Below are 55759 nucleotides of genomic sequence, written 5' to 3'. Positions count from 1 at the left end.
AAATTATGCTAGATTTGTTTGATACTTTCATCATGAAAGGCCTCTTGTAACCCGTGCAGAGAGTACTGAGTGAAAAATAGCTGCGGCCTTCAGTCAAGCCGGAGGATATCATAAATGCCCAAAGCACTTGAACTTGGTCCCAAAGAAAAGGCGCTCGTAGACAAACTTATCGCAAATGCTGAAAAGCAGACAGTAAAGCATATGAACGAGCTCTCTTCGCGTTTTAACAAACGTTTTAACAGTGTGACCCGTACCGATACCGAGTGCCGTACTAATCGCGCGGAACACCCAAATCTCTGGCCAATCATGGAGACTTTCGGTGGGGCAAAGCTTCCGCCGGTCGCCCTTTATAACAAGAGTTACAAGGCGATGGCAGACCTTCGAGCCGCCATCGCGGGGAGGAAGTGGACGAGTCTGCAGGCGGTGATAAAAAAGGCCGAGACGGCTATAAACAAATACGACGTCGCGGTTACTGACTACGTAAACAAGGTAGTCACAGGATCCAACCGTAGTGTGAGCGCCCTCAGTTTTACCAAGACAGCTGGAATGGTTGCTTTGGGTGTACTCTGCGTGACTTTTGCGGCACCTGCAGCGACAGCGGCACTTGCTGAAGCGGGCGTCGTTGGCACAGTTGCCGAGGGAACCTATACTGCGTCGATGATCCATGGATCTTTGGGAACGTTCATGGCCACCCAGATAAAAGGCGTTGCTTCGGCTACAGGTAAGATCTCGGTGGGCGAGGCGAAAAGTATTAACTGCAAGGCTCATCTTTACGATACTGCCTACCAAACGGTTTTCGGACTTTTTGCAGGTGCTGGGGCGAAGGGTCTCAACCCTAAGCTATCCAATTTCTTTTCTAAGAACCCGAAGATCGCCAGTAGCCTAATCAAGACGCGTGTCTCTGTCGGCACGATGAAAGCTGCAGTGGAGTTCATTGCAGGAGATGTTGGTAAAAAACGGGCATCAGCTGTCGCCAAAAAAACGGCGAAGAGCATGACAGGCCGTGAGACACAGGCTGAACTGGAACTCCTCGCATTTTGGAACTACGTCGAAGACCCAGCAATAAAAAAGGCTTTAGCGGCAAAATTGCTCGAGCTGCACAAGAAAGAGCGGGAATACGGGCCATTCCCCAAGAAATGACGCAAACGCTCACTTACACTTCTAGTTCCATGGCGACGTACATCAAACCTGATGATTTTGTGATTGGCGATACTACTTAGGGTCTGGAGACATAACCAGAACATGACCACTTCGGTGAGAGTGCAGGCTGACGGGTTGATATTAAAGCACCCATCATTGCGGGCTGAAACACACCGCCAACGTTGAACGCGGAGAACGCCCTTTTCGACCTTGTGGCGCGTGCCATAGTGGATTCAGCCGTGCGAGGCAGGGCTTTGATGAAGGAAGACCACCCAACGGATGGAAAATTACAAATTTCGCTTTCGGCCTCAGCCTCACAGCTAGCTGGGGATAGTTTGCCCTGTTTGTGGATCTACTGCTTCTTTAATGACAAACACGACCTGCACCCGACTTCCGGAAAACCATGCGTATTCGGCAGGGGAACGGCAAATTTGGTTAACCATGCAAACACAACGTATAGCTCAATCTGCGGCCGATCGAAGATCGGTCCCCGTCAGGCTGTATCTTCGTACTCTGCCTCGAATAGCTCGCCGCTCGCGGCATCGCTTCCATAGTCCAGCATTGTCCAAAAACGTGTATTCAAATGCAGCTCGAAATGGGGGCGCAAATGTGGGCTTACCAGAAACACACCAATCCAAATCGTTAAAACTAAACAGAAAATGTGAAATGGCGGAGGCTCAGGGATTCGAACCCTGGGGACGCTCTCACGCCCGTCGGTTTTCAAGACCGGTGCATTCGACCACTCTGCCAAACCTCCGCTGCCCGCTCCTCCTAATGTGCAAAAATTGATTCGGCAAACCACAATCAGCGGCTCCCGGAACCAAAATAATATACGCGCCCATTTGGGGAAATTCGCCGATCCGTGTGTTGCAGCCTTTTCAGGTGTGGCGTTGCAGGCTAATGTGCGCCCAAGATCCTCTGACAGGGGACCCAAAGGTGCGCCGTGATCAACGGTTTAACGAGGTCCAAAGTGACCCAGAGGCAAGGACGACAGCAGATGAGCAGGCCTATGGAAATAATGCACAGCGCAGGGCAAAAGGCCCGATTGACCGTGACAGCGGCCATTGCACTGGCCTTGCTTGCCGGCTGTGACGAGAATGGCAAGTTCAACCTGTCGATGCCAAAAGGCAGCACCGCAGCGACAACTGCTGGCAGCACGAAATCCACCAAGCTTGTCGAACGTGACGTTGAGGCACCTGAAGTCTTCTCTGCCACGGATCAGGGGTTATGGGACGGGCGCCCGTCGCTTGGCGGGGTTTGGGTGGCACATCCAGATGTGAGCGAGCCTGAACGGGTGATCATCCGCAACGAGGCCAACGGCAAGTTTGTCATCGGCGCGTTGTTCCGCAAGGAACGTGATCTGCCCGGTCCAAAGCTGCAAATCTCTTCCGATGCGGCGGCGGCCCTCAGCATCCTGGCCGGTGCCCCTGCCCCGTTGAATGTGACCGCGTTGCGCCGTGAAGAAAGCGAAGTTGCCGCACCCGTTGATGACGCCGCAACCGGAACGGTGGACGCCCCGGCAGAGGTTTCTGAAACCTCTCTTGATCCCATCGCTGCAGCCGGTGCCGCCATCGACGCCTCGGCGGCAACCCCGCCTGCGCCCAAGCCCGAGGCCCCGCGCCCTACATCGTCACTAAGCAAACCCTTCGTACAGCTTGGCATTTTCTCAATCGAGGCCAATGCCAACCGGGTTGCCAAACAGATGCGCGGTGCCGGTATGGTGCCTGCGGTGAAACAATCCGAAATCAACGGCAAGCCGTTCTGGCGGGTCCTTGTCGGCCCTGCCACGTCAAAGTCTGAACTTAACAACCTCATCAAGGCGATCAAAGCCGAAGGCTTTTCCGACGCCTATGCGGTCACCAACTAACGGGAGCCCGCCTGTCTATGTTTCGTACCCTCTCTGCCACCGCCCTCGCAACCGGCGTGACGCTGGCCCTGTCGATCTCTGCCGCCTCTGCCTTTGAAACCAAGGCCACCGCGGCCTATGTCGTTGACCAGACAACCGGCACTGTGTTGTTGGCAAAAGACGCCGATACGCCCCTTCCACCGGCCTCCATGTCCAAACTGATGACGCTTTATTTGGCGTTCGAGGCTGTTGCCTCCGGCCGATTGGAACTGGATCAGAAGCTGCCGGTCTCCGCGGATGCTGCCGCCTACGGTGGATCAACCATGTTCCTTCAGGAAGGCGAACGTGTCTCTGTCGAAGATTTATTGCGTGGCATCATCGTGCTGTCGGGCAATGATGCCTGTGTGGTGATTGCAGAAGCCCTGTCAGGTACCGAAAGCCGCTTTGCCCGTGACATGACCATGCGCGCGCAGCAATTGGGCATGACCAATTCGACCTTTATGAATTCGAACGGCTGGCCGAAGCCCGGTCACCGCATGTCGATGCGTGACCTGGGGTTGCTGGCCAATCGGTTGATTTCGGATTTCCCACAGTTCTATCCGATGTTCGCCGAACGTGAATTCATGTTTGACGCCAATGAAAGTTCAAACAGGTTTAACCGTAACCCCCTATTACAGCTGGATATTGGCGCTGATGGATTGAAAACCGGTCACACAAATGAGGCCGGATATGGACTGGTGGGCAGCGCCAAACAGGGCGATCGCCGGGTGATCTTTGTGATCAGCGGTCTGGACAGCGCGGCGGGACGCGCACGCGAGTCTGAATCCATCGTCAACTGGGCATTCCGCCAGTTCAGCCAGAAAAGTCTGGGCACCGCAGGGACCCAATTGGCCGAGGCCCCTGTCGCCATGGGTGAACAACCAACCGTCGGGCTGGAGCTGGCCGAGGATTTGTCGGTGCTGACCCCGATTTCCGTCAGTGGCGGATTGGAAGGCGAGGTGGTCTTTACCGGCCCGTTCCGCGCCCCGATTACCAAGGGTGATGCCATCGCCGAACTGATCCTGACCCGCGACGGGCTGCCAGAGGTCAAGGTGCCGCTTGTTGCCGCCGAAACCGTGCAGCCCGGCGGGTTCATGGTGAAAATGACCGCCGCCGCCAAACACCTTCTGGCGCGTCTGAACGCAGGGCCACAGGACGCTTCGTGAGCCACGCCGGACTGTTCATCAGCTTTGAAGGGATCGACGGGTCGGGCAAGTCAACGCAGGCGCGCCTGCTGGCCGACCATCTGCGCGGCCTTGGCCATGACGTTGTACTGACCCGCGAGCCCGGCGGCTCTCCGGGGGCAGAGGAAATTCGCGCGCTGGTCTTGCAAGGGGATCCTGATCGCTGGTCCGCACGCACCGAAATCCTGTTGTTCACGGCGGCCCGGCGCGATCATCTGGAACGCACCATCCAGCCGGCACTGGAGGCGGGCAAGATTGTGATCTGCGACCGTTTTGCCGATTCAACACGTATGTATCAGGGGCTGTCACGCGGTGATTTGCGCGCCATGGTCGATGATTTACACCGGCTGATGATCGGGATGGAACCGGATCTGACTGTGCTGATCGACATGGACCCGACCAAGGGCCTGTCGCGCGCCCTGGCCCGGCAGACGGTCGAGGAACGGTTCGAGGATTTTGGGGAGGAGTTGCAACAGGCCATGCGCACCGGCTTTCTGGCCCTCGCTGATGAGTTTGCAGAGCGGTTTGTCACCATTGACGGCGGGCGCGGCATTGATGAGGTCGCAGCCGACGTGCAACAGGTTGTCAGTACCCGTTTGCCGTCCTGAGCCTTCCCTCCCGCGCCAAACCTGCTAGACCCGGATCATGAGTGATGACGCCCCACAGCCCGACCGCCTTGCCGGTGCCCTCCACCCGCGCGACACGCCGCTTTTGATCGGGCAAGGTGCCGCCGAAGCCGCGTTTCTGGATGCTTTCAATTCTGGCAAGCTGCATCATGCATGGATGTTGACCGGCCCGCGTGGTGTGGGCAAGGCGACATTGGCCTGGCGCATTGCGCGGTTTCTGCTGGCAACGCCGGACGACGATGGCGGCATGTTCGCTGCTCCCACACCCGACACACTTGATATCGATCCCGACCATCCTGTCGCGCGCCGCATTGCCGCCGGTGGCGAAGGGGCGCTGCGCGCTGTCACCCGCACGATCAATCCTGATACCAAGAAGATGCGCAAACAGATTGTCGTCGATGACATCCGCGCGTTGAATGGGTTTTTCCAGATGTCCGCAGCGGATGGCGGGCGGCGTGTGGTGATCATTGATGACGCTGATGAGATGAACACGAATGCGGCCAATGCGCTGTTGAAAATGCTGGAGGAGCCGCCCGAACGGGCGGTGCTATTGCTGCTCAGCCACCAGCCCTCTGGCCTCTTGCCCACCATCCGCTCGCGCTGTCGAGTGCTGCGGCTTCACCCGCTGAACGCAGAAGATATGCAGAGCGCTCTCACCGCCTCTGGAGTTGAAATGCAGGGCGATCCGATGGCCCTTGCTGCGCTTTCCGGTGGCTCGGTTGGGGGCGCGCTGCGCCTGTCCCTGATGGGCGGTTTCCAGATTTATGCCGAGCTGATGGGGCTGATGGCCTCCCTGCCCCGGATGGACCGTGCCCGCGCGATCAAACTTGCCGAGGCTGCCGCACAGCGCGGCGCGGAAGAAAAGCTGATCCTGCTGTTTTCCCTGATTGATCTGATGCTGGCCCGGCTGGCGCGCAGCGGTGCCACCGGTGCCCCTCCCCAGGTCGAGGCCACACCGGGCGAGGCGGAATTGATGCAACGCCTGTCTCCCACCCCGTTTCAGGGCCGCAAATGGGCCGATCTGGCGCAAGAGGTTTCGGCACGGGCACAACACGGCATGGCGGTGAACCTTGACCCTGCCGCGCTGGTCCTAGATACCCTGCAAAAGATAAGCGACTGCGCCCCAAGGTAGAATGACGGACTGTATGACCGACACCTCCCAGACGACCCAAAACCCACAGAACATAGCCAGCCCGCAGATCACGGACAGCCATTGTCATCTCGACTTCCCCGATTTCGAGGACCAGCTGCCCGAGGCCATCGCCCGCGCTGCGGATGCCGGTGTGACGCGGATGGTGACGATCTGCACCAAGCTGCGTCAGGTTGATACAGTGCGCGCCATTGCAGAGGCCCATGCCCCAGTGTTCTTTGCCGCTGGCACCCATCCGATGTCTGTCGCCGCTGAACCGATGGTCACTGTGGATGAATTGATCGCCCTGACCACGCACCCCAAGATGGTGGGCATTGGCGAAACCGGTCTGGATTATCATTACACCGCCGACAGCATGGAGGTTCAGCAAACCTCCCTGCGGATCCACATCGCAGCGGCGCGGCAAACCGGCCTGCCGCTGATCATTCATGCCCGTGATGCCGATGCAGATATGGCGCGGATTTTGACCGAAGAATACCGCAACGGGCCCTATTCTTGCGTCATGCATTGTTTTTCCTCTTCACCAGAGCTGGCCCGCGCGGCCCTTGATCTGGGGTTTTACCTCAGTATGTCGGGGATCACCGCTTTTCCCAAATCCACCGATCTGCGTGACATCTTTGCCGCCGCCCCGATCGAGCGGATTCTGGTGGAAACCGACGCGCCCTATCTGGCACCCCCACCCCATCGCGGCAAACGCAACGAACCGGCCTTTGTGGCACATACCGCGCGGCGGGCTGCGGAAACATTCGGCATGGATTACGCCGATTTCGCCGCACAGACGCAGAAGAACTTCGAGCGGCTGTTTTCCAAAGTCACCGCATTTCAGGCCGCTGCCTGATGACGGAAATGCGCATCACCATATTGGGCTGCGGCTCTTCCGGCGGGGTGCCGCGTTTGGGCGGCCATTGGGGGGCCTGCGACCCGAGCGAGCCGAAGAACACCCGGCGTCGCTGTTCGATCCTTGTCGAAAGGGTCAGCGCGGATGGCACCACCTCGGTGTTGATCGACACCTCCCCGGACATGCGCAGCCAGCTGTTGGATGCGGGGGTCGGACGGCTTGACGGGGTGCTTTATACCCATGCGCATGCCGATCACGTGCATGGGCTTGACGATCTGCGGATGATCGTGATCAACATGCGGGCCCGCCTGCCGGTATGGGCCGATGCCCCGACCAAAGCGGCGCTGCTGGAACGGTTCGGCTATGCCTTCGTACAGCCCAAAGGGTCGATGTACCCACCAATCCTTGATCTGCATGACATTGACGGCGACACCACCGTTGACGGCCCCGGCGGGGCGCTGACCTTTACACCGTTTCTGGTCAATCATGGCGGCATGGATGCCTTAGGGTTTCGGGTAAACGATGTCGCCTATCTGCCTGATGTCGCACAGATTCCCGATGATATCTGGCCGCATCTGGAGGGGCTGAGCTGCTGGATCGTCGATGCCCTGCGCCGTGATCCACATCCCACCCACAGCCATCTGGACCAGACGCTGGGCTGGATCCGCGACATGGCCCCGAAACAGGCTGTGCTGACCAATATGCACAACGATCTGGACTATCAGACCATCGCCGCTGAGATGCCTGCCCATATCGACCCGGCCTTTGACGGCATGGTCCTGACTTTCCCGCTGGCCTGACCCGCCTCTGAAACCACGTAACAAGGCCCGCCTGTGCAAACCCTACTTGAAGTTATCCTGCCGGTCTTTCTGGTCATCGGTTTTGGCTATGTCGCCGTCTGGCGCGACTTGTTTCCCGCCAGCGGCATCGATGGGGTTCTGCGGTTTGCCCAGAATTTCGCCGTGCCCTGCCTGCTGTTTCAGGCGATTTCCAAAATCGACATTGCCGCCTCCTTTGATCCACGGTTGCTGATCAGCTTTTATACCGGTGCGGCGGCCTGTTTTGCGCTTGGTATCATCGGCGCGCGGGTGTTCTTCAAACGCGACTGGGAAGACTGTATCGCCATCGGGTTTTGCTGCCTGTTCTCCAATTCTGTTCTGCTGGGCCTGCCGATTGCGGAACGCGCCTATGGCCCGGACGCGCTGACCGGCAATTTCGCCATCATCGCCTTTCACTCGCCGTTTTGTTACGGGTTGGGCATCACTGTGATGGAGATCGTGCGCGGGCGCGGGCAATCAGCGGGAAAGCTGTTCCGCTCTGTCACCCGCGCGATGTTTCGCAATGCGCTGGTGCTGGGCATTCTGGCAGGGTTCACTGTGAATCTCTCCGGTCTTACCCTGCCCGGCGTTGTTGATGACGCCCTGTCGCTGATTGCACGGGCCGCTTTGCCTGCGGCGCTTTTTGCTCTTGGCGGCGTATTGATCCAGTACAAACCCGAAGGTGATATGAAAGCCATCGCCATGGTCTGTGCCCTGTCCCTTCTGGTGCATCCGGGCATTGTCTGGGGCATGGGCACTGCGCTGGCGCTGGACAAGGATCAGTTCCGCGCGGCAGTGCTGACCGGGGCCATGGCACCGGGGTTCAACGCCTATATCTTTGCCAATATGTATGGGCGCGCACGCCGTGTTGCCGCCTCTGCTGTGCTGATCGCGACCGGCAGTTCAATCCTGAGTGTCTGGTTCTGGCTTGCCGTCTTGGCCTAGGGGCATCTTTTCGAGTCCGCACCTCCCGGAAACCCGAGGTGTTTACATCGCCGTATCGCAATGCCTACAGTTCTCCATCGGCTCAGGGACACCCCTAGGCTTTTAAGCTGGCCATGCGCAACGTCTCTGCAGGTAGCGCCAGCATAAACGGGAGAAAGATATGACGTTTTCATTCAAAGGCCTGAAGGCCGCCGCGATTGGCGCGGTCTTGGTGACCGGTCTGGCAACTGCCGCCGCCGCACAGGATCTGAAGTTCTTTACCATCGGTACCGGCGGCACCGCCTACACGTATTATCCGGTTGGCGGCGTGATCGCCAATGCGATTTCCAAACCACCGGGGTCGCGCGAATGCGATGCAGGCGGATCTTGCGGTGTTGAGGGGCTGATCGCCTCTGCTGTCTCCTCGCGTGGGTCAGTCGATAACGTCAACGCCATCATCTCTGGCCTGCGCAATTCGGGCTTTGCCCAGTCCGACGTGGCCTATTGGGCCTTCACCGGCACCGGTACGATGGAGGGCAAAGAACCTGCCAAAGACCTGCGCACCATCGCCGCCCTGTTCGAAGAGCATATTCATCTTGTGGCTTTGGCCGACAGTGGCATCAATTCGGTTGCCGATCTGAAGGGCAAGCGCGTGTCGCTGGATGAGCCGGGTTCAGGCACCTATGTTGACGCCAACCTGATCCTTGAGGCCAATGGTCTGGGTCTGGACGATGTGACCGCCGAAGCCCTGAAAGGCGGCGCCGCATCCGAGGCCTTGCGTAATGGCAAGATCGACGCGTTCTTTGTCGTCGCAGGCTATCCAACGGGATCGCTTGTTGAACTGGCCTCTGCGGCTGACATCAAGCTGGTGCCGATTGATGGTGATGGCGCGGCGGCACTGACCGAGAAATACGGTTTTTTCGCTGCCTCTGACATTCCGGAAGGTGCCTATGAGGGCGTTGCAACCACAACGACCGTGGCAGTGGGTGCGCAGTGGTTCACCTCGGCCAATGAGGATGAAGAACTGATCTATAACATCACCAAGGCCCTGTGGAACGAACAGTCCCGCAAGCTGCTGGATGTGGGCCACGCCAAGGGCAAAACGATCACTGCAGAATCTGCATTGAACGGTGTGGGTGTGCCGCTGCACGCCGGTGCAGAGCGGTTCTATAAAGAAGCCGGGCTGCTGAAGTAATCCCGGTTTCGACTGATTTGGCCCGAACGCCGCATTGGCGTTTGGGCCTTATTTTATTTCATGATTACAGACGGATACCCCATGGCCGCTGATAACACACCCGAATTGACCCCCGAACAACTGGCCGAGATCGAACGCAAATTTGATCCCGAAACCGCCTTTCGCCCGACGGGGCGCATGTTGGGGCATTTCATCGCAGCGGTGCTGGTGGCCATGTCGGTCTATCACTTCTATGCCTCAGGCTTCGGATTGATCCGCGAACTTTTGCACCGTGGCATTCATCTGTCTTTCGTCCTCGGACTGGTGTTCCTGCTGTTCGGCCTGCGCAAATCCGACCCCGCACTCGGCGTACCAAAGGCATGGTATCGTTTTGACGGGGTGCCGGTCATCGATATCATGCTGGCGGTTCTTGCCGTGGGGGCGGCTATGTACCTGCCCCTTTTGCCCCCGACGATTGTCGCCGAACGTGTTGGCAACCCGTCGCAATTTGACGTTTTCATGGGCACATCCTTGCTGCTGCTCACATTGGAGGCAACGCGGCGGTCCGTTGGCCCGACCCTGCCGATCATCGCCATCCTTTTCCTTGTCTTTGCCTATTTCGGACCATGGATGCCGGGGGCGTTGAAACATGGTGGCGCAAGCTGGCTGGGCATCATCAACCATCTTTATATGACCAACCAAGGCATCTATGGCATCGCCATCGGCGTCATGGCGCAATATGTGTTCCTGTTCATCCTGTTCGGCGTACTGGCCACGCGCATCGGTCTGGGGCAGCTGTTTATCGACCTCGCCATGGTCATTGCGGGTCGCTATTCCGGTGGTCCTGCCAAGGTTGCGATCTTCTCCTCTGCCTTTATGGGCACGATTTCGGGTTCTTCCATCGCCAATACGGTGACCACCGGGGCGCTGACCATTCCGGCAATGAAACGCGTCGGCTACCCCCCTCATTTCGCCGGCGCGGTCGAGGCCACGGCCTCAACCGGTGGTCAGATCACCCCGCCAATCCTTGGTGCTGCGGCGTTTATCATGGTGGAATACCTTGAAATCCCCCTGCGCGATGTGCTGGCGGCGGCGCTGTTTCCTGCCTTGCTGCATTACTTTGGCATCTTCATCATGGTGCATCTGGAGGCAAAGAAACTTGGCCTGCGGGGCCTGCGCGCCGAGGAACTGCCCAAGGTGGGCGTGGTCCTCAAGGATCATTGGCTGTCAATCATACCACTGGCCATTCTGGTCTATCTGATCCTGTCCGGCAAAACCCCCGATTACGCAGCGGTCTATGGCATTATCGCCTGTGTGGTTGTCGGCTTCCTTAATCCGACCCATCGTCTGACCTTTCCCGATCTGTGGAATGCCCTTTCGGCGGGGGCGAAAAACACGCTGGCGGTTGGCGCAGCGGCGGCCACTGTTGGGGTTGTCGTCGGGGTTGTGACCCTGACCGGCGTCGGGTTCCGCCTTGGCTATGTTGTGGTGCAGACCGCGACGGACATCGGCGGGTTCCTCAGCACCCTGCCGGTTCTGTCTTATTTCACCGTGACCCAATGGGCGCTGTTTGTCTCGCTGATCCTGATCGCAATTTCCTGCATCATCATGGGCGCGGGTATTCCGACCACTGCGACCTATATCATCCTTGTTGCCGTCGCTGCCCCTGCCCTTGCACAGTTACAGGTCGAACCCCTCGTTTCGCATTTCTTTGTGTTTTATTACGGGGTTCTGGCGGATATCACGCCGCCCGTTGCACTGGCCGCCTATGCCGCTGCCGGGATCGCAGGATCGAACCCCTTCAAAACCGGCAATACCGCCTTCCGTCTTGGTATTGCCAAAGCCTTGGTGCCTTTTGTCTTCGTCTATTCCCCCGCTCTCCTGCTGGTGGCAGACGGGTTCACATGGTGGCTGTTCACCATCACGTTATCCGGTGCCATGCTGGGCATTGCTTCCCTTGGTGTCGCCTTCAGCGGCTTCCTGTTTGCGCCTCTGGCTAAATGGGAACGCTGGTGGGTGGCGTTGGTATCGTTTCTGTTCATTGCCCCGGGGTTGCTGACGATGATCATCGGTCTGGTGCTCATGTCGCCAATCATCATCCGGCAGGTGTTGGCACGGCGAAACACCCAAGCCGCATGAAACCCCAATCCATTCCCAAGGGTCATAACATCGAAAGCTGTTAAGACCCCGATCACAAACAACAGGACACCACAATGACATTGCTACAAATTGCATCGCTGCTGATCGTTCTTGCGGGTGTCTTCGGGGCCATCAACTATCTGTTTCTAAAGCTGCCTTCCGCCATCGGCATTCTTGTGGTCGCATTGTTCGCCTCGCTGGTGGTGATTGCCACCGATGCGATTTTCCCCGCCCTGACAGTCGAGGAAAGCATCCGCGCGCAGGTCCTGGAACTGGAGTTCTCCGAAGCCCTGCTGGAAGGCATGCTGGGCCTGTTGCTCTTTGCCGGTGCGCTGCATGTCAAACTGTCGGATCTGCGCAAGGCATGGCTGCTGATCCTGTTGATGGCGACCATGGGCATTGCCATCTCAACCGTCATCGTCGGGGTCGCCTTCAGCTGGATCACCGGCATGCCCTTTTTGATGGCGCTGATCTTTGGCGCGTTGATCTCCCCCACAGACCCGGTGGCCGTACTGGGCGTGCTGCGCGACGCGGACCTGCCCAAGGCTTTGGAAACAAAGATCGCCGGTGAAAGCCTGTTCAACGATGGTGTTGGCTATGTGGTGTTTCTGGTGCTGGTCGGCCTCGCCTTTCCCAGTGGCGATGCCCATGGTTCGGGCCTTGCAGGTGCGGCAAAGCTGTTTGTGCAGGAGGCACTGGGCGGTGCGGTGCTGGGCATTGTTCTGGGCTGGCTGACCTTCCGGGTGATGCGGCTGATTGATGATTATTCACTTGAGGTGCTGATCACACTGGGCCTTGCCTTTGGCGGTTATGAGCTGGCCGTCTGGCTGCATGTCTCCGCCCCCATCATGGCAGTCTGCGCAGGGCTTTTGATCGGGGATATCGGTGCCAAACACGGCATGTCCGAAGAGACCCGGCAATATGTCGATGCCTTCTGGAAACTGGTGGACGAGATCCTGAACGCGGTGCTGTTCCTGATGATTGGCTTTGAGGTCTTTGCAATCGCCTTTCAGGCCGATTTCGCCCTTGCCGGTGTCATGGCGATCATCGTTTCGCTGATCGCGCGACTGGCGGCTGTTTCTGTTCCCGTACTGATGCTGCGCCCATTTCAATCCTTTAGCGCCGGTGTCATTCCGATCATGACCTGGGGCGGGTTGAAAGGCGGGATTTCAGTGGCTTTGGCCTTGTCCCTGCCTGACAATGAATGGAAACCGCTGATCCTGACCGCCACCTATATCGTTGTGATCTTTTCAATCATCGTTCAGGGCCTGACCATCACCCGCCTTGCTGAACGGGTTGGGCGCACACCGGAATTACCACATGAGTAAAGCGCGACAGGTCCAGCCCCGAATGGGCCCACTCAGCGACTATTGGCCGGGGCCGGCACAACCGCCGCGCCCCGGCACAGCGCCCTTGTCGCAAACGCCCTTAGGGTTGTACAACAGGCATAGGTTGGAAGTCGCGCGAAAGTCAGCGTGAACTTGTCGCTGTAGTATGAACGCCAGCCGCTGCACGATGTGTCATTCAGGATCGAGCAGATTGAACTGAGCGCAATGCAGGCCAACGTGCTATTGGCGCACACCGCACCAATCCGCAGGGAGCGCACGCCAGCCGCAGACGGCTTCATTTCAGAAGAGTTACGCGACACAGTTGAAATTGCGCTTGAGGGTTTTGGGCCGGTTTTGCCGAGGCTCGGCCTGTCAGGTTTCAAGCGCCCGAAAGTACTGGTTCCGCATGAACCATTGGCGGGAATCACTCGTGAAACCCATGAAGGGTTTGCCTCAGGACGTCTTGAAACCCAAGCAGAAGTGAAGCCCTTCTTCGAAGGCTGTCCTTACTTCCCGCGTAGCAGCTATTAAGCATGGGAAAGAGGAAGTGGTGCGGGCGGTGGGACTCGAACCCACACGGGCACAAGGCCCAACAGATTTTAAGTCTGGTATGTCTACCATTCCATCACGCCCGCAGCAGGTGCAGATAATCCCAAGGCGGGGGCAGTGTAAATGGTCAGAGTTCCTGATCCTTGCGTCCCAACGGTGCGCCATCCGCCAGAAGGGCCGCTTCGGACAGCCAAGGGTTGCTTTCCACCGCCACCAGCATCTGTGCCCGCGCCTCCGCAAGGCGGCCAAGGTTCATCAAGGTCAGGGCGCGGCCTGATTGCGCGGCGACATGATAGGGTTGCAAGGACAGCGCCATATCCAGATCAACCAATGCCTTTTCATGGTTACCGTTCAGGAAATGAATATAGGCGCGCTGGTTAAAACCCTCGGCATAGGTCGGGCAATATTCAACCAACCGGTCGAACTCGCGAATGGCACCGGCAAAATCGAACACCTCGCGGCGACGCATGCCCGCATCCAACACAGCCTGCGCCGCTTTATCAGGGGCGCGCAGCCAGACCTGCCACATCTGGTTTGACGCCTGCGCCCCTTCTGCCGCATCAGCGGCCGCCTGCGCGCGGGCAATAAGCGCCTGCAATTCTTCATGGTGATCAGCAGGCTCGGGGCAGGCTGCCCATGCCATCTGGCCCGCTGCAAGGGCCGCCGTACCCAGGATCATCAAAACCTGCCGCATGCCTTTATCAAGGACGCCGCAGGGCATCACGTCAAGTCCCGTCTGCCAGCATGGTCTCTTTCACCGCTTCCATCGCCACATAAGTCGAGGTGTTGGAGACATGCGGCAGTGATGAAATCGTCTCGCCCAGAAACCGGCGATAGGCAGACATGTCACGGGTCCGCACCTTCAGCAGGTAATCAAAATGGCTGGCAATCATATGGGCTTGCTCGATCTCCGGCACCTTTGCGATGGCCGCATTAAACTCGCGCAATGCCTTTTCCCGCGTATCGCTCAGGCGGACCTCGACAAAAGCCACATGATCTAACCCCAACCGGATCGGATCCAGCAAGGCACGATAGCCAAGCACGACCCCCTGCTCTTCCAAGCGGCGCAGGCGCGCCTGTGTCGGGGATTTGGACAGGCCGATGCGTTTGGCAAGGTCGGTGATGCTGATCCGACCATCTTCGGCCAGCACAGAAAGAATCGCATGGTCGAAACGATCCAGCGCGAATTGAACGTTTTGCATTTCAATACCCCCCGGCAAATGGTTTTTCATCTGCGTTTTGTAGCAATCTAAGGCAAATCGACTTTCAAAGATAGTGTATCCTCGACGAAACGCCTTATGGAGAGAGCCATGGCCGAACATACACCCCAAACCCTGCGCCACCAAATTGATGCCGGCATGTATGCCGATCCTGATACCGTATTGGACCGTTTGGTCACTGCTGCCAATCTGCCCGCTGATGAACGTGCCGAAATTTCGGCGCAGGCGGCTGATCTGGTCCGCGCCATTCGCGGCACCACCCAACCCGGCCTGATGGAGGTCTTTCTGGCCGAATACGGCCTGTCCACTGATGAAGGTGTGGCGCTGATGTGTCTGGCCGAGGCGCTGTTGCGCGTACCCGATGCCGATACGATCGACGCGCTGATCGAAGACAAGATCGCCCCCTCCGATTGGGGCCGCCACATGGGGCACTCCACCTCGTCACTGGTCAATGCCTCCACCTGGGCCTTGATGCTGACGGGCCGTGTGTTGGATGATGAACAGCCCGGTCCGGTACGCCATCTGCGCGCCGCCATCAAACGTCTGGGCGAACCCGTGATCCGCACCGCCGTTTCCCGCGCGATGAAGGAAATGGGCCGCCAGTTCGTGCTGGGTGAAGATATCGACGCCGCGATGAAACGCGCCGCAGGCATGGAGAAAAAGGGCTTCACTTACAGCTACGACATGCTGGGCGAAGCGGCCCGCACCGAAGCCGATGCCAAACGCTATCACCTCAGCTATTCGCGGGCGATCAGCGCCATTGCCACCGCCTGTACCGACAGCGATATCCGCAAGAACCCCGGTATCTCTGTCAAACTCTCCGCCCTGCATCCGCGCTATGAGGTCTCGCAGGAAGATGCGGTGATGACCGATCTGGTGCCACGTCTGCGCGCCCTCTGCCTGTTGGCGAAATCGGCTGGCATGGGCCTGAACGTCGATGCGGAAGAGGCTGACCGCCTTGGTCTCTCGCTTGAGGTGATCGACCGGGTGATGAGTGAACCCGCGCTGGCCGGTTGGGACGGGTTCGGCATTGTGGTGCAGGCCTTTGGCCCCCGTGCCGCCACTGTGATTGACGCGCTCTATGATATGGCGGAACGCCATGACCGCAAGATCATGGTCCGTCTGGTGAAAGGCGCCTATTGGGACACAGAAATCAAACGCGCACAGGTGGAAGGCATCGATGGCTTTCCGGTCTTTACCCAAAAGGCCGCCACTGACGTCAGCTATATCTCCAACGCCCGCAAGCTCTTGGGCATGACTGACCGGATTTATCCGCAATTCGCCACCCATAACGCCCATACGGTTGCTGCGGTCCTGCACATGGGGGCGGATCAAAAGGACGCTTTTGAATTCCAGCGCCTGCATGGCATGGGCGAAACCCTTCATACAATCGTGATGAAGGATCACGGGTCGCGCTGCCGCATCTATGCCCCTGTGGGCGCACATAAGGATCTGCTGGCCTACCTCGTGCGCCGCCTGCTTGAAAACGGCGCGAACTCCAGCTTTGTGAACCAGATCGTGGATGAGGACGTCCCGCCAGAGGTTGTCGCGGCGGACCCCTTTGAGCAATTGGGCCTGCCCACCAACCTGATCATCGCCAAGGGGCCAGAGATTTTCGCGCCCCTGCGTGGCAATGCCCGTGGGTTCGATTTGACCCATACCCAGACGCTGGATGAAATCGCACAGGCCCGCTCCCCTTTCCTCGACAAGACATGGCAGGCTGCCCCGCTGCTCGCAGGCAAGGCGGCACCACAGGCTGCCACGCCAGTCACCAACCCCGCTGACCCTGACGCCTCTCCCGGTACGGTGCGCAATGCCTCGCCTGCAGATGTGGCCACCGCCCTGGACAAGGCCAAACCTTGGACCGCCCCCCTGTCAGAACGGCGCAACATCTTGCTGAAAGCAGCGGATCTGATCGAAGATCATTTCGGCGAGATCTTTGCCCTGCTGACCCTTGAGGCTGGAAAAGGCTTGCCCGATTGTGTCGCCGAACTGCGCGAAGGCGTTGATTTCCTGCGCTATTATGCCGGTCAGGCCACGGGTGAACCACCCGCGGGCATCTTCACCTGCATCAGCCCGTGGAACTTCCCCATGGCGATTTTTGTCGGGCAAATCTCTGCCGCTTTGGCTGCGGGAAATGCGGTTCTGGCGAAACCGGCAGAGCAAACACCCTTGGTCGCCCATGTCACCGTCTCACTCCTGCATCAGGCTGGTGTGCCAAAAACCGCCCTGCAGCTCTTGCCCGGTGGTGGCGACATCGGTGCCGCGCTGACCGGCGACAAACGCATCAACGGCGTGGCCTTCACTGGCTCCACTGCGACGGCCCAGCGCATCCGCGCCAATATGGCCACCCATTGCGCCCCCGGCACCCCGCTGATTGCCGAAACCGGCGGGCTGAACGCGATGATTGTCGACAGTACCGCTCTGCCCGAACAGGCCGTGCAAGCAATTGTTGAATCCGCGTTCCAGTCGGCGGGCCAACGCTGTTCCGCGCTGCGCTGTCTCTATGTGCAGGAAGACATCGCCGAGGATCTGATCAAAATGCTGATCGGCGCGATGCAAGCCCTGAAAATGGGCGATCCTTGGGACCTTAGCACCGATGTCGGCCCGGTGATCGACGAGCTTGCCCGCAAGGGCATCCTTGATCACGTGGAAACCGCCCGTGCCGAGGGGCGTCTGGTTGCTGAACTCAATGCTCCCGCTACCGGCACATTTGTCGCCCCCACCATCCTGCGGGTGAGCGGCATTGGCGATCTGAAGCGCGAGATTTTCGGCCCCATCCTACATATCGCAACCTTCAAATCGCAGGAGCTTGACGCGGTGATCGACGCGATCAACGCCACCGGTTACGGGCTGACTTTCGGGCTGCACACCCGCATCGACGACCGTGTGCAATATGTCTCTGAACGGATTGAAGCGGGTAATATCTACATCAACCGCAACCAGATCGGTGCAATTGTCGGTAGCCAGCCCTTTGGTGGCGAAGGCCTGTCCGGCACCGGCCCGAAGGCGGGCGGCCCGAACTATCTGCCGCGTTTTGGTGCGCCTGATGTGCAACAGGTCGCCGGGACATGGGACAAGGCGCAAACCAGCCTGCCCGCCCTGCCCGCACATGCACCGGCAGCCCCCATCGAAACCCTGTCAATGCCGGGGCCAACAGGGGAATCCAACCGGCTCAGCACCCTGCCCCGCGCACCCCTGCTGTGCATGGGACCGGGGGCTGAGGCAACCGCCGCACAGGCCCGCGCGGTCGAGGCGCTTGGCGGTGTCGCCCTGCGGGCCACCGGAGAGATTGCCCCCGACCTGCTGGCCACCGGCCCTGACTATGGCGGCATTCTGTGGTGGGGAGATGCCGAAACCGGGCGTCAGATCGAACAGGCTCTGGCCAAACGCAGCGGCCCGATCCTGCCGCTGATCCCCGGTCTGCCCGATCCCGCACGGGTTCGTGCGGAACGTCATGTCTGCGTTGATACCACCGCTTCCGGCGGCAATGCTGCCCTGCTGGGGGCCGCCAGCTGACACCTATCGCCATTTTGACGGGCGCGGCCACTTGACCCCGCCCGTCCAATCGCCCAGCTTGGCCTAATGTTTCCCATTCGCGATCATAACCCGTCAGGCGGCGTGCCCTATGTCACCTATGTGCTGATGGCGCTGAACATCGGCATCTTCCTGACCTATGTGCCTATCCTCAACGACGACCGCGCCCTCTATGCGCTGTACAACGCCTACGCGCTTGTCCCGGCGCGGGTCAGTGACGGCTATGGGTTCTCGGGGCTGTTTACCTCCCAATTCCTGCATGGCGGCTGGATGCATCTGGCCGGTAACATGCTGTTTTTATGGATCTACGGCGATAACATCGAAGAAGAGATGGGGCATTTCGCCTATCTGGCCTTCTACCTTGCCGCAGGTGTTGCTGCCGGGCTGACACAAGTTGCCTTCGAACCTTCCTCGGCTGTGCCGATGGTCGGGGCCTCTGGTGCGATTGCGGGCGTCATGGGGGCCTACCTTCTGCTGTTCCCCAAGGCCAAGGTGGACATCCTGATCATCTTTGTGGTGTTTTTCCGCATCTTCCCGATCCCGGCCTGGATCATTCTGATCCTCTGGTTCGGGATGCAGTTTATTGGCGGGATTGGCGCTGATCCCAACACCGGCGGCACCGCCTTCTGGGCCCATGCGGGCGGTTTCGTGGCCGGCATCCTTGGTGCGCTGCCAGTCTGGCTGAAACGCGGGGCCGTGGCCTACTGGAACCGCACCGACGGCCATCCGCCCCACCCCGAAGCAAAATACCCCCAGATCAACAACAGCCGTATTCCAAAGGTAAGACGCCGATGACTGAACCCTGCGATATCAAGGCAAGCTGCCATTGTGGCGCTGTCACACTCACTGCAACCCTACCTTTCGGATTTTCAGACATCGGGCGCTGCAATTGTTCCTTCTGTGCGCGCCGACAGGCCGCTGCCGTGACCGCAACAGCAGCTTCTGTTGTCGTCACGCATGGCGCGGACAACCTGTCGCTCTACAGCTGGGGCACCCATACGGCGCAGCATTATTTCTGCAAAACCTGCGGGATCTATACCCACCACAAACGCCGCGCCGACCCCACGCAATGCGGCATCAACCTTGGCTGTATCGAAGGTGCAAACCCTTGGGATTTCGACCCAATCCGATGGAGCGATGGGCAGAACCACCCCTCCGACCAGTAATCTCATAGCAGTTCACAAAAAACGTCAAACACCCGCCGCCTGAAATCAGAGATTCCAACGCGTTGCCTGATGCTCTGTGTATATCAGGTTTTCGTCGAAGTGATTTAGCCGCGCACAGCCTTGGCAAAACCCGAGAAAATCGGCTCGTTGGCACAGATGATCTGGCCATGGCCGATAATATCGCGCCCCTCATCCAAAGGCTCAACCAGCCCGCCAGCCTCGCGCACGATCAGCGATCCTGCCGCCACATCCCATGCGTTCAGGCGCCGCTCCCAAAAACCATCGTATCGCCCTGCGGCAACATAGGCCAAATCAAGCGATGCTGCGCCCCAGCGGCGCACACCCGCACAGACCGGCATCAAACGTGCCAGTTCCTGCAAAGTCTGCGGCAGATCCGACCGGCCACCAAACGGCAGACCGGTGGCAAAAATACTCTCGATCATGCGATGACGGCCAGAGGCACGAATGCGGCTTTCGTTCATCCAGGCGCCGGCACCTTTTTCAGCAAAGAACATCTCGTCCTTGGTCGGGTCAAACACCACCCCCGCTACGATATGGCCCTTATGTTCCAGCGCAATCGACACCGCCCAATGCGGCAAACCATGCAAGAAGTTTGTAGTGCCATCCAACGGATCGACAATCCAGCGACGAGTCGGATCAACACCTTCTTCCTCGCCACCCTCTTCAGCCAGCCAGCCATAGGTCGGGCGGGCGTTCATCAATTCGCTTTTGATGATCTGTTCGGCAGCGATATCGGCCTTGGAGACAAAGTCACCGGCACCTTTCACAGAAACCTGCAATTGCTCGACCTCGCGGAAATCCTTGGTCAGGGCACGCCCCGCCTTACGGGCCGCTTTGATCATGATGTTGAGATTCGCACTGCCAACCATTGAGAAACGCCTTTTTTCCGCGATAAGATGCACCCTTTAGGCTGATGGGGCCGGTTTGCCAAGGGTGGGCGACCGCTCTGACATATGATTCTGATGTCACCAGCGCGATACTGCACAACTTTCCCGGTTGTTTCACCCTGCAAACCGCATCGCTACGTCATCTTTCTTGTCTCTTGCCATTCACGCCCAGCACGTCACGGTAGCGTCAAAGTGATCCATTTCAGGAGAAAACCATGAGCACTCAAATGCAAGAAATCGTCCTCGCCAGCCGGCCCGACGGTGCCCCGACACCAGAGAATTTCCGCCTTGAAACCTCTGATCTGCCAACGCCGGGCGAAGGTGAAGTTCTGGTTCTGGTGCAATATATGTCGCTCGATCCGTACATGCGCGGCCGCATGGATGACGCAAAATCCTATGCCGCCCCGGTTCCGATTGGCGGCAAAATGGAAGGCGGCAGCGCGGGCAAGGTGATTGCATCAAATTCTCCACATTTTAACGAAGGTGATTTGGTCTTTGGCCCCTTCGGCTGGGCCACACATGCGGTTGCGGATGCAAAGATGTGCCGCAAGCTGGACCCGGATCAGGCACCGATCACCACCTCACTGGGGGTGCTGGGCATGCCCGGGCTGACCGGCTGGCACGGGCTGATGGCCTATGGCAAACCCAAGGCGGGGGAAACACTGGTGGTTGCGGCCGCCACCGGACCTGTGGGATCCATGGTTGGGCAGCTTGCCAAATCGCTGGGCCTGCGGGTTGTGGGCATCGCGGGTGGTGCGGATAAATGCAAGACTGCGGTGGATCACTTCGGCTTTGATGCCTGTATCGACCACCGTGCCCATGCGGATGCCAAATCCCTGAAGGACGCGATAAAGGCAGAATGCCCCAAAGGCATCGACATCTATTTCGAAAACGTCGGTGGCAAGGTGCTTGAGGCGGTGATCCCGCTGATGAATCCCTTTGGCCGCATCCCCATCTGCGGCATGATCGCATGGTATAATGCCGGTGGCCTTGGTGAAAACGCCGGTGGGGCGGGCCTAACTGCGCCCAAACTTTGGCGCACAATTCTGGTGAATTTCCTCAGCGTGAACGGGTTCATCATTTCCAACCACTGGGACCGTTTCCCCGAATTCATCCGCGAAGTGGCTCCAAAGGTCGCCAGTGGAGAGATCGCCGTGCAGGAAGACATCACCGAAGGTCTGGAAAACGCGCCGCAGGCTTTCATCAACCTGTTGACAGGTGGCAATACCGGCAAGGCAATTGTGAAAGTTTCATAAGTCTTGCACGGGCGGGGTAAACCCCGCCCTACCGCAGGCTGCTAATGTGACCTATACCGCGAATGTTATTTTTGCAGGAACCGTTGCTCTTGAGTTTAAGGACAAGATTAAGCGCAGGATCGCGCTTTCACTTTGCCTGTAAACTCAATTCAGGTGTTGCGCGCCCCACGACGCCTGCCTTGGCGCGCGCCATCACACCGCCTGTAACTTGCGCGCCTCTTCCCCGGCCAGTTGCAGCAGTTGATCCATGAACGGCTTGCCCAGATCATCATTGCGCACCGCTGCATAGAGCCGCCGCGTCACGCCGTTTTCGGTCAGCGGGCGGGTCACATAGTCTGACGAATATTTCACCTCGCGCACCACCCAATCAGGCAGCACCGACACCCCCCGGTTGGAGGCCACCAGCAGCAGGATCACCGCCGTCAACTCGACCTGCCGGATGGCGGCAGGCTCTACCTTGGCCGGGATCAAAAGCTGGCTGAATACATCCAGACGGGAGCGTTCAACCGGATAGGTAATCAGCGTTTCCGCGCGAAAATCATCCGCTTCAACATAAGGTTTCCCGGCCAGCGGATGGGTGCTGGCCGCGACAAAAACCGCTTTATAGTCAAACAGTTCGACAAATGTGACCCCGGCAAGGTCTTCGGGATCAGAGGACACCACCAGATCAACCTCTTCGCGCAGCAATGCCGGCAATGCGTCAAAGGCCAGACCAGGGCGAATGTCCACATCCACATCCGGCCAGCTGCGGCGAAACTGTTCCAGCACCGGAAACAGCCATTCAAAACAGGCATGGCATTCAATCGCGATATGCATCCGCCCGGTACTGCCTGCCCGCAAACCGCTGAACTCGTCCTGCAAGGCTTGCACCTGTGGCAGCACCTGCTGTGCCAGTTTCAACAAACGCAGCCCCGCAGGCGACAGTTTTAACGGCTTGGAGCGGCGCACAAACAGCTCGACACCGGCCTGATCCTCCAGCCCCTTCACCTGATGGCTCAGCGCCGATTGGGTGATGTTCATCTGTTCAGCGGCACGGGCCAGCCCCCCTGCCTCGTGAATGGCCTGAATGGTGCGCAGATGGCGGAATTCAATGTGCATGTGAGGCGATCCTCATATTCAAGATGAAAGTTATGAATTTGTTTCACATGCCGCACTGCGGTACAAGAGAGGTCACACCATAAAGGACGATCCAGATGACCAGCCCACGCGTTTCCTTCGAAGTTTTCCCGCCCCGCAATGTCGACGCGGGTTTTAACCTTTGGGACACTGCGCAGATGCTGGCCCCGCTGGAGCCGCGGTTTTTCTCTGTCACCTATGGCGCGGGTGGCACCACGCGGGATCTGACCCATGATTCCGCGCATGTGCTGCGCCGCACCTCCGGCCTGCCGGTTGCGGCCCATCTAACCTGCGTTGGTGCCAGCAAGGCAGAGACGCTGGAAGTTGCAGATACTTTTGCCAAAATCGGCGTCACCGATATTGTCGCCCTGCGCGGCGATCCGCAGGATGGTGCAAAAACCTTTACCCCCCATCCCGAGGGCTTTGCCAACAGCTGTGAATTGATCGAGGCGCTGGCGGACAAGGGCACCTTCAACATCCGTGTCGGGGCCTATCCCGACAGCCACCCGGAAGCCGCAGATATGGACGCCAATGTGCAATGGCTCAAACGCAAGTTCGAGGCTGGTGCGGATGAGGCGATCACCCAGTTTTTCTTTGAGACCGACAGCTTCCTGCGGTTCCGCGATGCCTGTGTCAAGGCGGGTATCGACAAACCAATCACACCGGGCATCCTGCCGATCCTGAACTGGAAATCAGCCCGCAAATTTGCGACCCGCTGTGGCACCCCTGTGCCGGTATGGCTGGATGACGCGTTCGAGGCGGCGATCCGCGACGACCGCCATGATTTGCTGGCCACGGCCCTTTGCACCGAAATGTGCGATACGCTGATCAGCGAAGGGGTTGAGGATCTGCATTTCTACACGCTGAACCGGGCGGCACTGACGCGCAAAGTCTGCCATGCAATTGGGGTCACACCGCAAAGCACAGTGAGGGACGTGGCGTAACCGCTTGGCATCGGGGGGCTTTGCCCCCTAGCATCGGGTGGTGATCTTATCGGAGAAACCACCCATGCCCCGCATTGCGACGAAACCCGAAGACCTGCTCAGCCAGTCCGAAGCATTGCAAATGTCCGGGCTGGAATTCATGCAAGCCATTCTGGACGGCACCAACCCCGGCCCGCCCATCGGGGCAACCATGGGCTATACCCTGCATGATCTCGAAGAAGGCCGCGCAGTGTTTCGCGGCACCCCCGAATTCAATGTCACCAACCCGATGGGGACCGTGCATGGCGGCTGGTACGGCACCTTGCTGGACAGTGCCATGGCCTGTGCGGTGATGACGCAAGTGCCACGCGGATCAATCTATACCACCTTGGAATACAAGATAAATATCCTGCGCGGCATTCCCTTGGGCATGCAGATTGATTGTATCGGCGTGACCGATCATGTGGGCCGCTCGACCGGCGTGGCCCATGGCGAAATCAGAGGGGTTGAGGATGGCAAGCTTTATGCCACGGGCTCAACCACCTGTATCATAATGAAAATCGCCTAGGCGCAGGGCCACAGACCTTACATATTGCCTGTTCTGGCTTCCGGCATCACAGTTTTATCCTGCTGCTGCGCCGCCTGACGCTGCGCTATACTTTGGTGCAGCCGTTCTGACGGGTCCTGCCCGACAATGCGTTTCCTGCGTGACATCAATATCTTGCCATGCCCGCGCCAAGTGCCCCGCGCCGGGGCTGTTGGATCCTGTGGAAAGCGGGAACGCCATTCCACCGGCAGCGTCAGTCCACAGCTTTCTGCCTGCTCCAACATCCAGACGAGCGGGATGTTCGCCAACGGCCGCGCGGCCTCAAACCCGCCCAGCTGCCCGCCTACATCGCCATGCGCACCGGGAAACCAGACCTGTTCCACCCGCCCCGCAAACCCCGCATGGGATTGCCAGAGAACCGGCTGATACGCCACACGGGTCTCATCATGGGCCAACGCGTGAAACCCGTTGCGCACAACATGGCTCAGGTCGTGATTGTGAAAGGCATGCAGGTGCTCGGACAACCGCCACAGCACCGGCGCGTTAATCCCCAGCGATTTCACCGTGTCCCAGACACCGATCATTTCAATTTCGACTTGGGCGTAACAATGGGCATTGCGAAATGCTGTGCGGGTGGACATCTCGGGGCTGCATTCATAGTGGCGATAGGCCATGCGGATATTGCGGCTTGTCGCATGCTCCGCCTGCAACAGGCCCACCATATCAATCACGCCAGCCAAGGAGCGTACCGCATAGGCACCGCGCGAATAACCAAACAGGAAAATCCGGTCACCGGGGCGATAGCGAGAGGCCAGCCAACCATAGGCGCGCCGGATTAGTCTATTGATCCCCTTGCCCGACGCCACATCCAACACCGAACGCCAGTCATCCCATTGCAATCCCGACTCGTAATACAGAGAAACCGCCGGCCCTGTTTCCTTGAGCAGCATATAGGTCCGCGCCGCGTTGGTCTGATGCAGCGGTTCCAGCGACGACAGGGTGCCGTCCAGAACGATCACATGGGTGGTCGCGGCCCGGGGCGTAGCCTCGGGAACCGAGATCTGTGTTTTAACGCGCTTATTCTGCCGCGATCCGGCCCTCATTCAACAACTCCCAGACGCGGTGCGGCGTAAACGGCATATCCGCCTGACGCACCCCTTGATCCCACAAGGCATCCTGTACCGCATTTGCAATGGCCGCCATGGCACCCACAGTGCCGGCTTCGCCACAGCCTTTCATTCCCATGATATTCGCCGTCGAAGGTACAGGCTCCGAGGTAAAGGAAATGTAAGGAAGGTCTGCCGCACGGGGCATGGCATAGTCCATGAACGATGCCGTGAGCAGCTGACCGTCCTCGTCATAGACAACCCGCTCCTGCACGGCCTGCCCAACCCCTTGGGCGACACCACCATGCACCTGCCCTTCGGCCAGCATCGGATTGATAAGATTACCAAAATCATCAACTACGGTGTAGCTTTCTGTAGTGACAACGCCGGTTTCCGGGTCAATCACCACCTCGGCCACATGTGCCCCGTTGGGAAAACTGCGGGCGGGCAAGGTCGCACGTTCGTGATGACTCAACAGGTCGTCACGGCCTTTTTCGCGGGCCATCTCGGCGACCTCCAGCATGGTGGGGGTCAGGTTTGACCCTTCCGCGCGGAACCGTTCATCGTCAAAACTGATCTCGCTGGCGGCTACGCCCATTTCATCCGCAAGAAAGGCGGTGAAACGTTCGGTGATTTTGGCCACCGTCGCCAAAGTCGCATTGTTCTGCGTGGTGACAGAGCGCGATCCACCGGTGCCGCCGCCCTGCGCAATCAAATCCGAATCGCCCTGCACCACGCGAATACGCGCTGCCGGGATGCCGGTCTGATCGGCAAGGAACTGGGCATAGACGGTTTCATGCCCCTGCCCGTTCGATTGTGTGCCGACATAAATCGTGACGCTGCCGTCATCTTCGAACACAACTTTGGCCCCTTCGCTTGGGTCGCCCAGAATGCTCTCGATATAGTAACACAGCCCCTGCCCGCGCAGCAGCCCGCGTTTCGCATCCGCCGCCTTGCGCGCCGCAATCCCTGCGCGGTCGGCCTCCTGTGCCACACGGGTCAGCAAACGATCAAAATCCCCCACATCATAGGTTTCACCCGTCGCCGCCTTATAGGGAAACTGCTCCGCTTTGATAAAGTTGATCCGGCGCAGTTCCCATGGGTCCACCTCCAACTCACGCGCTGCCCGGTCGATCAACCGTTCCAGCACATAGATCGCCTCGGGCCGTCCCGCCCCGCGATAGGCATCCACCGGCACCGTGTTGGTGTAATAGCCATCCACCTGCAACCAGGTGGTCTGCACGTCATAAACACCCATCAACACGCGGCTGAACAGCTGCGTCTGGATGAACTGCGCATACTGCGAATTATAGGCCCCCAGATTGCACTTGCTGGTCACACGATAGGCGGTGATCTTGTTATGCGCATCAAAGGCAAACTCCGCCAGCGAGGTCAGGTCACGCCCGCCATTGTCGGTCAACATCGCCTCGGTCCGTTCCGACATCCAGCGCACCGGACGTTCCAGCACACGCGCCGCCTGCGCCACGCAGAAATATTCGTTATAGGTCATCGACTTCATGCCGAAACCACCCCCCGTATCCGGGTTGGTCACGCGCACCTTGTCTTCGTCCAGCCCAAACGCCTTGGCGATATAGCCCTTATGCACCCAAACGCCCTGCCCGTTATTGGCCACATGCACACGCCCGTCACTCCATTCCGCATAACAGCCGCGCGGCTCCATCGAATTGACGATGATCCGGTTGTCCTCAACCTCCAGCGCCACGGTTTTCGCTGCCACCTGAAAGGCCGCCTCGGTTGCGGCCTCATCCCCCATGCCCCAATCCATCGCCTTATTGTCCGGGGCTTCACCGTGCAGGGTCTCTCCACCTGCCGCCACATCAATCTTCGCCGGCAGATCCTCCACACCAAACAGGATCAGCTCTGCCGCATCTCGCGCCTGCGCAATGCTCTCCGCCACGATCACCGCCACCGGCTCCCCAACGTAGCGCACACGCTCCTTGGCCAGCATCGGGCGCAGCGGCCCCGCACCTTTTGAGCCATCCCGATTGACAATCTGCGCCCCGGCCATGGCGATATTCATGCCCGCCGCTTCCAGATCCGCGCAGGTCAGCACCAGATGCACCCCCTCTGCCTCAGCCGCATCCGAAATATCCAGCTCGCTGATCACCCCATGCGCCACAGGCGAACGGAAGAAATAGGCATGCAACGCTCCCTTCGGTGCGATGTCATCCACATAGCGCCCCGCGCCGGTCAAAAAGCGTACATCTTCTGTCCGAATGACCGACTGACTTTTGCCGAATTTATCCATGTCTGGGTGCCTCTTGCTGAATGCCTGCCTTGCCCAATGACATAACTGTCCGGCACCGGTTGTCCAGCCCGCCCTTTCCCTTCCCCGCAACACCCGCTAGATCAATCCTCAAACGTGATTGAGGATCAAAGACCATGGCTCTGGAAAAGAATTTTGACTCAGGCGAGGCCGAAGCCCGCCTCTACGCCGCTTGGGAAAAGGCCGGTGCCTTCAAGGCCGGTGCCAATGCCTCGCGTGATGAAACCTTTTCGATCATGATTCCGCCACCCAATGTCACTGGCGTTCTGCACATGGGCCATGCGTTTAACAACACATTGCAGGACATTCTGACCCGCTGGCACCGGATGCGTGGGTTCGACACGCTGTGGCAGCCCGGACAGGATCACGCCGGCATTGCCACGCAAATGGTTGTTGAACGCCAACTCGCCGCTGACGGCAAACCACCACGCCGCGACTGGACGCGCGAGGATTTCACCGCTGAAATCTGGAAATGGAAAGCCAAATCCGGCGGCACTATCATTGATCAACTCAAACGCCTTGGCGCCTCTTGCGACTGGTCGCGCAACGCCTTCACCATGTCCGGTGCCCCAAATGCGCCAGCAGGTGAAGAAGGCAACTTCCACGACGCCGTGATCAAAGTCTTTGTCGACATGTACAACAAGGGCCTGATCTATCGCGGCAAACGTCTGGTGAACTGGGACCCGCATTTCGAAACCGCGATTTCCGATCTGGAGGTCGAATCCACCGAAGTTGACGGCCATATGTGGCACTTCAAATACCCGCTCGCGGGCGGTGCCACCTATACTTACGTCGAAAAAGACGAAGACGGCAACGTCACGCTTTCCGAAGAACGCGACTATATCTCCATCGCCACCACGCGCCCTGAAACCATGTTGGGCGACGGCGCGGTTGCCGTGCATCCCTCGGATGAACGCTATACCTCCATCGTCGGCAAACTCTGCGAAATTCCGGTTGGACCCAAAGAACACCGCCGCCTGATCCCGATCATCACCGATGAATACCCTGATCCGACATTCGGGTCCGGCGCGGTCAAGATCACCGGTGCACATGACTTTAACGACTACGAAGTCGCCAAGCGTAACAAAATCCCGCTTTACGCGCTGATGGACACCCGTGGCGCGATGCGCAGCGACGGCCTGCCCTATGACGCCGCTGCCGCCCGCGCGCAGGCGATTGCGGAGGGGACCGAAGAAGCGCCGTTTGATGCCACCGAAATCAACCTTGTGCCCGAAGACTACCGTGGCCTTGACCGCTTCGACGCCCGTGAAAAAGTGATCGCGGACATCACCGCTGAAGGGCTGGCCGTGATGACAGCCCATGACGATCCGCGTTTGGGCAAACCTGCGAAGAAAAAGAAAAAAGGCGAAGACGAGGCCGAGGACACCAGCCCCGTGCCACTGGTCGAAGCCAAAAAAATCATGCAACCCTTTGGCGACCGCTCCAAAGTGGTCATCGAACCCGCGCTGACGGACCAGTGGTTCGTCGCCACCGACAAGATCGTGCAGCCCGCGATTGATGCCGTGCGCAATGATGAGGTGCGCATCCTGCCCGAGCAGGACAAAAAGGTGTATTTCCACTGGCTGGAAAACATCGAACCATGGTGCATCTCGCGCCAGTTGTGGTGGGGGCATCAGATTCCGGTTTGGTACGGGCTGGACCTGAACGGGAACGGCTTTACCGACGATGAAGGCGACGGCGCATTGGACATGGTCGAACTGTCCCGCCTGCTGTTGCAACAGTCCCTCCCTGAAAGCAGCGATCACCATCACTGTGCCGCCGATTTCGACGCAGTCAGCGACAGCTTTGCCGATGTCTTGGTCAAACTGCCAACACCGTTGAACCATGCCCGCGTTGTCGAAGTCGCCTCGCGCAGCGAAGCCATGCATGTTCTGGCCGAAAGCCTTGCCGTCTATACCGGCAGTCAGGATCCGACCGATATCGTCTATCCGGTCTGGCGTGACCCCGACGTCCTCGACACGTGGTTCTCCTCCGGCCTCTGGCCCATCGGCACGCTTGGCTGGCCCGAACAGACCGAAGCACTGGAAAAATACTTCCCCACTTCCGTTTTGATCACCGGTTTCGACATCATCTTCTTCTGGGTCGCCCGCATGATGATGATGCAATATGCCGTGGTAGATCAAAAACCCTTCGATACCGTTTACGTCCACGCTCTGGTGCGGGACGAGAAGGGTAAGAAGATGTCGAAATCCCTTGGCAACGTGCTTGATCCGCTCGAATTGATCGACGAATTCGGCGCGGATGCGGTGCGCTTCACCGTGACCTCCATGGCAGCGATGGGCCGTGACCTGAAACTCTCCACCTCCCGCATCACCGGTTATCGGAATTTCGGCACCAAACTTTGGAATGCCCATCGTTTTGCCGAAATGAACGAAGTCTTTGAAATGCACCAGGCGGTGCACGGGGGGGGCACAGGGGGTGTACGCCCGGCACAGCCCTCCGCGACACTGAACAAATGGATCATCGGTGAAACCGCCCGTGTGCGTGAAGAGGTCGACGCGGCCCTCACCAACTACCGCTTCAACGATGCAGCCAACACGCTTTATGCCTTTGTCTGGGGCAAGGTCTGTGACTGGTATGTGGAGCTCTCCAAACCCCAGTTGCAAGACGGCGCAGCAGAGGCCGAAGAGACCCGCCAGACCATGGGTTGGGTGTTGGATCAATGCCTGATCCTGCTGCATCCAATCATGCCGTTCATCACCGAAGAACTGTGGCAAGCCACTGTTAACAGGGATAAAATGTTGGTTCATGCCGATTGGCCGACCTACACAACAGCGGATCTTCTGGACGCGGATGCGGATCGTGAATTGAACTGGGTCATCGGGTTGATCGAAGCCATCCGTTCAGCCCGTGCGCAGATGCATGTACCTGCGGGCCTCAAGGTGCCAATGATCGTCACCGAAATGGACGATGCCGCGCAGGGCGCATGGGAACGTAACGAAACCATGATCAAACGGCTTGCCCGCGTGGAAAGCCTTGAAAAGGCGGATGTTTTCCCCAAAGGAACGGTCTCTATCGCCGCCCCCGGTGCCACCTTCGGCCTGCCGCTGGCGGGTCTGATTGACATCGCTGAGGAAAAGGCGCGCCTGCAGAAATCGCTGGACAAACTGGGCAAGGAAATCGGTGGTTTGAAAGGCCGGTTGAACAACCCAAAATTCGCCGCCTCCGCCCCACCAGAGGTGGTTGCAGAAGCTCAGAGCAATCTCGATGCACGTCAGGAAGAGGCAGACCAGTTGCAGGCTGCGTTGGATCGTCTGGCAGAGATGGAATAGCGACTTCTCCCGCCTGTTGACAGGGCGGGATTGAGTTTAAGGGCAAGGTGAAGCCCATCTGTGGCACGTCATAACTGGCGTGCCACTTTTCTTTGACCGGATTACTTAAAAACCGCTGGGCGTTTGCCCATTTCCGCGGCAATCACTTCCATCTGATGGGGCTTGCCAATGAGCGCGGCCTGAATGCTGGATTCAGCAGCAAGGACCGTGGCCGCATCCTGGGATTCTGCAATTGTGATCAATCGCTTGGCCGCGCGGATGGCAGAGGGGCTTTTGCCCGCGATGGTGATTGCAAGCGCAGTGGCGGCGGCCAATGGGTCCTCGGCAATCTCGGTGATCAGCCCCCAATCGGCGGCCTGACTGGCGCTTATTTGTTCTGCCGTATAGGTCAGCCGGCGCAGCACGTCAGAGCGAACCAGTTTCGGCAGCAGAACCATGCCCCCCATGTCCGGCACGATGCCCCATTTCATTTCCATCACCGCAAAACGGGCGTCAGCTGCGGCGATACGGATGTCGGCCCCCAGTGCCAGCTGCATGCCTGCGCCAAAACAGACGCCATGGATGGCCGCGATCACCGGGATCTCCATCCGCGACCAGATCATCGCGACCTCTTGCCATTGGTTGGTGGTGCCCTCGCCATGGGTGCGCGGGTTTATCACCTCTGCAGGGTCTTTGCCCATCATCGTGGACAGGCCGGTGATGTCGATGCCAGCACAAAAGGCGCGTCCCTCGCCAGAGAGCACCACGGCGCGGGCATCAGAGGCGTCAACCTCTTGCCCTGCCGCGATAATTCCGTCGATCATTTCCTGATCAACCGCGTTCATTTTGTCAGCGCGAGTCAGGCGGACAAAGGCGATGTGGTTTTCGTAGGTGACGGTGACGCGGGTCATGGGATCCTCCGGTTTGGGTTGGAGGGAGTACAGCGCATCAGGCCCGCACGGACCAGCGAAACGTGGCGGCAGATCAGGGGACCAGCCGGTCAATCGCGCGCATCATGCCAAGGCTTTTGTCATAAACCAGTGTCAGGATACGGCGGGCGGGTGGCTTTGTCAGCACCACGGGCATGCTGCGCACCGCACCAGCGGCGACAGTGGCGGCGATAAAGCCGCGACGGGTGAGTTTTGCCATTGGGTTGGCCTCCCGATTACTTGCGAACCATTCTCATATGGGGACTGTGCGGCATGTTTCCAACCCTTGCCCCGCTGGCTTTAGCCGCCTATCACCAATCATATGACAGAGTATCGCCTGACCCCGCTTGCCCAATCCCTGCCCGCCACTGTCCCCTTTGTCGGACCTGAAACACAAGAGCGCAACATGGGGCGGCAGTTTGACGCCCGTCTGGGCGCGAATGAGAATGTCTTTGGCCCCTCCCCCCACGCGATCAAGGCGATGGCCGAGGCGGGGCATTGGATGTACGGCGACCCCGAAAGCCATGATCTGCGTCAGGCGCTGGCCACGCATCACGGCACAACCCCGGATCACATTATCGTGGGGGAAGGCATCGACGGGCTGCTGGGCTATGTGGTGCGGTTGTTTGTGGAACAGGGTGACGCGGTGGTGACCTCTGACGGGGCTTATCCGACCTTCAACTACCATGTGGCAGGCTTTGGCGGGGGTTTGCACAAGGTGCCCTACAAGGATGATCACGAAGATCCCGCGGCACTGTTTGCCAAGGCCGCCGAGGTAGATGCCAAGCTGGTCTATCTGGCCAATCCCGATAACCCGATGGGGTCATGGCACAAGGGCGAGGACATTGCCGCGGCGCTGGAGCGCTTGCCCGCGCGGAGCTTGCTGGTGCTGGATGAGGCCTATGTCGAAACAGCCCCCGAGGGCACCGCCCTGCCCTTGGCATGGGGTGACCCGCGTGTGATACGAATGCGCACTTTCTCAAAGGCTTACGGGATGGCAGGGGCGCGGGTCGGCTATGCGATCGCCGCGCCGGAATTGATCACTGCCTTTCACAAGGTGCGCAATCATTTCGGCATGAACCGTGCCGCGCAAGCGGGTGCCGTGGCGGCGCTGGCGGATCAGGCATGGCTTGCGGTGGTAAAGGATCGCATTGCACAGGCACGCATACAGATTGCCCAGATCGGACGTGACAACGGGCTGATGCCCCTGCCCTCTGCCACTAATTTTGTGACGCTTGATTGCGGCAGCGATGCGGCCTTTGCCAAGGCTATTCTGGACGGTCTGGTGGCGCGTGGGATATTTGTGCGCATGCCGTTTGTTGCCCCGCAAAACCGCTGCATCCGCGTCAGTTGTGGCACAAATGCGGACCACGCTGCATTTGCCGCAGCCCTGCCAGCAGCCATTGCGGCAGCAAAAAAAGGCTGACGTTAAGGAAATACGGCGTAAGGTTCCGGCGGAACAAATCGGACACGCCGCATGAGACACAGCAGTAACCGCCCCGCCGCCCCGAATTTCACGCAGGCCTGCGTGGTGATGTTCGGTGTGAACCTGACCTGGATTCTGATGGTGATCTGGGTGATCTGGGGGTTGTTCGCGGTGGCCGCAACCGGCTGGCTGGTCAATCAGGTGATCAACCGGATCGCGGTGGCGCGGGGTTAACCGCCACCAATCACCTCCGCCGCTGCATCCAGCGCACCAGTGCCATGGTCGATGTTCAGCGCGCGCATGCCCGCTTCGATACCGCCCAGCATGCCCATGATCATCTGGCCGTTTACATGACCCATATGGCCCAGCCGGAAGAATCCGTGCCATGCCGGATCACCGGGCGTTGCCATGCCCAGTCCAATGCCCAGCGTCAGGCCAAGCTGTTGTTCCACCCAATCGCGCAGTGCTGTGGCATCCGGGGATTGCAGACGCAGGGAGGTAACAGCATTGCTGCGATAGGCGGGATCCGTGACGTTCATCGCAAAACTGCCGGTGGTTCCCCAGACCTCACAGGCGGCCCAGACCGCGCGCGCAAGAGTGCTGTGGCGGGCCCAGACATTTTCGATGCCCTCTGCGTGGATCATATCAAGCGCAGTGCGCAGCCCGTAAAGGTGATGCGTAGGCGCCGTACCGGCATGATATTGGAAGAATTCTTCGGCGTGGGCCCGTGGGGTCCAATCCCAATACCAACTCACGCGGGGCAGTTTGGCCCGCGCAGCTTCAGCCTTGTCATTGAAAAAGACGAACGACATGCCGGGGGGCACCATCAGCCCCTTTTGACAGCCGGTGACCATGATATCGACGCCCCACTCATCCATTTCGAACCGGTCACACCCCAGCGACGCAATGCAATCGGCCATCAACAGCGCCGGGTGTCCAACAGCGTCCAGCGTCTGACGCAGGGCGGAAATATCGTTGCGGATCGAGGTGGAAGTATCCACATGCACAGCAAGCACCGCTTTGATATTATGTGATTTATCCGCCCGCAGCACTTCTTCGATACGGGTCATATCCATCGGAGATTGTTTGCCGAAGTCGATCGTTTCAACCTCGGCTCCCAACCCTTTGGCGGTTTCTCCCCAGCCGATACCAAAACGGCCCGTGGCAGGGACCAGCACCTTGTCGCCCGGTTGCAGGATATTGGCGAGGGATGCCTCCCAGGCCGCATGACCATTGCCCGTGTACATCGCCACCTGATGGCGCGTCCGTGCCACCCGTTTAAGATCAGCCGCCAGCGACGGCATCATTTCCACCAGCTCACCAGCATAGATATTGGGGGCCGCGCGGTGCATCGCCTGCAGGACGGCGTCGGGCATGACCGATGGGCCGGGAATGGCAAGATATGCGCGGCCATGCGCAAGGGTCGGAGATCTGGACATGAAGGAAGCCTTTATGGGAGCCGTATTCTGGCCGAGATTATGCCCCCCAAAGCCCGCGTCAACCACTGATCGCATTCCGGGGCTTGGCTTGCTCAACCTTGGCCGGATGCTTAGATGTGAATGCAGTTTTCCAAGTAAGCGGTGCGGCTCTCATGAATGACCAGACCTATACCTCCAAAGAGCTGCTGGGCTGGCTGTGGCGGGACTACCTGAAGAAACATCTGGGGCTGATGTCACTGGCACTGATGTTCATGGTGATCGAGGGCGGTAGTCTGGGGGCGCTTGCGCGGCTGATGGAGCCGATGTTTGATCAGGTCTTTGTCGCAGGGCAGGAAGATGCGCTGATCTGGGTCGGACTTGCGCTGGTGGGTATTTTCATTCTGCGCGCCATTGCCGGTGTCAGCCAAAAGGTGCTGCTGACCAAGGTGGCACAGGGCACAGCCGCGGATCTGCGCATTGATCTGCTGGAACGGATGATGCAGCAGGACGGTGCCTTTCACCAAAGCCATCCTCCGGGGTTTCTGATCCAGCGGGTGCAATCGGATGTAAACGCTGTGGGTGATGTCTGGCGCGCGGTAATCACCGGTGCGGGGCGTGACTTTATCGGGCTGCTGGTGCTATTAGGTGTGGCCGTGTCGATTGATCCGGTTTGGGCGTTGATGGCCTGTATCGGCATTCCGGTGATGGTGCTGCCCGCCGCCATGGCGCAGCGGTTTGTGCGCAAACGGGCCCGTGAAGCGCGCGATCTGGGGGCCGATCTGGCCACCCGTCTGGATGAGGTATTTCACGGCATTGTGCAGGTGAAACTGAACGCGCTTGAGGCCTATCAGACCCGTCAGTACCGCAGTCTGACAGGGCGATTTGTCGAGACCGAAGTGCGCGCGGCTTTTGGCAATGCCGCCATCCCCGGCATGGTGGATATCCTGTCGGGAATCGGGTTCATGGCGGTGATCCTCTACGGTGGATCAGAGATCATTTCAGGTGACAAAACCATTGGTCAGTTCATGACGTTTTTCACTGCCATGGGATTTGCCTTTAGCCCGCTGCGCCGCTTGGGTGGGATTGCTGGCCTGTGGCAGGTTGCGGCGGCCGCCCTTGAACGGATCCGCGAATTGCTGGATGCGCCGGTGCGCCTGAAAGACCCGGCTACGCCGCTTGCCGCCCCCACCGGCACGCCGGAAATCGTGCTGGATCAGGTCAGCCTTTCCTATGGCGACACCAAGGTGCTGAACCAGCTCAGCTTTACCGCCAAAGCGGGCGAAACAACGGCACTGGTCGGCGCGTCCGGCGCGGGAAAATCAACCGTTTTCAACGTACTGACCCGCTTGATTGATCCCCAAAGCGGTCAGGCGACATTGGGTGGTGTGGCCACCACGGACCTAAAACTGACCGACCTGCGCGGCCTTTTCTCTGTGGTGACGCAAGAGGCACTTTTGTTTGATGCCAGCCTGCGCGAAAATATCGTGTTGGACCACAAGAACGTGACCGAGGCCCGGCTACAAGAGGTGCTGGAGGCGGCCCATGTGGCGGATTTTCTGCCCAAACTGGAAAACGGACTGGACACGCTGGTGGGCCCGCGTGGCTCTGCCCTGTCCGGGGGGCAACGACAGCGCGTGGTGATTGCCCGGGCCCTGCTGCGGGACACACCGATCCTGTTGCTGGATGAAGCGACCAGCGCCCTGGATGCGCAATCCGAACAGGTTGTGCAGGCCGCCCTTGACCGGCTGTCCAAAGGGCGCACGACAATTGTCATTGCCCACCGTCTGGCCACTATCCGCAGTGCGCAAAAGATCGTGGTGCTGGACAAGGGACAGGCCGTTGACGCCGGTACACATGACGAGTTGCTAGAACGCGGCGGGTTATATGCGGATCTTTACCGTTTGCAATTCAAGGATGGGCGGCAGGTTTCCGACGCCCCGAAGAAACACCGTTTGAGCAAAAGCAAGAAAGACATATCGCCCCCCCGTCGCAGCCTTTGGCGCCGGCTGTTTGGCTAGCGCCCTGCCCCTATCGACGGTATTGCGCGGCGAGGGTCGATACATCGGCCCCAGCGAAATAGCGCAGCAGTGTCAAAAGGTTCCGCGTGCCTCGTTTCAACCACCCCTGCCGGATGTATTTATCGGCGCTGGTTTGGGCGATGGCGTCCAGTTCGACCAACCTGCCCTTCAGGGCACGGGCGATGGCCACATCCTCCATCAAGGGTTGATCAGGATAGCCCCCCACCTGCGCATATAGATCGCGCGAAACCAGCAGCCCCTGATCGCCATAAGGCAAGCCAAAGCGGCTGCGCAGATTCGCCCAGCCTGCAACCGTTCTTGCAGCAAAGCCGCTGCGATCAAACGCCAGCCGGAACCAACCTGCCTTGTCACTTTGTGCCAGATGGGCCTGCACCTGTTTGCGCCACCCTGCCTGCAATACCGTATCGGCATGAAGCACCAGCAGCCACTCCCCCGTGGCCTGCGCACAACCGCGAGTCAATTGCCCGCCCCTGGACGGCGCAGCGTGAAGGATATCTGCCCCCCAAGCCTGTGCAATTGCGCCTGTGGCATCGGTTGACCCGCCATCGCTGATGATCAATTCACGGATAAGCCCGGCCTCGACCCCTTCCATCAACCCGTCCAGACATCCGGGCAGGCTGTGTTCTGCGTTCAATGTAGGAATGATGACCGAGATCGGCGCGCGCATGCTTGCCCCTTTTGATGTGACGTGGGAACACTATATCGCATCTGCACCCTGAAAGGACAGAACCAATGACCAACCGCCGTATCCTGCGCCTAAGCGGGGCTGACACTTTTGATTTTCTGCAAGGGCTGGTCACCAATGACGTGAAGAAGCTGAAGGACGGTGCGGTCTATGCGGCGATCCTGACGCCACAGGGGAAATATCTGGCGGATTTCTTTATGATCCCGGAGGGTGATGCGGTGCTGCTGGATGTTGCAGAAGCGTTGGGCGACATGCTGGCGCAACGTTTGACCATGTATAAGTTACGGGCCGCCGTGGCGATCGAAGAGGCCGGATTACATCTGCATCGCGGCTTGGGTGAGGTGCCCGAGGATGGCTTTGCCGACCCGCGTTCGGCGGAAATGGGCTGGCGAGCCTATCGCACAGATGCCCAGACAGCAGATGATGTGGACTGGGCGGCCCTGCGGGTGGCGCACCTGGTGCCCGAAACCATGATCGAACTGACGCCCGACACCTTTATCCTTGAGGCGGGGTTCGAACGGCTGAACGGCGTTGATTTCCGCAAAGGCTGTTATGTCGGCCAAGAGGTCACTGCCCGGATGAAACACAAGACCGAATTGCGCAAAGGGCTGGCGCAGGTCCATGTTGAGGGGCAAGCACCGGTGGGCACGGAGCTAAATGCAGAGGGCAAGGCGGCGGGCACCTTATTCACCCAATCTGCGGGGAAAGGCATCGCCTATCTACGATTTGACCGCGCAAAAGGACCGATGCAGGCGGGAACAGCGCAGGTTACATGGGCTGATTCATCGGAAAATGCCTAAGACTTAAATAAAAACCCCGTTGCGCGGAACGCGAACGGGGTTTTTTAAATCTTAACGGTCTATTACGTCGCGTCATCAAAACGCGGGCCGATGCGGCAAAATCAGGCCCGTTCGACGTATTCCATTGTCTCTGTGTTCACCACGATATCTTCATCCTGCCCCACAAATGGGGGGACAGAAACCTTAACACCATTGTCCAGAACCGCCGGTTTGAAGGAATTCGCAGCGGTCTGGCCTTTGACGACCGGTTCTGTCTCGGCAATCTTGCAGATCACTTTTTGCGGCAAAGAGGCGTTCAATGCCTCCTCTTCGTGGTACTCTACGACCACCATCATCCCGTCTTGCAGGAAGGGGCGGCGCTCTCCCAGCAGCTCGGATGGCAGCTGCACCTGATCGTAGGTATCAGTGTCCATCAGAACCAGCATCCCATTGTCTTCATACAAGAATTGCTGATCTTTTTGTTCCAGACGCACCTTTTCAACCTTATCAGCAGAGCGGAAACGTTCGTTCAATTTCGAGCCGTTGCGCAGGTTGCGCATCTCGACCTGAGCAAAGGCACCGCCTTTTCCCGGCTTTACATGGTCCACTTTGACCGCAGCCCAAAGGCCGCCGTTATGCTCCAGAACGTTTCCGGGGCGAATCTCGTTTCCGTTAATTTTAGGCATGAGGCAAAACCAAGGCAAAAGGTTGATGAAAGGATAACGCACCCTATATCTGCAGCAGCGGCACCCTGCAAGCGCACGAAAATAATCGGTCTACGACCAATTGATATGCGCCCAGAGCATGGCTGCCATGTGATAAAGCTGTATCCGAATCGTCGGATATGTTCCATAAGAAACGACAAGCCCGAATGACAAGAGCAAGAATAATCGAAAGGACGACGAGTTGAGAGATTTCGTTGACGGCACCGCTTTCAATAACGAGCAAGGCAACCGCGCCCGCAAACTGTTTGCAGCAGTGGTACTTGCTGCGTTGGACGATGCAATTGCAGATGACAAGAAATATGGCAATGGCCCGGAGCAGATTGCCCGCTGGGCGCGTTCGCGCGATGGCCGTGAAGTGTTGAGCTGTGCGGGTATTGACCCGAACGAGCGTGTTGTGGCCGGATTGATGGACTTTGTTGGCAAGGGTGTGCGCACCTCGGTTGCCCTGTCCCGCGAAGAATCCGAGCGTCGCCACGCCGCACAACAGGCCGAAGCCGCCTGATTTTTATCCCTTTACCGGGACGATGGACGCAGCCTTCGGGCTGCGTTTTTTTATGCGCTTGTGTTCAAGTCGCTGCACTGCATCTTTCTATGCAACGCCCCTTTCCCAATACCGAAAACTAGGCCAGTTTGCCCCGAAACGAACAGGTGCAGCAGATGACCAAAGCCATCATGATTCAAGGCACTGGCAGCAATGTCGGGAAGTCCATGATCGTCGCCGGTATCATCCGCGCCTGTGTGCGGCGCGGCATGGCGGTGCGCCCGTTTAAACCGCAGAACATGTCAAACAATGCAGCAGTGACGGCGGATGGCGGGGAAATCGGGCGCGCACAGGCATTGCAGGCACGCGCAGCCGGCGTTGATCCGCATACGGATATGAACCCGGTCCTGTTGAAACCACAATCCTCTACCGGGGCGCAGGTGATTGTGCAGGGTCAGATTGCCGGACAGCAAGACGCCGCCGCCTTTGGCAAGAACAAGGCCACTTTGATGCCTGCGGTGCTGAAATCGTTTCGCCGCTTGGCCGGACAATGTGAGCTGATCGTTGTCGAAGGTGCGGGCAGCCCTGCCGAAACCAATTTGCGCGGCGGTGACATCGCCAATATGGGCTTTGCCTCAGCAGCTTCGGTGCCGGTGATCCTGATGGGCGACATCGATCGTGGCGGTGTGATTGCCCAGATCGTTGGATCCCAAGCTGTGATGGATGCCGATGACAACGCCCTCATCCGTGGTTTTGCCGTCAATAAATTTCGTGGCGACCGCAGCCTGTTTGATGCAGGCCGCGATGACATCGTGCGGCGCACTGGCTGGCCCAGCCTTGGGGTGATCCCCTGGTTTGAGGAGGCACATCGCCTGCCCGCCGAAGATGTGATGGACCTGCCCGCACGATCCCGCTCTGCGGGCCGGGGCTGCGTTATCGCCGTGCCCCGCTTGCCGCGCATCTCGAATTTCGATGATCTTGATCCGTTGGCCGCTGAACCCGGTGTTGATCTGCGCATCATCATGCCCGGCACCCCCCTGCCCGCAGAGACTGATCTGGTGCTTCTGGTTGGAAGCAAAGCCACCATCGCCGATCTGGCGGTCCTGCGGGCCGAGGGGTGGGATATTGATATTGCCGCACATATTCGCCGTGGCGGGCGGGTTTTGGGGCTGTGCGGGGGATACCAGATGCTGGGCAACAGCATTGCGGACCCGCATGGAATTGAGGGCAGCCCCGCAACGGTCAAAGGGCTGGGGCATCTGGATGTCGATACGGTGATGGCCCCCTTAAAGCACCTGTCGGTGAAGCAGGGGGCCCATCCGGCCAGCTGCACAGCCCTATCCGGTTATGAAATCCATATCGGAGAGACCACAGGCCCCGATACCAACCGCGCGTGGTTGCAGTTTGGTGAAACTCCGGAAGGTGCTGCCAGCCGTACTGGCGCGGTTCAGGGATGTTACATGCACGGGCTGTTCAGCTCTGACAGTTTCCGCGCCGCCTATCTGGCAGAGCTGGGGGTGCAATCATCGTTGCAGTTCGAAGATGGGGTCGAAGAGACTCTGGATGCCCTGGCCGATCACGTCGAAGAGTTTTTCGACATCGATCTGATGCTTGAACTGGCTGGCGAGGTTTAACCTGCCCGGCGACAGCTGTGTTATTCCAGCTCCTGCGCCGTAAGGGCACGGTGAATTTCACGTCGAACCAGCTTGCGGACATTGCGGGTGATACGTTCACCCAGCGCGCCCTGTAGCTCTGCACGGACAATTTCCGACACCAGATCACGCAGCGCTTCTTCGTCAATCAGCTGTTCATCGCCGGAATAGTCCAAACTGTCCTGCGTAGAACCTGTGCCTGTGGCGTCGGTTTCATCTGCCTCGGCAGCCAATGTGGCGGCCGCAGGCATATCGGGGGTTGGCGCAACAAGATTCTCGGCCACTTTTGCCGTCTCGGATTTGGCAAAGAACTCCTCAAGCTGCGCTTCCATCACTTCCAGTGCTTCGGCCTTCTCTGGCGCGGCAAGGTCTGATGCTGCCGATTCAGCCTCCGAAGAAGGAGACAGGGTGGATTCATCCGGTGCGTCGTCTTCCCATGCCATCTCCCCGGCTTCGCTGCCAGCATAGTCACTTTCACCGGCGTCATCAGGCTCCCAGGTTTCGGAAATCTGGCCAATGGCGGTTTCAAGTGCGGCAATCTTGGCCGTCAGGGCCATTGATTTATCCGACGCGATAGAGGACCCCATTGTCAGACTTTTCGCATGTACGAAAGGTGCTGGTTTGATCTCTGGGGCCTCTTGCGTTGCATCAGAAACATCTGCGTTTTCATGCACTTCCGGCTTTGGCTCTGCCTGTTCTGATAGGTCAGTATGATGGAAAACAGCAGTTTTTGAAACGCCCGATGTATCCTCGTCTTCCCGGTCCCGAGAGGGTGTTAGCTCTATATGATAGGCATCCTCCCCATCACCGTCCGCATCGGCATCATCGTCAAAATGATAGGGGTCTGTTGAATAGTCATGTGAGGGATCATCAACCGAGTCCGCCTCAGCGGTCTCGTCAAACATATCCGCCTCATCATCCTCTTGTGGATTGGCAGAGGGCACCGCACGCGGCGCAAATACATCAAGTGGTTGATCATCCGTGACCAAATCCGCAAGCCCTACACCTTTGCCTGCACCCGCCTCTGCCGCGGATTCATCATCAGAAGAAGAATCGGTCACGCGCAAGGCAGGTGTCAGCACCAAACGGTCATTCCTGACCTCGGGTTGTGTCGAATCACCATGCCCGGATTGGACGGTTTTCGGCTCTACCTTGGAAACTTGAACAGAACGGTTGTCTTCGGACACCAGACGGCGGATCGATGACAACACGTCCTCTACCTCAGCATTTGTGACTGGGTCAGACATTGAATTTACCACTCTTTTCTCGTGCGTAAACTAACCCCAGATAGAGTTTCACACAATGGGTCGCAGAAAATTGTCAGTCTTTTTGCAGGGCCCGCAACACCCGGTCCAGTTTGTCACCCTGCTTGGAACGTTTTGCCGGGCTGTCCTTGACCAGATTATAATATTCAGCGGGATCATAGATTTGCACCGGCAGGCGCAGATCCTTGGCGGTCAGACGCCCCGTTGAAACGAGGATATTATAGGCCGCAACATAGACACTGACCCGCGCCGAGACCTGCAGAGACCGCGCATCCAGCAAAGACTGTTCCGCATCCAGCACATCCAGAGTTGTACGCGCACCCAATGTCGCCTCTTCGCGGATACCGCGGAATGCGATGCTAGCAGCACGTACCTGACGTTCGGAAGCTTCGAGCTGTGATTTCACTGTGGTCAGCTGGGCGTATGCGTCGCCTACGGCCTGTTGCACATCATGACGTACCACATGCAGATTGCCACGCTGCGCATCGGCGCGGGCTTTGGCCTGCCGGTTGGTGGATGACAACGCACCACCTTGATAGATCGTCTGCCCCGCTTCGATTCCAACGGAGCCGCCCCGGTTGAATTCGCTGGTGCCCAGGTTTTCCGTGACACTCAATCGCCCGGTAAGGCTGATCTGCGGTTTCATATCCGCCTCTGTGGCACGCACCAGAAGATCCGCGGCGGCCACCTGATGCTGCGCGCCCAGCATGGATGGATGGCGACGCACGGCGATTACTTTGGCCTTCTCCACACTGGGTTCGACTGCCGGCAGGCTTGGGGGCTGACGCAGCTTACCGGGTTTGCGGCCCACAACGTTGCGGTATTCTTCAACAGCCGAGACCAGCGACCCTTCGGCAGAAGCCAGACCGCTGCGCGCCTGCGCAAGCTGTGCCTGTGCCAGTGCCACATCTGTACGGGTGACTTCGCCCACTTCAAACCGGTCCTGCGCAGCGCGCAGTTCCTGCGTCAGCAAACGCACGTTGTTTTGGCGCAATGCCACAAACTCAGAGGACTCAATAACCCCCATATAGGCGCGGATGGCGCGAAACAGCACTTGCTGTTCGATGTCGATCAGCGCCTCGCGGGTGGCAAGAACGGTTTCCTTGGCCGCCTCGACACGCAACTGGCGTGACCCGAAGTCATAAAGCACAAGTTCCGCCGCAAGGTTGAGCGCTGCGGTCAAATCATCATTGTCGATGGTCACAGGAGAGGCACCTGTCCGTACCCGCCCAAACGTCTGTGTCAAGCTGGTTGACCAACGCAGCACCGGCTTCAGGGTTGCCACCGCGCTTGCCACATCTTCATCCGCCGCCCGCAGCAGGGCCCGGTTTTGATCTAGCAAACCGGAATGACCATAGGCCGAGACCAAGGCATCGGCGAGAGTTTCTGTAGCCGCACTGCGCGGAGACATGACCGCCATGCCAAGCGCAAAAACGCCAATAGTACAGGTTTTGGCCAACAGGCGCATTCCGATGGGCATTTTGTCGATCTGCATGGGTCTCGTGACCTCTTTCTTGTTAAACCACCGCCTGCCGTTGGCAGACCTCATCACTCTCTGTGCCGAGTTAAAGCTGAAACGCAGGGGCGGGATTGAACCCGTCGAGCACCGGTGCCGCCGCATTAAACGCCAACCGCCAACTGATCTGGCCGCCGCGTTTGTGGCCGATGCGCACCTCACCCAATTCGCCCTCCATAAAGAGCGCCGCGATGCGACCGCCATCTTTCAACTGGTCCAGAATGGCTTGTGGCACGTCGCTTACGCCGCCTTCGATGACGATCACATCATAGGGGCCATGCTCTGCCGCACCCTCTGCAAGGGCACCGGTATGCACGATCACATTATCCGCGCCTTCCTGCATCAAGGCCTCTACTGCCTCCTGCGCCATCGCCTCGTCTTCTTCTACGGCAACAACGGCTTCGGCCATATGGGCGATCACCGCAGCCGAATATCCCATCGCACAGCCGATATCGAGCACCAGTTCCGCATTTGAGATCGCCAGCGCATCCAGTGTCTTTGCCAATGTGCGGGGCTCAAGCAGGACACGCCCCTGCCCCAGCATAAGGTTTTCCCCCATATAGGCAGCTTCTCGACTGGCGGCGGGCACGAAAACCTCGCGCGGAACCGTCAACATGGCGTCGATGATCGGAAATTTGGTCACATCCGAGGGCCGGACCTGCGTATCGACCATCATAACGCGTCGGGCGGTGAAATCACTCATCTGGTAAACTCATCCGTTCAGATTCTATTTCTCCCAGATGTGCCACATCCCGCAGCGCTCAGCAACGCCCAGTTGGTTCACTTTCGAGCATCATAGATCTTGCAGCCGCAAAGCTGATCGGATAGCAAGCAAAAACCACTGGTCGGCGAGTTGGCGGAGTGGTTACGCAGCGGATTGCAAATCCGTGTACACCGGTTCGATTCCGGTACTCGCCTCCAAGTGTTTTCAAGCACTTATGCAGGATCGTGTTGGGTAGCACACAAAACGTCTACTCATTTGCTACCCTTTCCTGTTCTGTTCTTCTCGGCGTTCATAACCGGCACCGGCGCTGATATTGTGCGGATCAGGGGGTAGGCCAGCTAAATGTAAACGTCGCCATCGAGACGGTCTATGATTGCGCACACTTCGCCGCCGCGTTCGGCTGCGATATCAACAAGGCCCTGAGCCGTCGAACCACCCCGCTTGCGTCCCCCCGTTCTAAAAAACTGTTGTTAGTTACAAAAGCAACTACTAACCAAAGCAGTGATGGCAGAACATTGCCGCGAAACCACGCTGGAGGGGATGACATGGTTGCATCACGTTACGAGACCGCGTTCAAACTTTATCCTTACGAAAAAGTCGCAGCGCAAAGCGGCACGCCCGAGCGCCATCCGGTGGTTATTGTCGGTGGTGGGCCGGTGGGCCTGTCCCTTGCCCTTGATCTGGGTAAAAGAGGCACGCCGGTTCTGCTTCTCGATGATCATGACGGTGCCGGATTGGGCAGCAAGGCGATCTGTTTTGCCAAACGCACCTTGGACATCGCGCACCGTCTTGGGGCCAGTACGCCGATGGTCGACAAAGGTGTGGTCTGGAACGTGGGCCGTGTGTTTCGCGGGGACGGGCAATTGTTCGGGTTCGATCTGCAACCCGAAGACGGGCATCGCAACCCGGCTTTTATCAACTTGCAACAACCTGATTTCGAACGCTTTCTGGTCGATGCTATTCGTGTGGCCCAAGACGCTGGCGCGCCGATAGAATTGCGTGGGCGTAACCGGGTGACGGGTGTGGAGCCCCATGATAACCATGTGACACTGGACATAGATACCCCCGACGGCCCCTATCGGCTTGAGGCGGATTATCTGGTCGCCTGTGACGGCGCGCGCTCGGGTCTGCGCGACATGATGGGCCTGTCGTTTGACGGGCGGGTGTTCGAGGATAACTTCCTGATTGCCGATGTGCGGATGAAGGCGGATTTTCCAACCGAACGCTGGTTCTGGTTCGAACCGCCTTTTAAAGGGGCCGGACAATCTGCCCTGCTACATAAACAACCCGATGACATCTGGCGGATTGATTTTCAACTGGGCTGGGACATTGACCGGGCCAAGGAGCTGGACGAGGCAAATATCCGCGCCCGCGTTGATGCCATGCTATCCAGTCAGACCGGCAAGGTGCCGGAATACGAGCTGGTCTGGACCTCAATCTACACTTTCCAATGCCGTCGCATGCAAAGTTTCCGCCACGGGCCCGTGTTCTTTGCCGGTGATTCCGCGCACCAAGTGTCACCCTTTGGCGCACGTGGTGCCAATTCTGGGGTGCAGGATGCGGAAAATCTGGCGTGGAAACTGGATCTTGTGCTGAAAGACGTCGCTGATGAACGGTTGCTGGAAAGCTATGCGGCCGAGCGGGAGTTTGGCGCGGATGAAAACATCCTGAATTCCTCGCGTGCGACGGATTTCATGACGCCGAAGTCAAAGATCAGCAAGAGCTTCCGCAATGCGGTGCTGGATCTGGCGGGCAAACATGCCTTTGCACGGCCCTTTGTGAACTCTGGTCGGCTCTCGGTGCCCTGCGTCTACGATGGTTTCCCACTGTTCTGTGCCGATGCGCTGGACGGCCCCGCAATCACACGTCCCGGCGCATCCTGTGTCGACGCACCGGTTGAGGACGGTTTCCTGCTGGACCATCTGCACGGGTTCACCCTGCTGGCCATCGGGGGGGGCGCTCCTGCGCCATTCACTGCGCATGGCATCGACATGCCTGTGGTGCATATCGAGGCCCCCTCGCCCCTGCTGGCAAAACGCTATTTAGGCGCGGCCAAAACGGCCCTCTATCTGATCCGCCCTGATCAGCACATCATCGGGCGCTGGTCCAGTTTTGACGCAGAGACTGTCGAAGCTGCCCTGTCCACCTCACTCGCAAAGGGTTGAACATGACTGTGAATCTTGATCCCAACATCCCCGACCCTGACGGGTTTTATGACGAGCTGTTGCAGGCCCATGCCGGGTTGAGTGACGAGGAAAGCGACGCATTTAACGCGCGGCTGATCCTGACGCTGGCCAATCACATCGGTGACCGCGCGGTTCTGCGCGCCGCGATTGAAGCGGCAAAGTAACCTGCGTCAGGATTGATGCTGGGATTTCACATATTCCATCACATCTGCCCGCACCGACATCTCTCCGCGTTCGCGTGCAGCATTGATAACCGCGCGTACATCTTCCAGATTGCACCGCCGCAGCAGGCTTTTCACCGGACCGATCGAGGCAGGCCGCATCGACAGGCTGCGAAACCCGATGGCAGCGAAACACAAAGCCTCCACCGGGCGGCCCGCATCTTCACCACAAAATGACAGGTCGGTATTGGTGCGGGCGCAGCGCTCAACGATGCCCTCTAGGAAAGTCAGAAAACTAACGTTCAACGTATCATAGCGCTTGCGCACCCGTTCGTTTTCGCGATCCGCCGCAAAGAAAAACTGCTTCAGGTCGTTACCGCCCACCGACAGAAACTTGACCTCTTCAAAGAACTTCTCAGGCGCAAAGGCAAGGCTGGGTGTTTCAAGCATTGCGCCCACTTCAATTTTGCTGGGCAGGACATGGCCCAGAATTTTCTCCCGCTCAATGGCCTTGTCAACCTCGCGACTGGCCGCACGGAATTCCTCGAACTGCGCGACAAAGGGGAACATCACCGTCAACGGCCGCCCGTTTGCCGCGCGGATCAATGCCTGCAACTGCATCCGCATCACGCCGGGTTTGTCCAGGCCCACCCGGATCGCCCGCCAGCCCAGTGCCGGGTTCGGCTCATCATTGGGTTTCATATAGGGCAGCACCTTGTCCGACCCGATATCAAGCGTGCGAAATACCACACGTTTGCCGCCTGCCGCATCCAGCACCCGCGCATAAAGCGCTGATAACTCGGAGCGTTTCGGCATCTGGTTGCGCACCAGAAACTGCAGTTCGGTGCGAAACAAGCCAACGCCTTCCGCGCCGGAACTGACCAGAGAGGGCAAATCAGCCATCAATCCAGCATTCATGTCCAGTTTGATCACCGCGCCGCATTTTGCCTGCGCTGGCTGGTCCAAAATCGCGGAATAACGTTCCTGCGCCGCCGCCTGCATCGCAATCTTGTCGCGGAATGCGGCCGCCACCATGTCATCAGGGCGCAGATGGATAATGCCCTGTTCACCGTCCACCATGATGTGATCACCGTTCAGCGCATCATTGGTGATCCGCCCCGCATGTACGATCAGCGGGATCGCCAGCGCCCGCGCCACAATCGCCGCATGCGACCCGACAGAGCCACCTTCCAGCACGATCCCCCGCAACCCGCGCCCGTATTCCAGCAATTCCGCTGGGCCAATGTTACGCGCCACAAGAATCGGATCTGCCGGCATCTCCGCCCCGGTATCCGCGCCCTGCCCGGTCAGAATGCGCAGCAACCGATTGGACAGATCATCAAGGTCGCTCAGCCGTTCACGCAGATAGGCATCGGTGGACTGGCTCATCCTGGCGCGCGCCAGGGACTGCTCTTTTTCCACAGCGGCCTCTGCTGACAATCCGCTTTGAATGTCTTCCGACATCCGCCGCATCCAGCCCTTGGAATTGGCAAACATCCGATAGGTTTCCAGCACTTGCTGCTGGTCCTTGTCGCCATTTCCGGCCATCGACAACATCTGATCCACGCTAACCCGCAGGGTATCAACCGCCTCGGTCAGCCGCTCGGTCTCGCGTACCGGATCATCGGCAATCAGATTTGACACAACAACACGCGGTTCATGCAGCCAGACATGCCCTTCGGCGACACCCTCCTGCGCAACCGTGCCCCGCAGCAGAACCGGCTGTGAATGGCGCGCGGACATGGCTGCCCCCTCCCCCACAAAGGCACCCAATTCAGTCATCTCGGCCAGGACCATGGCCACAACCTCAAGCGCATAGACCTCATCTGCTGAAAATTCGCGCGCGGTCTTGGACTGAACCACCAGAACACCCAGCGTTTCGCCCAACCGTTGCACCGGCACGCCAAGGAAGCTGGAATAAATTTCCTCGCCGGTTTCCGGCATAAAGCGGAAACCGGTCGCCTGCGGCGCATCCGGTGTATTGATCACACGCCGGAATTTGGCGACGCGCCCCACCAGACCTTCACCCAGCTTCATCCGGGTTTCATGCACCGCCTGCGCGTTCAGCCCTTCTGTGGCGCAAAGCTCCAGCGTATCCTCGTCACGGAACAGATAGATCGAACAGACTTCACACCCCATGGAAGTCGCGATCAAATGGGTGATCTTATCCAGCCGTTCCTGACCAGCATGATCTCCCGCCATCGCATCCCGCAACCTGCCCAATAGCTTGCGGCTCTCTGTCTCTGTACGCTCGGCCATACTGGCGCGTCCTTCCGGTTTAACCCAGAACAGCTTACACCACAGGCAGGACAAAAGCGAAATGGCCGAATTTGATAAGAGCGCACAATTATTGGTTGTGCCCGCGCAATCAGCGGAAATCGGCAATGACGTCTAGAAACTAAGCGTCGGCATTTCTATATCAGATACAGACGCTGTCAAATCACAGGGAGAACCACCATGCCGATGCTCCTCCTGCCGCTCATTTCAGCACTCTGCGCCTATATGATTTTTTGTGACGCCCAGGCTCGCAACATGAACGCCCATGGCTGGGCGCTGTTCATTCTGCTCAGCACGATGCTGGGGCTGCCGGTCTATTTCCTGATGCGAAAACCGCGACGCGCTTAAGGTCCAGGCCCTTAAGCGGCCTTGTCCAGTTCGAACGCATCATGCAGGGCCTGAACCGCCAGCTCCATATATTTGCGATTGATCAACACGGAAATCTTGATCTCCGAGGTGGTGATAACCTGAATGTTGATGCCCTCGTTTGACAGAACCTGAAACATCTTGGCCGCCACACCTGTGTGGCTGCGCATGCCGATGCCGACAACAGAAACCTTGGCCACATCCTGATCCGCCAACAGCTCACTGTAGTTGATGATGCCGCTTGATTTCGCCTCAGCCATCGCCTGTTCGGCGCGTTTGACCTGATCCACCGGGCAGGACCACGTCATATCGGTGCGCCCTTCTTCGGAAATATTCTGCACAATCATGTCGACGTTTACACCAGCATCCGACAGGGCGGAAAAGATCAGCGCCGCGATGCCCGGCCGGTCTGCAACCGACACCAGCGTCATCTTGGCCTCTTCGCGGCTGAACGCCACGCCTGCAACCACATTGCTTTCCATAATTTCCTCCTCATCACAGACAAGCGTTCCGGCTTCGTCCGATTGTTCTTCAAAACTCGACAGCACCCGCAGCTTAACCTTATAGCGCATCGCCAGTTCAACGGATCGCGTTTGCAGAACCTTCGCCCCCAAAGACGCAAGTTCCAACATCTCCTCAAAGGAAATCTTGTCGAGCTTGCGCGCCTTTGATTCAACCCGCGGATCGGTGGTATAAACCCCGTCAACATCGGTATAGATATCACAGCGCTCCGCTTCAAAAGCAGCCGCAAAAGCCACCGCTGTGGTATCCGAACCGCCGCGCCCCAGGGTGGTGATCCGCCCCTCAGGGCTGACCCCCTGAAAGCCCGCCACCACAGCCACTTTCATACCTTCGGCAAATTTATTCATGATATTGGCTGGCGGAATATCCTCGATCCGCGCGGCCGAATGGGCGCTTGTTGTCTGCACCGGCACCTGCCAGCCCTGCCAGGACCGCGCCGGCACATCCATTTCCTGCAGGGTCAGCGCCATCAAACCTGCTGTGACATTCTCGCCAGAAGACACAACCGCATCATATTCGCGCGCATCATACATCGGCGAGGTCTCATTGACCCAACCGACCAGCTCATTGGTCTTGCCCGACATGGCCGATACAATGACAATTACATCATAGCCTTTGGCCACTTCCACACCAACGCGTTTTGCCGCCCGGCGGATCCGATCCAGCGTGGCGACAGAGGTGCCGCCGAATTTCATCACAAGAACAGGCATATTCCCTCGCCCCTTAAGTCCAGCGCCGTTTACGCCAGCACACCCGCAAGAGCAAGCATGACAACGCCAAAACCCTGTCTTCCTCTTTTTGGCTCTATATCCTGCGGAGTTTGAGGCAGCGCCTCAACGAATTTGCCCGAAGCAAATTCCATAAAAAGACTCATCTCGCCCGCAACAGCTCAAAACGCATGCGGGCGGCCATCCCAGTTTTCAAAACAGCCGGTTGTCTCGATATTCAACGCAGCAAAGCGCGCAGCCAGCCCCTCGACCGCCTCTTGCGTGGTGATCTCTGCGGTCTTGCCGCCCATATCGGTCTGCACCCAGCCCGGATGATAAATCCCCACGGCAATGCCTTCGGCCTTCAGATCATTGGCCAGGTTCAACCCAAGGTTCAAGGCAGCCGCTTTCGACGCCCGGTAAATATAGCTCCCGCCGCTGCCCCCTGCTTTTGCCCGTGCATCCGATCCCATCTGCGATGAGAGGATGGCAATCTTCGAAGAGCCGGCGCGGCGCAGATGCGGCAACAAGGCCTGAATGCTCATGAACACCCCCGTCACATTGGTGGCAAAACTCTGCGCCCAAAGATCCGCGCCATATCCGCTGTCCAGATCGTCACCTTTGTCCAGATATACGCCTGCGTTACACACCAGCAAATCAACCGCCTGCCCCTCCAGCGCCTCGGCCATTTCCCTGTGGCTGGCCGGGCGCGTCACATCCAGTTGCAATTGTGACGCAACAGAACGTCCCGTGCCGATAACCTCGTGCCCCTGCGCGCGATAGTGTTCAGCCAATCCAGCCCCAATGCCACGGCTTGCTCCGGTGATCACAATATTCATGGGGTTTTCCTTATGAGGCTCAGGTCAATTTCTGTTTCGGACGGAACGGCAGGGGCATCAGCGGCACACCCTCCTCAATCAGTTCTTTCGCCTGATCCAACCGCGCCTCACCATAGATCGCACGCTCCGGTTTCTCGCCCAGATGGATGGCGCGCGCCTCTTGGGTGAAACTTTCCCCGACATAATCCGACGTTTCTTCCACTTTCTTGCGCAGCGCCTCCAGCGCCTTTTCCTTCTCTCCTGCTGGTTCAGACAAGACCGGCACCTTCGCCGCCTTGTCATCTGAAACACGCACAGGCGGGGCCATCAGGGCTTTGGTGATCTTGCTGCTGCCGCAGGTGGCACAGCTCAGATGCCCTGCTTTCTCCAGGGCGTCATAGGCCTGTGCAGATTGAAACCAGCTTTCAACATGGTGGTCCTGGTCGCATTTAAGGGTGTATCGGATCATCGGTGCTTTCAACTCCTCCTACAGACATGGGTGCCTGAGGCCGCGAGGTCAAGAATGCTTGCGCGTACTGCGCGGATCGAAATTCAGAATCAGACGGGCAAGATCCTCTTCTGCCACTTTTTTCGCCGCCTTCTTGCGCGACACCCACTTGCGCCGCCGCTGCCCGCTTTCGGGAAATTTTTTCGCCAGCGATTTCACCAACACAGGGTATAACATCACCACACAGGGCAGCTCCCCCCCCACTACAGTGGTCTTGCCATAGGTATAGACACCCAATGCCGTTTCATCGACCTGCCCGCGCACCCCTGCTTCTTCCCAAGCCTCCTGCGCCGCTGCGGCAGCGGGCGTTTTGCCCTCCATCGGCCACCCCTTGGGAACGATCCAGCGCTTTGAACGGCGTGAAGTGATCACCAAAATCTGCACCTTGCCGCGCCTGACCCGATAACAAAGCGCCGCAAACTGCGTGCGCAGATCGCCTTTGCCGGCACCAAGAAGGGAGAGAGGGGGCTGGTTCACCATGATACGCCTGTAAAATTCACTGCGCCAGACATGCCGCGCCATGCGGCTGATCGCAAGCGCCTAGATTGCGCCATTGCGCTTGAAGGGGGGCGAAGCTTCGCAGATACTGCGATGAATGACACGATTTGCCGCGATTTTTATCTGTTTAACCCTGCCCTTTGCGGCACGTGCTGAACAGATCACTGTTTTTGCCGCCGCCAGCCTGCGCGGCGTGTTGGAAGATATTGCGGCACCCTCTCCGCAAAAGGCCCGCCTGTCCTTTGGCGGCTCCGGCACCATGGCGCGGCAAGTGGTAGCTGGCGCGCCTGCTGACGTAGTGGTGCTGGCCAACAGGCTCTGGATGGACTGGCTGACGACACAGGGCATCAACACACTTTCCGCGCCAGTCACAATCGCGGGCAACCGGCTGGTCCTGATCGGTCCAAAAGCGGCCCCGCCGCTGACATCAACCGACGAGATCACCACGCTGCTTGGCACAGGCCGCCTTGCCATGGGGCAACGCGACGCGGTGCCCGCCGGCACCTATGCAAAACAATGGCTGGACCATATGGGCCTTTGGGATGAGCTCAGCACCCATCTGGCCGAAACCGATAATGTCCGTGCCGCCCTTGCTTTGGTCGCGCGGGGAGAGGTGCCCTTGGGCGTCGTATATGCCAGCGATGCCTTTGCCGAACCGCAGGTCCGCGTGCTGCTGACCGCGCCCTTGGAGGCCCATAAGCCAATAACCTATCTCGCGGCCAGCCTCACACCCGCTGGGGCTAAATATATCACCAACCTGACCACTGCCGCCTCTGCCGCGATTTTTGCCAGCCATGGCTTTGCCCCGGTACCGCAGGAATGAGCGCAGATGCCGCCGCATGGGAGGCACTGCGCCTGTCGCTTTGGGTGTCGCTCTGGGCCACGCTGCTGGCCGTGCCGCTGGCCCTTTGGGTGGCATGGATACTGGCGCGACGTGATTTTCGCGGCAAAGCCTTGCTCAGCGCCGCCGTCCACCTGCCACTGGTCCTACCGCCCATTGTCACCGGTTATCTGCTGCTGATCCTCTTTGGCCGCACTGCCCCCTTGGGCCGCGCGCTGGACAGCATTGGCATCACCTTTGCCTTTCACTGGTCCGGTGCGGTGCTGGCCGCCATCATCATGGGGTTTCCGCTGATGGTGCGGGCCATGCGCCTTGCCATCGAAGCGGTTGATCCCAAACTTGAAGAAGCTGCTGCCACCCTGGGCGCCCCGCGTTGGTCTGTCTTTGGCCGCGTCACCCTGCCTCTGATCGCCCCTGGTATTCTGGCCGGGGCGGTGATGGGTTTTGCCAAAGCCATGGGCGAATTCGGGGCCACAATCACGTTTGTCGCCAATATCCCCGGCCAGACACAGACCCTGCCCAGCGCTATTTGGAGTGCGCTGCAAATCCCCGGTGGGGAACATCAGGCCGTTATCATGGTGTTGATGGCCTGCGCCGTGGCGATGGCAGCTGTGCTGGCGTCAGAAAGCCTTGCGCGGCGGGTCGCCACACGGATCGCTGGCGCATGACATTACATGTGGATATTACCCACCGTTTCGGGGATTTCACCCTGAGGGTCGCGTTTGAGGCAGAGAGGGGAATCACCGCTGTTTTCGGGCGTTCCGGCGCAGGCAAAACCACCGTGATCAACGCCGTTGCCGGCCTGTTGAAACCAGATGCGGGACGCATTGCCCTAGACAACACCACCCTGTTTGACGGCGCGACGTTCCTCCCCCCGGCGGCCCGCCGTTTGGGATATGTTTTTCAGGACGCGCGACTATTCCCGCATCTGAACGTGCGCGATAATCTCAATTTCGGCAGTCGCTACGCGCCCGCTGATGCGGTTGGTCCCGAGTTTGACGATGTCATCGAGCTACTGGGGCTCGCGCCCCTGCTGGACCGACTCCCTGCCAAATTATCCGGTGGTGAAAAACAACGGGTCGCCCTTGGCCGCGCCCTGCTCAGCAAACCACGGATGTTGTTGATGGATGAACCGCTGGCCAGCCTTGATGGCCCGCGCAAACAGGACATTCTACCCTATCTTGAACGCCTACGGGACGGGCCGCTTGGGCTGCCGATCCTCTATGTCAGCCATTCGGTTGAAGAGGTTGCACGGCTGGCCGATATGCTGGTGTTGTTAAAGGATGGTGCCGTCGCGCGGTCGGGTCCAACGATGGAAGTGATGGCAGATCCCGCCGCCGTGCCGTTGCTTGGCGTGCGGGATGCAGGCGCTGTGATCGAGGCCGTGGTGGTGGAACATGCAGCGGACGGGCTGTCCTGCCTGAAGATCAGCGCGGGCTTGCTGCATCTCCCGGGGGTACAGGCGCGGCGCGGCACCAAGGTCAGACTGCGGGTGTTGGCACAGGACGTAATGCTGTCCACCCGGCGGCCCGAAGGCCTGTCTGCGCAGAATGTTTTACCTGTGACAATTGAAGCTATCCAGCGCGGCGATGGCCCTGGCGCGGCGATCAGTTTGCGCGCTGGTCAGGACCTGCTGCTGGCAAGGATCACGGGCCGTGCAGTCTCCGAACTGGGCCTTGAAACAGGCAAGACATGTTTCGCGGTGCTGAAGGCCACCAGCGTTGCGCCGATCAGCATCGGGCATTAACCGGGTTGCCCTGTATCAGAGCGGCAATCTCAGGCGGTTACCTTTGGCTTCGCCATTTTTTCCTTTAGTTTCACCAGCAGTTCCGCATGGGGCACATCCGCATCGATCGCCAGTTTGCGCAGGCCGAAATGCACATGGGCCACGTCCTGATAATAACTGGTATAGGCATAGTTGGTCGCGGCCCCGGCCACTGCTCCCAGCACCGGCACCGCTTGCGCCGCCAGTTTCTGGCCCAGCACCACCGCCAGTTTCGGAGCGATCTTGGCGATCACCGCCTGCATTGCCTTGCCCGAAAGCGCCAGCCGTGCCGACAGGAACCCCAGATCTGCACCATCATCCCCCGACAAAGGGCCCGCCGCCGCAAAAACCTGTACGCAGTCAAACTGCACGGATTCC

The 55759-nt window shown here is 58.7% G+C and carries 52 protein-coding genes and 3 tRNA genes (1 of these 55 only partly in view); 32 read left to right on the top strand and 23 right to left on the bottom strand.

Going from position 1 to position 55759, the window contains the following annotated elements:
- Positions 1-114: 114 nt before the first annotated feature.
- A complete protein-coding gene (locus tag QQL78_RS03695) occupies positions 115-1140 on the top strand; it encodes a hypothetical protein (protein ID WP_284370688.1) in 1026 nt (341 codons plus the stop codon).
- 667 nt (positions 1141-1807) lie between these two features.
- Here the strand turns inward: QQL78_RS03695 and QQL78_RS03690 are convergent.
- Positions 1808-1897, bottom strand: a tRNA-Ser gene (locus tag QQL78_RS03690).
- Between the two features lie 240 nt (positions 1898-2137).
- On the opposite strand from QQL78_RS03690, the gene QQL78_RS03685 reads away from it, so the two are divergent.
- From QQL78_RS03685 to QQL78_RS03635, 11 genes are all read left to right on the top strand, one after another.
- The gene (locus QQL78_RS03685) at positions 2138-3007 is read left to right on the top strand and encodes an SPOR domain-containing protein (protein WP_386258891.1); all 870 of its coding nucleotides are present in this window, start codon (positions 2138-2140) and stop codon (positions 3005-3007) included.
- Between the two features lie 17 nt (positions 3008-3024).
- Positions 3025-4191 carry a D-alanyl-D-alanine carboxypeptidase family protein gene (locus QQL78_RS03680; RefSeq protein WP_284370686.1) on the top strand — a complete coding sequence of 389 codons (1167 nt, stop codon included), beginning with the start codon at positions 3025-3027 and terminating at the stop codon, positions 4189-4191.
- Positions 4188-4817, top strand: coding sequence for a dTMP kinase (gene tmk, locus QQL78_RS03675; RefSeq protein ID WP_284370684.1), 630 nt, complete (start codon positions 4188-4190; stop codon positions 4815-4817). The genes QQL78_RS03680 and tmk overlap by 4 nt, the downstream gene beginning before the upstream one ends.
- A gap of 37 nt (positions 4818-4854) precedes the next feature.
- Complete coding sequence (locus QQL78_RS03670; RefSeq protein ID WP_284370682.1) at positions 4855-5967, top strand: DNA polymerase III subunit delta'; 1113 nt, start codon at positions 4855-4857, stop codon at positions 5965-5967.
- Between the two features lie 13 nt (positions 5968-5980).
- Positions 5981-6823, top strand: a complete 843-nt coding sequence (locus QQL78_RS03665) for a TatD family hydrolase (RefSeq protein WP_284370680.1) — start codon at positions 5981-5983, stop codon at positions 6821-6823.
- Positions 6823-7623, top strand: a complete 801-nt coding sequence (locus QQL78_RS03660; RefSeq protein WP_284370678.1) for an MBL fold metallo-hydrolase — start codon at positions 6823-6825, stop codon at positions 7621-7623. Before QQL78_RS03665 ends, QQL78_RS03660 begins: the two co-directional genes overlap by 1 nt.
- A 33-nt stretch (positions 7624-7656) precedes the next feature.
- Positions 7657-8586, top strand: coding sequence for an AEC family transporter (locus QQL78_RS03655; RefSeq protein ID WP_284370676.1), 930 nt, complete (start codon positions 7657-7659; stop codon positions 8584-8586).
- 160 nt (positions 8587-8746) lie between these two features.
- The gene (locus QQL78_RS03650; RefSeq protein WP_284370674.1) at positions 8747-9760 is read left to right on the top strand and encodes a TAXI family TRAP transporter solute-binding subunit; all 1014 of its coding nucleotides are present in this window, start codon (positions 8747-8749) and stop codon (positions 9758-9760) included.
- An 81-nt stretch (positions 9761-9841) separates the two neighbouring features.
- Complete coding sequence (locus tag QQL78_RS03645; RefSeq protein WP_284370672.1) at positions 9842-11878, top strand: TRAP transporter permease; 2037 nt, start codon at positions 9842-9844, stop codon at positions 11876-11878.
- Between the two features lie 74 nt (positions 11879-11952).
- Positions 11953-13206 (top strand): cation:proton antiporter, encoded by a 1254-nt coding sequence (locus QQL78_RS03640; protein ID WP_284370670.1) that lies wholly within the window; start codon positions 11953-11955, stop codon positions 13204-13206.
- A gap of 225 nt (positions 13207-13431) precedes the next feature.
- The gene (locus QQL78_RS03635; protein WP_284370668.1) at positions 13432-13737 is read left to right on the top strand and encodes a hypothetical protein; all 306 of its coding nucleotides are present in this window, start codon (positions 13432-13434) and stop codon (positions 13735-13737) included.
- 17 nt (positions 13738-13754) lie between these two features.
- On the opposite strand, the gene QQL78_RS03630 is transcribed toward QQL78_RS03635, so the two are convergent.
- The 3 genes from QQL78_RS03630 to QQL78_RS03620 form a co-directional block, all read right to left on the bottom strand.
- A tRNA-Leu gene (locus QQL78_RS03630) sits at positions 13755-13841 on the bottom strand.
- A gap of 41 nt (positions 13842-13882) precedes the next feature.
- Complete coding sequence (locus QQL78_RS03625) at positions 13883-14434, bottom strand: tetratricopeptide repeat protein (RefSeq protein WP_284370666.1); 552 nt, start codon at positions 14432-14434, stop codon at positions 13883-13885.
- Between the two features lie 46 nt (positions 14435-14480).
- Positions 14481-14957 carry an Lrp/AsnC ligand binding domain-containing protein gene (locus QQL78_RS03620; RefSeq protein WP_284370664.1) on the bottom strand — a complete coding sequence of 159 codons (477 nt, stop codon included), beginning with the start codon at positions 14955-14957 and terminating at the stop codon, positions 14481-14483.
- A 108-nt stretch (positions 14958-15065) separates the two neighbouring features.
- Between QQL78_RS03620 and putA the strand changes: the two genes are divergently transcribed.
- The 3 genes from putA to QQL78_RS03605 all read left to right on the top strand — a co-directional run bounded on the left by putA (position 15066) and on the right by QQL78_RS03605 (position 19678).
- Positions 15066-18494, top strand: a complete 3429-nt coding sequence (gene putA, locus QQL78_RS03615; protein WP_284370663.1) for a bifunctional proline dehydrogenase/L-glutamate gamma-semialdehyde dehydrogenase PutA — start codon at positions 15066-15068, stop codon at positions 18492-18494.
- 66 nt (positions 18495-18560) lie between these two features.
- On the top strand, positions 18561-19307 hold the full coding sequence (locus QQL78_RS03610; RefSeq protein WP_284370661.1) for a rhomboid family intramembrane serine protease: 747 nt from the start codon (positions 18561-18563) through the stop codon (positions 19305-19307).
- Positions 19304-19678, top strand: a complete 375-nt coding sequence (locus tag QQL78_RS03605) for a GFA family protein (protein WP_284370659.1) — start codon at positions 19304-19306, stop codon at positions 19676-19678. Before QQL78_RS03610 ends, QQL78_RS03605 begins: the two co-directional genes overlap by 4 nt.
- Before the next feature lie 104 nt (positions 19679-19782).
- Here QQL78_RS03605 and QQL78_RS03600 read toward each other — a convergent pair whose 3' ends face one another.
- Complete coding sequence (locus tag QQL78_RS03600) at positions 19783-20568, bottom strand: inositol monophosphatase family protein (RefSeq protein ID WP_284370657.1); 786 nt, start codon at positions 20566-20568, stop codon at positions 19783-19785.
- Positions 20569-20801: 233 nt separating this feature from the next.
- On the opposite strand from QQL78_RS03600, the gene QQL78_RS03595 reads away from it, so the two are divergent.
- Positions 20802-21842 (top strand): NADP-dependent oxidoreductase, encoded by a 1041-nt coding sequence (locus tag QQL78_RS03595; protein ID WP_284370655.1) that lies wholly within the window; start codon positions 20802-20804, stop codon positions 21840-21842.
- A gap of 192 nt (positions 21843-22034) precedes the next feature.
- On the opposite strand, the gene QQL78_RS03590 is transcribed toward QQL78_RS03595, so the two are convergent.
- Positions 22035-22940: a LysR family transcriptional regulator gene (locus tag QQL78_RS03590; protein ID WP_284370653.1), complete on the bottom strand. Its 906-nt coding sequence runs from the start codon at positions 22938-22940 to the stop codon at positions 22035-22037.
- 95 nt (positions 22941-23035) lie between these two features.
- Here QQL78_RS03590 and metF point away from each other — a divergent pair, with 95 nt between their 5' ends.
- Together metF and QQL78_RS03580 are read left to right on the top strand one after the other, a co-directional pair.
- On the top strand, positions 23036-23902 hold the full coding sequence (gene metF / locus QQL78_RS03585) for a methylenetetrahydrofolate reductase [NAD(P)H] (RefSeq protein WP_284370652.1): 867 nt from the start codon (positions 23036-23038) through the stop codon (positions 23900-23902).
- Positions 23903-23966: 64 nt separating this feature from the next.
- On the top strand, positions 23967-24449 hold the full coding sequence (locus QQL78_RS03580; protein WP_284370650.1) for a PaaI family thioesterase: 483 nt from the start codon (positions 23967-23969) through the stop codon (positions 24447-24449).
- Between the two features lie 17 nt (positions 24450-24466).
- Here the strand turns inward: QQL78_RS03580 and QQL78_RS03575 are convergent, their stop codons facing one another.
- Both QQL78_RS03575 and QQL78_RS03570 read right to left on the bottom strand, forming a co-directional pair.
- Positions 24467-25531: a T6SS phospholipase effector Tle1-like catalytic domain-containing protein gene (locus QQL78_RS03575; RefSeq protein WP_284370648.1), complete on the bottom strand. Its 1065-nt coding sequence runs from the start codon at positions 25529-25531 to the stop codon at positions 24467-24469.
- Entirely contained in the window at positions 25506-27803 is a 2298-nt protein-coding gene (locus QQL78_RS03570) for a xanthine dehydrogenase family protein molybdopterin-binding subunit (protein ID WP_284370647.1), read from the bottom strand. Before QQL78_RS03570 ends, QQL78_RS03575 begins: the two co-directional genes overlap by 26 nt.
- 134 nt (positions 27804-27937) lie before the next feature.
- Between QQL78_RS03570 and QQL78_RS03565 the strand changes: the two genes are divergently transcribed.
- Positions 27938-31114 (top strand): valine--tRNA ligase, encoded by a 3177-nt coding sequence (locus QQL78_RS03565; protein ID WP_284370644.1) that lies wholly within the window; start codon positions 27938-27940, stop codon positions 31112-31114.
- 101 nt (positions 31115-31215) lie between these two features.
- On the opposite strand, the gene QQL78_RS03560 is transcribed toward QQL78_RS03565, so the two are convergent.
- Positions 31216-32004: a crotonase/enoyl-CoA hydratase family protein gene (locus QQL78_RS03560; RefSeq protein WP_284370642.1), complete on the bottom strand. Its 789-nt coding sequence runs from the start codon at positions 32002-32004 to the stop codon at positions 31216-31218.
- A gap of 73 nt (positions 32005-32077) precedes the next feature.
- A complete protein-coding gene (locus tag QQL78_RS03555; protein WP_284370640.1) occupies positions 32078-32242 on the bottom strand; it encodes a Tat pathway signal protein in 165 nt (54 codons plus the stop codon).
- Positions 32243-32344: 102 nt separating this feature from the next.
- Between QQL78_RS03555 and QQL78_RS03550 the strand changes: the two genes are divergently transcribed.
- Both QQL78_RS03550 and QQL78_RS03545 read left to right on the top strand, forming a co-directional pair.
- Positions 32345-33448, top strand: coding sequence for a pyridoxal phosphate-dependent aminotransferase (locus tag QQL78_RS03550; RefSeq protein WP_284370638.1), 1104 nt, complete (start codon positions 32345-32347; stop codon positions 33446-33448).
- 51 nt (positions 33449-33499) lie between these two features.
- A complete protein-coding gene (locus QQL78_RS03545; protein WP_284370637.1) occupies positions 33500-33682 on the top strand; it encodes a hypothetical protein in 183 nt (60 codons plus the stop codon).
- Here the strand turns inward: QQL78_RS03545 and QQL78_RS03540 are convergent.
- Complete coding sequence (locus tag QQL78_RS03540) at positions 33679-34887, bottom strand: pyridoxal-phosphate-dependent aminotransferase family protein (RefSeq protein ID WP_284370636.1); 1209 nt, start codon at positions 34885-34887, stop codon at positions 33679-33681. The two genes, QQL78_RS03545 and QQL78_RS03540, sit on opposite strands and share 4 nt — an antisense overlap.
- A gap of 152 nt (positions 34888-35039) precedes the next feature.
- Between QQL78_RS03540 and QQL78_RS03535 the strand changes: the two genes are divergently transcribed.
- Positions 35040-36884 carry an ABC transporter ATP-binding protein gene (locus QQL78_RS03535; RefSeq protein WP_284370635.1) on the top strand — a complete coding sequence of 615 codons (1845 nt, stop codon included), beginning with the start codon at positions 35040-35042 and terminating at the stop codon, positions 36882-36884.
- Between the two features lie 10 nt (positions 36885-36894).
- On the opposite strand, the gene QQL78_RS03530 is transcribed toward QQL78_RS03535, so the two are convergent.
- Positions 36895-37572, bottom strand: coding sequence for a TIGR04283 family arsenosugar biosynthesis glycosyltransferase (locus QQL78_RS03530; RefSeq protein ID WP_284370634.1), 678 nt, complete (start codon positions 37570-37572; stop codon positions 36895-36897).
- Between the two features lie 65 nt (positions 37573-37637).
- Here QQL78_RS03530 and ygfZ point away from each other — a divergent pair, with 65 nt between their 5' ends.
- On the top strand, positions 37638-38390 hold the full coding sequence (gene ygfZ, locus QQL78_RS03525) for a CAF17-like 4Fe-4S cluster assembly/insertion protein YgfZ (RefSeq protein WP_284370632.1): 753 nt from the start codon (positions 37638-37640) through the stop codon (positions 38388-38390).
- Between the two features lie 101 nt (positions 38391-38491).
- On the opposite strand, the gene efp is transcribed toward ygfZ, so the two are convergent.
- Positions 38492-39055, bottom strand: a complete 564-nt coding sequence (efp, locus tag QQL78_RS03520; RefSeq protein ID WP_284370630.1) for an elongation factor P — start codon at positions 39053-39055, stop codon at positions 38492-38494.
- A gap of 220 nt (positions 39056-39275) precedes the next feature.
- Between efp and QQL78_RS03515 the strand changes: the two genes are divergently transcribed.
- A complete protein-coding gene (locus tag QQL78_RS03515) occupies positions 39276-39596 on the top strand; it encodes a DUF6280 family protein (RefSeq protein WP_164355141.1) in 321 nt (106 codons plus the stop codon).
- 155 nt (positions 39597-39751) lie between these two features.
- Positions 39752-41209, top strand: a complete 1458-nt coding sequence (locus QQL78_RS03510; RefSeq protein ID WP_284370621.1) for a cobyric acid synthase — start codon at positions 39752-39754, stop codon at positions 41207-41209.
- A 20-nt stretch (positions 41210-41229) separates the two neighbouring features.
- Here the strand turns inward: QQL78_RS03510 and QQL78_RS03505 are convergent, their stop codons facing one another.
- The 3 genes from QQL78_RS03505 to QQL78_RS03495 form a co-directional block, all read right to left on the bottom strand.
- Entirely contained in the window at positions 41230-42474 is a 1245-nt protein-coding gene (locus QQL78_RS03505) for a prolipoprotein diacylglyceryl transferase (protein WP_284370619.1), read from the bottom strand.
- A gap of 73 nt (positions 42475-42547) precedes the next feature.
- Positions 42548-43987, bottom strand: coding sequence for a TolC family outer membrane protein (locus tag QQL78_RS03500; protein ID WP_386258889.1), 1440 nt, complete (start codon positions 43985-43987; stop codon positions 42548-42550).
- Positions 43988-44057: 70 nt separating this feature from the next.
- Positions 44058-44711 carry a protein-L-isoaspartate O-methyltransferase family protein gene (locus tag QQL78_RS03495; RefSeq protein WP_284370618.1) on the bottom strand — a complete coding sequence of 218 codons (654 nt, stop codon included), beginning with the start codon at positions 44709-44711 and terminating at the stop codon, positions 44058-44060.
- A gap of 144 nt (positions 44712-44855) precedes the next feature.
- Between QQL78_RS03495 and QQL78_RS03490 the strand changes: the two genes are divergently transcribed.
- The 3 genes from QQL78_RS03490 to QQL78_RS03480 all read left to right on the top strand — a co-directional run bounded on the left by QQL78_RS03490 (position 44856) and on the right by QQL78_RS03480 (position 47082).
- Positions 44856-44929 (top strand) — tRNA-Cys (locus QQL78_RS03490).
- Between the two features lie 348 nt (positions 44930-45277).
- Positions 45278-46897, top strand: a complete 1620-nt coding sequence (locus tag QQL78_RS03485) for an FAD-dependent oxidoreductase (protein ID WP_284370616.1) — start codon at positions 45278-45280, stop codon at positions 46895-46897.
- A 2-nt stretch (positions 46898-46899) separates the two neighbouring features.
- Positions 46900-47082, top strand: coding sequence for a DUF2783 domain-containing protein (locus QQL78_RS03480; protein WP_284370614.1), 183 nt, complete (start codon positions 46900-46902; stop codon positions 47080-47082).
- A gap of 6 nt (positions 47083-47088) precedes the next feature.
- Here the strand turns inward: QQL78_RS03480 and ptsP are convergent, their stop codons facing one another.
- Positions 47089-49338 (bottom strand): phosphoenolpyruvate--protein phosphotransferase, encoded by a 2250-nt coding sequence (gene ptsP / locus QQL78_RS03475; RefSeq protein ID WP_284370612.1) that lies wholly within the window; start codon positions 49336-49338, stop codon positions 47089-47091.
- Positions 49339-49536: 198 nt separating this feature from the next.
- Here ptsP and QQL78_RS03470 point away from each other — a divergent pair, with 198 nt between their 5' ends.
- The gene (locus tag QQL78_RS03470; protein WP_284370610.1) at positions 49537-49704 is read left to right on the top strand and encodes a hypothetical protein; all 168 of its coding nucleotides are present in this window, start codon (positions 49537-49539) and stop codon (positions 49702-49704) included.
- Positions 49705-49715: 11 nt separating this feature from the next.
- On the opposite strand, the gene QQL78_RS03465 is transcribed toward QQL78_RS03470, so the two are convergent.
- Genes QQL78_RS03465 through QQL78_RS03445 form a run of 5 tightly spaced genes read right to left on the bottom strand, consistent with a single transcriptional unit; the run spans position 49716 to position 52757 of the window.
- On the bottom strand, positions 49716-50954 hold the full coding sequence (locus QQL78_RS03465) for an aspartate kinase (protein WP_284370608.1): 1239 nt from the start codon (positions 50952-50954) through the stop codon (positions 49716-49718).
- Between the two features lie 29 nt (positions 50955-50983).
- Positions 50984-51106 carry a hypothetical protein gene (locus tag QQL78_RS03460; protein ID WP_284370606.1) on the bottom strand — a complete coding sequence of 41 codons (123 nt, stop codon included), beginning with the start codon at positions 51104-51106 and terminating at the stop codon, positions 50984-50986.
- A gap of 27 nt (positions 51107-51133) precedes the next feature.
- The gene (locus QQL78_RS03455) at positions 51134-51790 is read right to left on the bottom strand and encodes an SDR family oxidoreductase (RefSeq protein WP_284370604.1); all 657 of its coding nucleotides are present in this window, start codon (positions 51788-51790) and stop codon (positions 51134-51136) included.
- 19 nt (positions 51791-51809) lie between these two features.
- Positions 51810-52238, bottom strand: coding sequence for a DUF1178 family protein (locus QQL78_RS03450; protein ID WP_284370602.1), 429 nt, complete (start codon positions 52236-52238; stop codon positions 51810-51812).
- Between the two features lie 48 nt (positions 52239-52286).
- Positions 52287-52757 (bottom strand): NUDIX hydrolase, encoded by a 471-nt coding sequence (locus tag QQL78_RS03445; protein WP_284370600.1) that lies wholly within the window; start codon positions 52755-52757, stop codon positions 52287-52289.
- A gap of 115 nt (positions 52758-52872) precedes the next feature.
- Here QQL78_RS03445 and modA point away from each other — a divergent pair, with 115 nt between their 5' ends.
- The 3 genes from modA to modC are packed head-to-tail and all read left to right on the top strand — an operon-like array spanning position 52873 to position 55363.
- Positions 52873-53598 (top strand): molybdate ABC transporter substrate-binding protein, encoded by a 726-nt coding sequence (gene modA, locus QQL78_RS03440; RefSeq protein WP_284370598.1) that lies wholly within the window; start codon positions 52873-52875, stop codon positions 53596-53598.
- Complete coding sequence (modB, locus tag QQL78_RS03435) at positions 53595-54284, top strand: molybdate ABC transporter permease subunit (RefSeq protein WP_284370597.1); 690 nt, start codon at positions 53595-53597, stop codon at positions 54282-54284. The genes modA and modB overlap by 4 nt, the downstream gene beginning before the upstream one ends.
- Entirely contained in the window at positions 54281-55363 is a 1083-nt protein-coding gene (modC, locus tag QQL78_RS03430; RefSeq protein WP_284370595.1) for a molybdenum ABC transporter ATP-binding protein, read from the top strand. Before modB ends, modC begins: the two co-directional genes overlap by 4 nt.
- A 29-nt stretch (positions 55364-55392) precedes the next feature.
- Here the strand turns inward: modC and QQL78_RS03425 are convergent, their stop codons facing one another.
- On the bottom strand, positions 55393-55759 hold the end of the coding sequence (locus tag QQL78_RS03425) for an EcsC family protein (protein ID WP_284370593.1). The gene runs 401 nt beyond the window's last position; the window shows 367 of its 768 coding nt (coding positions 402-768); its start codon lies beyond the right edge, outside the window; its stop codon occupies positions 55393-55395.

It is taken from the genome of Sulfitobacter pacificus, from assembly GCF_030159975.1.
Taxonomy (GTDB): domain Bacteria; phylum Pseudomonadota; class Alphaproteobacteria; order Rhodobacterales; family Rhodobacteraceae; genus Sulfitobacter; species Sulfitobacter pacificus.
This window is presented reverse-complemented; position numbering and strand designations above follow the sequence as displayed.

What these genes read in the sequence shown, in the direction of transcription:
- QQL78_RS03695 (WP_284370688.1), top strand. Translation starts at nt 115, where the DNA reads ATGCCCAAAGCACTTGAACTTGGTCCCAAAGAAAAGGCGCTCGTAGAC.
- QQL78_RS03685 (WP_386258891.1), top strand. Translation starts at nt 2,138, where the DNA reads ATGAGCAGGCCTATGGAAATAATGCACAGCGCAGGGCAAAAGGCCCGA.
- QQL78_RS03680 (WP_284370686.1), top strand. Translation starts at nt 3,025, where the DNA reads ATGTTTCGTACCCTCTCTGCCACCGCCCTCGCAACCGGCGTGACGCTG.
- QQL78_RS03670 (WP_284370682.1), top strand. Translation starts at nt 4,855, where the DNA reads ATGAGTGATGACGCCCCACAGCCCGACCGCCTTGCCGGTGCCCTCCAC.
- QQL78_RS03665 (WP_284370680.1), top strand. Translation starts at nt 5,981, where the DNA reads ATGACCGACACCTCCCAGACGACCCAAAACCCACAGAACATAGCCAGC.
- QQL78_RS03660 (WP_284370678.1), top strand. Translation starts at nt 6,823, where the DNA reads ATGACGGAAATGCGCATCACCATATTGGGCTGCGGCTCTTCCGGCGGG.
- QQL78_RS03650 (WP_284370674.1), top strand. Translation starts at nt 8,747, where the DNA reads ATGACGTTTTCATTCAAAGGCCTGAAGGCCGCCGCGATTGGCGCGGTC.
- QQL78_RS03645 (WP_284370672.1), top strand. Translation starts at nt 9,842, where the DNA reads ATGGCCGCTGATAACACACCCGAATTGACCCCCGAACAACTGGCCGAG.
- QQL78_RS03640 (WP_284370670.1), top strand. Translation starts at nt 11,953, where the DNA reads ATGACATTGCTACAAATTGCATCGCTGCTGATCGTTCTTGCGGGTGTC.
- QQL78_RS03635 (WP_284370668.1), top strand. Translation starts at nt 13,432, where the DNA reads ATGCAGGCCAACGTGCTATTGGCGCACACCGCACCAATCCGCAGGGAG.
- QQL78_RS03625 (WP_284370666.1), bottom strand. Translation starts at nt 14,434, where the DNA reads ATGATCCTGGGTACGGCGGCCCTTGCAGCGGGCCAGATGGCATGGGCA.
- QQL78_RS03620 (WP_284370664.1), bottom strand. Translation starts at nt 14,957, where the DNA reads ATGCAAAACGTTCAATTCGCGCTGGATCGTTTCGACCATGCGATTCTT.
- putA (WP_284370663.1), top strand. Translation starts at nt 15,066, where the DNA reads ATGGCCGAACATACACCCCAAACCCTGCGCCACCAAATTGATGCCGGC.
- QQL78_RS03610 (WP_284370661.1), top strand. Translation starts at nt 18,561, where the DNA reads ATGTTTCCCATTCGCGATCATAACCCGTCAGGCGGCGTGCCCTATGTC.
- QQL78_RS03605 (WP_284370659.1), top strand. Translation starts at nt 19,304, where the DNA reads ATGACTGAACCCTGCGATATCAAGGCAAGCTGCCATTGTGGCGCTGTC.
- QQL78_RS03600 (WP_284370657.1), bottom strand. Translation starts at nt 20,568, where the DNA reads ATGGTTGGCAGTGCGAATCTCAACATCATGATCAAAGCGGCCCGTAAG.
- QQL78_RS03595 (WP_284370655.1), top strand. Translation starts at nt 20,802, where the DNA reads ATGAGCACTCAAATGCAAGAAATCGTCCTCGCCAGCCGGCCCGACGGT.
- QQL78_RS03590 (WP_284370653.1), bottom strand. Translation starts at nt 22,940, where the DNA reads ATGCACATTGAATTCCGCCATCTGCGCACCATTCAGGCCATTCACGAG.
- metF (WP_284370652.1), top strand. Translation starts at nt 23,036, where the DNA reads ATGACCAGCCCACGCGTTTCCTTCGAAGTTTTCCCGCCCCGCAATGTC.
- QQL78_RS03580 (WP_284370650.1), top strand. Translation starts at nt 23,967, where the DNA reads ATGCCCCGCATTGCGACGAAACCCGAAGACCTGCTCAGCCAGTCCGAA.
- QQL78_RS03575 (WP_284370648.1), bottom strand. Translation starts at nt 25,531, where the DNA reads ATGAGGGCCGGATCGCGGCAGAATAAGCGCGTTAAAACACAGATCTCG.
- QQL78_RS03570 (WP_284370647.1), bottom strand. Translation starts at nt 27,803, where the DNA reads ATGGATAAATTCGGCAAAAGTCAGTCGGTCATTCGGACAGAAGATGTA.
- QQL78_RS03565 (WP_284370644.1), top strand. Translation starts at nt 27,938, where the DNA reads ATGGCTCTGGAAAAGAATTTTGACTCAGGCGAGGCCGAAGCCCGCCTC.
- QQL78_RS03560 (WP_284370642.1), bottom strand. Translation starts at nt 32,004, where the DNA reads ATGACCCGCGTCACCGTCACCTACGAAAACCACATCGCCTTTGTCCGC.
- QQL78_RS03555 (WP_284370640.1), bottom strand. Translation starts at nt 32,242, where the DNA reads ATGGCAAAACTCACCCGTCGCGGCTTTATCGCCGCCACTGTCGCCGCT.
- QQL78_RS03550 (WP_284370638.1), top strand. Translation starts at nt 32,345, where the DNA reads ATGACAGAGTATCGCCTGACCCCGCTTGCCCAATCCCTGCCCGCCACT.
- QQL78_RS03545 (WP_284370637.1), top strand. Translation starts at nt 33,500, where the DNA reads ATGAGACACAGCAGTAACCGCCCCGCCGCCCCGAATTTCACGCAGGCC.
- QQL78_RS03540 (WP_284370636.1), bottom strand. Translation starts at nt 34,887, where the DNA reads ATGTCCAGATCTCCGACCCTTGCGCATGGCCGCGCATATCTTGCCATT.
- QQL78_RS03535 (WP_284370635.1), top strand. Translation starts at nt 35,040, where the DNA reads ATGAATGACCAGACCTATACCTCCAAAGAGCTGCTGGGCTGGCTGTGG.
- QQL78_RS03530 (WP_284370634.1), bottom strand. Translation starts at nt 37,572, where the DNA reads ATGCGCGCGCCGATCTCGGTCATCATTCCTACATTGAACGCAGAACAC.
- ygfZ (WP_284370632.1), top strand. Translation starts at nt 37,638, where the DNA reads ATGACCAACCGCCGTATCCTGCGCCTAAGCGGGGCTGACACTTTTGAT.
- efp (WP_284370630.1), bottom strand. Translation starts at nt 39,055, where the DNA reads ATGCCTAAAATTAACGGAAACGAGATTCGCCCCGGAAACGTTCTGGAG.
- QQL78_RS03510 (WP_284370621.1), top strand. Translation starts at nt 39,752, where the DNA reads ATGACCAAAGCCATCATGATTCAAGGCACTGGCAGCAATGTCGGGAAG.
- QQL78_RS03505 (WP_284370619.1), bottom strand. Translation starts at nt 42,474, where the DNA reads ATGTCTGACCCAGTCACAAATGCTGAGGTAGAGGACGTGTTGTCATCG.
- QQL78_RS03500 (WP_386258889.1), bottom strand. Translation starts at nt 43,987, where the DNA reads ATGCAGATCGACAAAATGCCCATCGGAATGCGCCTGTTGGCCAAAACC.
- QQL78_RS03495 (WP_284370618.1), bottom strand. Translation starts at nt 44,711, where the DNA reads ATGAGTGATTTCACCGCCCGACGCGTTATGATGGTCGATACGCAGGTC.
- QQL78_RS03485 (WP_284370616.1), top strand. Translation starts at nt 45,278, where the DNA reads ATGGTTGCATCACGTTACGAGACCGCGTTCAAACTTTATCCTTACGAA.
- QQL78_RS03480 (WP_284370614.1), top strand. Translation starts at nt 46,900, where the DNA reads ATGACTGTGAATCTTGATCCCAACATCCCCGACCCTGACGGGTTTTAT.
- ptsP (WP_284370612.1), bottom strand. Translation starts at nt 49,338, where the DNA reads ATGGCCGAGCGTACAGAGACAGAGAGCCGCAAGCTATTGGGCAGGTTG.
- QQL78_RS03470 (WP_284370610.1), top strand. Translation starts at nt 49,537, where the DNA reads ATGCCGATGCTCCTCCTGCCGCTCATTTCAGCACTCTGCGCCTATATG.
- QQL78_RS03465 (WP_284370608.1), bottom strand. Translation starts at nt 50,954, where the DNA reads ATGCCTGTTCTTGTGATGAAATTCGGCGGCACCTCTGTCGCCACGCTG.
- QQL78_RS03460 (WP_284370606.1), bottom strand. Translation starts at nt 51,106, where the DNA reads ATGGAATTTGCTTCGGGCAAATTCGTTGAGGCGCTGCCTCAAACTCCG.
- QQL78_RS03455 (WP_284370604.1), bottom strand. Translation starts at nt 51,790, where the DNA reads ATGAATATTGTGATCACCGGAGCAAGCCGTGGCATTGGGGCTGGATTG.
- QQL78_RS03450 (WP_284370602.1), bottom strand. Translation starts at nt 52,238, where the DNA reads ATGATCCGATACACCCTTAAATGCGACCAGGACCACCATGTTGAAAGC.
- QQL78_RS03445 (WP_284370600.1), bottom strand. Translation starts at nt 52,757, where the DNA reads ATGGTGAACCAGCCCCCTCTCTCCCTTCTTGGTGCCGGCAAAGGCGAT.
- modA (WP_284370598.1), top strand. Translation starts at nt 52,873, where the DNA reads ATGACACGATTTGCCGCGATTTTTATCTGTTTAACCCTGCCCTTTGCG.
- modB (WP_284370597.1), top strand. Translation starts at nt 53,595, where the DNA reads ATGAGCGCAGATGCCGCCGCATGGGAGGCACTGCGCCTGTCGCTTTGG.
- modC (WP_284370595.1), top strand. Translation starts at nt 54,281, where the DNA reads ATGACATTACATGTGGATATTACCCACCGTTTCGGGGATTTCACCCTG.